Source organism: Devosia sp. 919, from assembly GCF_013185965.1.
GTDB lineage: Bacteria > Pseudomonadota > Alphaproteobacteria > Rhizobiales > Devosiaceae > Devosia.
The window spans coordinates 223,197-276,223 of sequence record NZ_JABAOL010000001.1 but is presented as its reverse complement, the minus strand read 5'-3'; the positions used below and the strand labels follow the sequence as shown (position 1 = coordinate 276,223).

Annotated in this window: 64 protein-coding genes and 1 pseudogene (2 of these 65 cut by a window edge); 29 read left to right on the top strand and 36 right to left on the bottom strand. The window is 63.6% G+C overall.

The window, feature by feature from the left end; translation table 11 throughout:
* From xylA to HRQ64_RS01380, 3 genes are all read right to left on the bottom strand, one after another.
* Positions 1–404 carry the 5' end (the start) of a xylose isomerase gene (gene xylA, locus HRQ64_RS01390; RefSeq protein ID WP_172121730.1) on the bottom strand. The gene continues 904 nt to the left of window position 1, outside the view, so the window shows 404 of its 1,308 coding nt (coding positions 1–404); it begins with the start codon at positions 402–404; its stop codon lies beyond the left edge, outside the window.
* Complete coding sequence (gene xylB, locus HRQ64_RS01385) at positions 401–1,867, bottom strand: xylulokinase (RefSeq protein WP_172121729.1); 1,467 nt, start codon at positions 1,865–1,867, stop codon at positions 401–403. Before xylB ends, xylA begins: the two co-directional genes overlap by 4 nt.
* Positions 1,868–1,960: 93 nt before the next feature.
* On the bottom strand, positions 1,961–3,001 hold the full coding sequence (locus tag HRQ64_RS01380; RefSeq protein WP_349236657.1) for a LacI family DNA-binding transcriptional regulator: 1,041 nt from the start codon (positions 2,999–3,001) through the stop codon (positions 1,961–1,963).
* Positions 3,002–3,126: 125 nt separating this feature from the next.
* Between HRQ64_RS01380 and HRQ64_RS01375 the strand changes: the two genes are divergently transcribed.
* Complete coding sequence (locus HRQ64_RS01375; RefSeq protein WP_172121728.1) at positions 3,127–4,137, top strand: aldose epimerase family protein; 1,011 nt, start codon at positions 3,127–3,129, stop codon at positions 4,135–4,137.
* A 110-nt stretch (positions 4,138–4,247) separates the two neighbouring features.
* On the top strand, positions 4,248–4,943 hold the full coding sequence (locus HRQ64_RS01370; protein WP_349236656.1) for a YafY family protein: 696 nt from the start codon (positions 4,248–4,250) through the stop codon (positions 4,941–4,943).
* On the opposite strand, the gene HRQ64_RS01365 is transcribed toward HRQ64_RS01370, so the two are convergent.
* Both HRQ64_RS01365 and HRQ64_RS01360 read right to left on the bottom strand, forming a co-directional pair.
* Complete coding sequence (locus HRQ64_RS01365; RefSeq protein ID WP_172121727.1) at positions 4,940–5,578, bottom strand: DUF1294 domain-containing protein; 639 nt, start codon at positions 5,576–5,578, stop codon at positions 4,940–4,942. The genes HRQ64_RS01370 and HRQ64_RS01365 overlap by 4 nt on opposite strands.
* A 55-nt stretch (positions 5,579–5,633) precedes the next feature.
* A pseudogene (locus HRQ64_RS01360) lies at positions 5,634–7,156 on the bottom strand (YifB family Mg chelatase-like AAA ATPase).
* Positions 7,157–7,331: 175 nt separating this feature from the next.
* Here HRQ64_RS01360 and HRQ64_RS01355 point away from each other — a divergent pair.
* Together HRQ64_RS01355 and HRQ64_RS20320 are read left to right on the top strand one after the other, a co-directional pair.
* Positions 7,332–8,168: a GH25 family lysozyme gene (locus HRQ64_RS01355; RefSeq protein WP_127755004.1), complete on the top strand. Its 837-nt coding sequence runs from the start codon at positions 7,332–7,334 to the stop codon at positions 8,166–8,168.
* An 84-nt stretch (positions 8,169–8,252) separates the two neighbouring features.
* Positions 8,253–8,375, top strand: coding sequence for a hypothetical protein (locus HRQ64_RS20320; protein ID WP_282567566.1), 123 nt, complete (start codon positions 8,253–8,255; stop codon positions 8,373–8,375).
* Positions 8,376–8,514: 139 nt separating this feature from the next.
* Here the strand turns inward: HRQ64_RS20320 and HRQ64_RS01350 are convergent, their stop codons facing one another.
* The 8 genes from HRQ64_RS01350 to rph are packed head-to-tail and all read right to left on the bottom strand — an operon-like array spanning position 8,515 to position 14,166.
* Positions 8,515–9,159, bottom strand: a complete 645-nt coding sequence (locus tag HRQ64_RS01350; RefSeq protein ID WP_127755003.1) for a MarC family protein — start codon at positions 9,157–9,159, stop codon at positions 8,515–8,517.
* A 31-nt stretch (positions 9,160–9,190) separates the two neighbouring features.
* Complete coding sequence (gshB, locus tag HRQ64_RS01345; RefSeq protein WP_172121726.1) at positions 9,191–10,135, bottom strand: glutathione synthase; 945 nt, start codon at positions 10,133–10,135, stop codon at positions 9,191–9,193.
* A gap of 9 nt (positions 10,136–10,144) precedes the next feature.
* Positions 10,145–10,540 carry a YraN family protein gene (locus HRQ64_RS01340; RefSeq protein ID WP_172124723.1) on the bottom strand — a complete coding sequence of 132 codons (396 nt, stop codon included), beginning with the start codon at positions 10,538–10,540 and terminating at the stop codon, positions 10,145–10,147.
* Positions 10,509–11,390 (bottom strand): 16S rRNA (cytidine(1402)-2'-O)-methyltransferase, encoded by an 882-nt coding sequence (rsmI, locus tag HRQ64_RS01335; protein ID WP_172121725.1) that lies wholly within the window; start codon positions 11,388–11,390, stop codon positions 10,509–10,511. The genes HRQ64_RS01340 and rsmI overlap by 32 nt, the downstream gene beginning before the upstream one ends.
* Before the next feature lie 39 nt (positions 11,391–11,429).
* Complete coding sequence (hemW, locus tag HRQ64_RS01330) at positions 11,430–12,581, bottom strand: radical SAM family heme chaperone HemW (RefSeq protein ID WP_172121724.1); 1,152 nt, start codon at positions 12,579–12,581, stop codon at positions 11,430–11,432.
* Between the two features lie 54 nt (positions 12,582–12,635).
* Positions 12,636–13,283: a non-canonical purine NTP pyrophosphatase gene (locus HRQ64_RS01325; protein WP_172121723.1), complete on the bottom strand. Its 648-nt coding sequence runs from the start codon at positions 13,281–13,283 to the stop codon at positions 12,636–12,638.
* Positions 13,280–13,453, bottom strand: a complete 174-nt coding sequence (locus tag HRQ64_RS01320; RefSeq protein ID WP_172121722.1) for a hypothetical protein — start codon at positions 13,451–13,453, stop codon at positions 13,280–13,282. The genes HRQ64_RS01325 and HRQ64_RS01320 overlap by 4 nt, the downstream gene beginning before the upstream one ends.
* Positions 13,450–14,166 (bottom strand): ribonuclease PH, encoded by a 717-nt coding sequence (gene rph / locus HRQ64_RS01315; RefSeq protein WP_127754998.1) that lies wholly within the window; start codon positions 14,164–14,166, stop codon positions 13,450–13,452. The genes HRQ64_RS01320 and rph overlap by 4 nt, the downstream gene beginning before the upstream one ends.
* A gap of 140 nt (positions 14,167–14,306) precedes the next feature.
* Between rph and hrcA the strand changes: the two genes are divergently transcribed.
* Positions 14,307–15,392: a heat-inducible transcriptional repressor HrcA gene (gene hrcA / locus HRQ64_RS01310; protein ID WP_172121721.1), complete on the top strand. Its 1,086-nt coding sequence runs from the start codon at positions 14,307–14,309 to the stop codon at positions 15,390–15,392.
* 72 nt (positions 15,393–15,464) lie between these two features.
* Positions 15,465–16,046 (top strand): nucleotide exchange factor GrpE, encoded by a 582-nt coding sequence (gene grpE / locus HRQ64_RS01305; RefSeq protein ID WP_127754996.1) that lies wholly within the window; start codon positions 15,465–15,467, stop codon positions 16,044–16,046.
* A 71-nt stretch (positions 16,047–16,117) separates the two neighbouring features.
* Here grpE and pncA read toward each other — a convergent pair whose 3' ends face one another.
* Positions 16,118–16,753 (bottom strand): bifunctional nicotinamidase/pyrazinamidase, encoded by a 636-nt coding sequence (gene pncA, locus HRQ64_RS01300; protein ID WP_172121720.1) that lies wholly within the window; start codon positions 16,751–16,753, stop codon positions 16,118–16,120.
* Positions 16,750–18,552, bottom strand: a complete 1,803-nt coding sequence (pabB, locus tag HRQ64_RS01295) for an aminodeoxychorismate synthase component I (RefSeq protein ID WP_172121719.1) — start codon at positions 18,550–18,552, stop codon at positions 16,750–16,752. Before pabB ends, pncA begins: the two co-directional genes overlap by 4 nt.
* A 282-nt stretch (positions 18,553–18,834) precedes the next feature.
* Here pabB and dnaK point away from each other — a divergent pair, with 282 nt between their 5' ends.
* Positions 18,835–20,745, top strand: a complete 1,911-nt coding sequence (gene dnaK, locus HRQ64_RS01290) for a molecular chaperone DnaK (protein ID WP_127754993.1) — start codon at positions 18,835–18,837, stop codon at positions 20,743–20,745.
* A 240-nt stretch (positions 20,746–20,985) separates the two neighbouring features.
* A complete protein-coding gene (dnaJ, locus tag HRQ64_RS01285) occupies positions 20,986–22,116 on the top strand; it encodes a molecular chaperone DnaJ (protein ID WP_172121718.1) in 1,131 nt (376 codons plus the stop codon).
* A gap of 15 nt (positions 22,117–22,131) precedes the next feature.
* Here the strand turns inward: dnaJ and HRQ64_RS01280 are convergent, their stop codons facing one another.
* Positions 22,132–22,362 carry a hypothetical protein gene (locus HRQ64_RS01280; RefSeq protein WP_172121717.1) on the bottom strand — a complete coding sequence of 77 codons (231 nt, stop codon included), beginning with the start codon at positions 22,360–22,362 and terminating at the stop codon, positions 22,132–22,134.
* A gap of 119 nt (positions 22,363–22,481) precedes the next feature.
* Between HRQ64_RS01280 and HRQ64_RS01275 the strand changes: the two genes are divergently transcribed.
* The 4 genes from HRQ64_RS01275 to HRQ64_RS01260 are packed head-to-tail and all read left to right on the top strand — an operon-like array spanning position 22,482 to position 24,963.
* Positions 22,482–23,027 (top strand): NADPH-dependent FMN reductase, encoded by a 546-nt coding sequence (locus HRQ64_RS01275; protein WP_172121716.1) that lies wholly within the window; start codon positions 22,482–22,484, stop codon positions 23,025–23,027.
* A 6-nt stretch (positions 23,028–23,033) separates the two neighbouring features.
* Complete coding sequence (locus HRQ64_RS01270) at positions 23,034–23,672, top strand: histidine phosphatase family protein (protein WP_172121715.1); 639 nt, start codon at positions 23,034–23,036, stop codon at positions 23,670–23,672.
* A 36-nt stretch (positions 23,673–23,708) separates the two neighbouring features.
* The gene (gene pyrF, locus HRQ64_RS01265) at positions 23,709–24,407 is read left to right on the top strand and encodes an orotidine-5'-phosphate decarboxylase (RefSeq protein WP_172121714.1); all 699 of its coding nucleotides are present in this window, start codon (positions 23,709–23,711) and stop codon (positions 24,405–24,407) included.
* Positions 24,400–24,963, top strand: a complete 564-nt coding sequence (locus HRQ64_RS01260) for an NUDIX domain-containing protein (protein WP_172121713.1) — start codon at positions 24,400–24,402, stop codon at positions 24,961–24,963. Before pyrF ends, HRQ64_RS01260 begins: the two co-directional genes overlap by 8 nt.
* Here the strand turns inward: HRQ64_RS01260 and HRQ64_RS01255 are convergent.
* Entirely contained in the window at positions 24,960–25,964 is a 1,005-nt protein-coding gene (locus HRQ64_RS01255) for an adenosine kinase (protein WP_172121712.1), read from the bottom strand. The genes HRQ64_RS01260 and HRQ64_RS01255 overlap by 4 nt on opposite strands.
* Positions 25,965–26,050: 86 nt before the next feature.
* Positions 26,051–26,611, bottom strand: coding sequence for a TetR/AcrR family transcriptional regulator (locus tag HRQ64_RS01250; protein ID WP_127754985.1), 561 nt, complete (start codon positions 26,609–26,611; stop codon positions 26,051–26,053).
* Positions 26,612–26,662: 51 nt separating this feature from the next.
* Here HRQ64_RS01250 and HRQ64_RS01245 point away from each other — a divergent pair, with 51 nt between their 5' ends.
* A complete protein-coding gene (locus HRQ64_RS01245; RefSeq protein ID WP_172121711.1) occupies positions 26,663–27,115 on the top strand; it encodes a DUF2214 family protein in 453 nt (150 codons plus the stop codon).
* On the opposite strand, the gene nth is transcribed toward HRQ64_RS01245, so the two are convergent.
* Positions 27,112–27,804 (bottom strand): endonuclease III, encoded by a 693-nt coding sequence (nth, locus tag HRQ64_RS01240; protein WP_210258483.1) that lies wholly within the window; start codon positions 27,802–27,804, stop codon positions 27,112–27,114. The two genes, HRQ64_RS01245 and nth, sit on opposite strands and share 4 nt — an antisense overlap.
* Positions 27,805–27,849: 45 nt before the next feature.
* On the opposite strand from nth, the gene HRQ64_RS01235 reads away from it, so the two are divergent.
* Positions 27,850–28,332 carry a DUF2244 domain-containing protein gene (locus tag HRQ64_RS01235; RefSeq protein ID WP_173088400.1) on the top strand — a complete coding sequence of 161 codons (483 nt, stop codon included), beginning with the start codon at positions 27,850–27,852 and terminating at the stop codon, positions 28,330–28,332.
* Positions 28,333–28,394: 62 nt separating this feature from the next.
* Positions 28,395–29,270 carry a bifunctional helix-turn-helix domain-containing protein/methylated-DNA--[protein]-cysteine S-methyltransferase gene (locus tag HRQ64_RS01230; protein ID WP_349236655.1) on the top strand — a complete coding sequence of 292 codons (876 nt, stop codon included), beginning with the start codon at positions 28,395–28,397 and terminating at the stop codon, positions 29,268–29,270.
* Here HRQ64_RS01230 and HRQ64_RS01225 read toward each other — a convergent pair.
* Positions 29,267–29,881 carry a 2,3-bisphosphoglycerate-dependent phosphoglycerate mutase gene (locus tag HRQ64_RS01225; RefSeq protein WP_172121707.1) on the bottom strand — a complete coding sequence of 205 codons (615 nt, stop codon included), beginning with the start codon at positions 29,879–29,881 and terminating at the stop codon, positions 29,267–29,269. The two genes, HRQ64_RS01230 and HRQ64_RS01225, sit on opposite strands and share 4 nt — an antisense overlap.
* Positions 29,878–30,711, bottom strand: coding sequence for a 4-hydroxy-tetrahydrodipicolinate reductase (gene dapB / locus HRQ64_RS01220; protein ID WP_172121706.1), 834 nt, complete (start codon positions 30,709–30,711; stop codon positions 29,878–29,880). Before dapB ends, HRQ64_RS01225 begins: the two co-directional genes overlap by 4 nt.
* Positions 30,712–30,824: 113 nt before the next feature.
* Here dapB and HRQ64_RS01215 point away from each other — a divergent pair, with 113 nt between their 5' ends.
* The gene (locus tag HRQ64_RS01215) at positions 30,825–31,175 is read left to right on the top strand and encodes a VOC family protein (protein WP_172121705.1); all 351 of its coding nucleotides are present in this window, start codon (positions 30,825–30,827) and stop codon (positions 31,173–31,175) included.
* Positions 31,176–31,178: 3 nt separating this feature from the next.
* Here the strand turns inward: HRQ64_RS01215 and coaA are convergent, their stop codons facing one another.
* The 8 genes from coaA to hisB form a co-directional block, all read right to left on the bottom strand.
* Entirely contained in the window at positions 31,179–32,132 is a 954-nt protein-coding gene (coaA, locus tag HRQ64_RS01210; protein WP_172121704.1) for a type I pantothenate kinase, read from the bottom strand.
* Complete coding sequence (locus HRQ64_RS01205; RefSeq protein ID WP_172121703.1) at positions 32,132–32,449, bottom strand: phosphoribosyl-ATP diphosphatase; 318 nt, start codon at positions 32,447–32,449, stop codon at positions 32,132–32,134. The genes coaA and HRQ64_RS01205 overlap by 1 nt, the downstream gene beginning before the upstream one ends.
* Positions 32,446–33,249: an imidazole glycerol phosphate synthase subunit HisF gene (hisF, locus tag HRQ64_RS01200; protein WP_172121702.1), complete on the bottom strand. Its 804-nt coding sequence runs from the start codon at positions 33,247–33,249 to the stop codon at positions 32,446–32,448. The genes HRQ64_RS01205 and hisF overlap by 4 nt, the downstream gene beginning before the upstream one ends.
* A gap of 4 nt (positions 33,250–33,253) precedes the next feature.
* On the bottom strand, positions 33,254–33,571 hold the full coding sequence (locus tag HRQ64_RS01195; protein ID WP_172121701.1) for a hypothetical protein: 318 nt from the start codon (positions 33,569–33,571) through the stop codon (positions 33,254–33,256).
* On the bottom strand, positions 33,572–34,303 hold the full coding sequence (gene hisA, locus HRQ64_RS01190; RefSeq protein WP_172121700.1) for a 1-(5-phosphoribosyl)-5-[(5-phosphoribosylamino)methylideneamino]imidazole-4-carboxamide isomerase: 732 nt from the start codon (positions 34,301–34,303) through the stop codon (positions 33,572–33,574). It lies immediately after the preceding gene.
* Positions 34,300–34,953 carry an imidazole glycerol phosphate synthase subunit HisH gene (gene hisH, locus HRQ64_RS01185; protein WP_172121699.1) on the bottom strand — a complete coding sequence of 218 codons (654 nt, stop codon included), beginning with the start codon at positions 34,951–34,953 and terminating at the stop codon, positions 34,300–34,302. The genes hisA and hisH overlap by 4 nt, the downstream gene beginning before the upstream one ends.
* Positions 34,950–35,297 (bottom strand): DUF2628 domain-containing protein, encoded by a 348-nt coding sequence (locus HRQ64_RS01180; RefSeq protein WP_164854926.1) that lies wholly within the window; start codon positions 35,295–35,297, stop codon positions 34,950–34,952. The genes hisH and HRQ64_RS01180 overlap by 4 nt, the downstream gene beginning before the upstream one ends.
* A 119-nt stretch (positions 35,298–35,416) precedes the next feature.
* The gene (hisB, locus tag HRQ64_RS01175; RefSeq protein ID WP_127754970.1) at positions 35,417–36,004 is read right to left on the bottom strand and encodes an imidazoleglycerol-phosphate dehydratase HisB; all 588 of its coding nucleotides are present in this window, start codon (positions 36,002–36,004) and stop codon (positions 35,417–35,419) included.
* A gap of 144 nt (positions 36,005–36,148) precedes the next feature.
* On the opposite strand from hisB, the gene hslV reads away from it, so the two are divergent.
* Genes hslV through hslU form a run of 3 tightly spaced genes read left to right on the top strand, consistent with a single transcriptional unit; the run spans position 36,149 to position 38,554 of the window.
* Positions 36,149–36,709, top strand: a complete 561-nt coding sequence (gene hslV / locus HRQ64_RS01170) for an ATP-dependent protease subunit HslV (RefSeq protein WP_172121698.1) — start codon at positions 36,149–36,151, stop codon at positions 36,707–36,709.
* On the top strand, positions 36,706–37,251 hold the full coding sequence (locus HRQ64_RS01165) for a GNAT family N-acetyltransferase (protein WP_172121697.1): 546 nt from the start codon (positions 36,706–36,708) through the stop codon (positions 37,249–37,251). Before hslV ends, HRQ64_RS01165 begins: the two co-directional genes overlap by 4 nt.
* Positions 37,244–38,554 carry an ATP-dependent protease ATPase subunit HslU gene (gene hslU / locus HRQ64_RS01160; protein WP_172121696.1) on the top strand — a complete coding sequence of 437 codons (1,311 nt, stop codon included), beginning with the start codon at positions 37,244–37,246 and terminating at the stop codon, positions 38,552–38,554. The genes HRQ64_RS01165 and hslU overlap by 8 nt, the downstream gene beginning before the upstream one ends.
* Before the next feature lie 155 nt (positions 38,555–38,709).
* On the opposite strand, the gene HRQ64_RS01155 is transcribed toward hslU, so the two are convergent.
* The 3 genes from HRQ64_RS01155 to HRQ64_RS01145 are packed head-to-tail and all read right to left on the bottom strand — an operon-like array spanning position 38,710 to position 40,394.
* Positions 38,710–39,075 (bottom strand): helix-turn-helix transcriptional regulator, encoded by a 366-nt coding sequence (locus HRQ64_RS01155; RefSeq protein WP_172121695.1) that lies wholly within the window; start codon positions 39,073–39,075, stop codon positions 38,710–38,712.
* Positions 39,072–39,662 carry a Smr/MutS family protein gene (locus HRQ64_RS01150; protein WP_172121694.1) on the bottom strand — a complete coding sequence of 197 codons (591 nt, stop codon included), beginning with the start codon at positions 39,660–39,662 and terminating at the stop codon, positions 39,072–39,074. The genes HRQ64_RS01155 and HRQ64_RS01150 overlap by 4 nt, the downstream gene beginning before the upstream one ends.
* Before the next feature lie 18 nt (positions 39,663–39,680).
* Positions 39,681–40,394, bottom strand: a complete 714-nt coding sequence (locus HRQ64_RS01145) for a Tim44/TimA family putative adaptor protein (protein WP_172121693.1) — start codon at positions 40,392–40,394, stop codon at positions 39,681–39,683.
* Positions 40,395–40,555: 161 nt separating this feature from the next.
* Between HRQ64_RS01145 and HRQ64_RS01140 the strand changes: the two genes are divergently transcribed.
* Positions 40,556–41,011: an FxsA family protein gene (locus tag HRQ64_RS01140; RefSeq protein WP_172121692.1), complete on the top strand. Its 456-nt coding sequence runs from the start codon at positions 40,556–40,558 to the stop codon at positions 41,009–41,011.
* Positions 41,012–41,092: 81 nt separating this feature from the next.
* Complete coding sequence (secB, locus tag HRQ64_RS01135) at positions 41,093–41,632, top strand: protein-export chaperone SecB (protein ID WP_127754962.1); 540 nt, start codon at positions 41,093–41,095, stop codon at positions 41,630–41,632.
* Between the two features lie 61 nt (positions 41,633–41,693).
* Here secB and dnaQ read toward each other — a convergent pair whose 3' ends face one another.
* Genes dnaQ through HRQ64_RS01115 form a run of 4 tightly spaced genes read right to left on the bottom strand, consistent with a single transcriptional unit; the run spans position 41,694 to position 44,444 of the window.
* Entirely contained in the window at positions 41,694–42,416 is a 723-nt protein-coding gene (dnaQ, locus tag HRQ64_RS01130; protein WP_172121691.1) for a DNA polymerase III subunit epsilon, read from the bottom strand.
* Positions 42,413–43,009, bottom strand: a complete 597-nt coding sequence (gene coaE, locus HRQ64_RS01125) for a dephospho-CoA kinase (RefSeq protein WP_172121690.1) — start codon at positions 43,007–43,009, stop codon at positions 42,413–42,415. Before coaE ends, dnaQ begins: the two co-directional genes overlap by 4 nt.
* 2 nt (positions 43,010–43,011) lie before the next feature.
* Positions 43,012–43,839, bottom strand: coding sequence for a shikimate dehydrogenase (locus HRQ64_RS01120; protein ID WP_172121689.1), 828 nt, complete (start codon positions 43,837–43,839; stop codon positions 43,012–43,014).
* Positions 43,836–44,444 (bottom strand): Maf family protein, encoded by a 609-nt coding sequence (locus tag HRQ64_RS01115; protein ID WP_172121688.1) that lies wholly within the window; start codon positions 44,442–44,444, stop codon positions 43,836–43,838. The genes HRQ64_RS01120 and HRQ64_RS01115 overlap by 4 nt, the downstream gene beginning before the upstream one ends.
* A gap of 439 nt (positions 44,445–44,883) precedes the next feature.
* Between HRQ64_RS01115 and hemE the strand changes: the two genes are divergently transcribed.
* From hemE to HRQ64_RS01075, 8 genes are all read left to right on the top strand, one after another.
* Positions 44,884–45,918 carry a uroporphyrinogen decarboxylase gene (gene hemE, locus HRQ64_RS01110; protein WP_349236654.1) on the top strand — a complete coding sequence of 345 codons (1,035 nt, stop codon included), beginning with the start codon at positions 44,884–44,886 and terminating at the stop codon, positions 45,916–45,918.
* A gap of 5 nt (positions 45,919–45,923) precedes the next feature.
* Positions 45,924–46,349 carry a protoporphyrinogen oxidase HemJ gene (gene hemJ, locus HRQ64_RS01105; protein WP_172121687.1) on the top strand — a complete coding sequence of 142 codons (426 nt, stop codon included), beginning with the start codon at positions 45,924–45,926 and terminating at the stop codon, positions 46,347–46,349.
* A gap of 172 nt (positions 46,350–46,521) precedes the next feature.
* Positions 46,522–47,787 (top strand): transcription termination factor Rho, encoded by a 1,266-nt coding sequence (rho, locus tag HRQ64_RS01100; protein WP_127754956.1) that lies wholly within the window; start codon positions 46,522–46,524, stop codon positions 47,785–47,787.
* 22 nt (positions 47,788–47,809) lie between these two features.
* Positions 47,810–49,105: a tRNA uridine-5-carboxymethylaminomethyl(34) synthesis GTPase MnmE gene (mnmE, locus tag HRQ64_RS01095; RefSeq protein ID WP_172121686.1), complete on the top strand. Its 1,296-nt coding sequence runs from the start codon at positions 47,810–47,812 to the stop codon at positions 49,103–49,105.
* A gap of 68 nt (positions 49,106–49,173) precedes the next feature.
* The gene (gene mnmG, locus HRQ64_RS01090; protein WP_172121685.1) at positions 49,174–51,045 is read left to right on the top strand and encodes a tRNA uridine-5-carboxymethylaminomethyl(34) synthesis enzyme MnmG; all 1,872 of its coding nucleotides are present in this window, start codon (positions 49,174–49,176) and stop codon (positions 51,043–51,045) included.
* Positions 51,038–51,673 carry a 16S rRNA (guanine(527)-N(7))-methyltransferase RsmG gene (gene rsmG, locus HRQ64_RS01085; protein WP_172121684.1) on the top strand — a complete coding sequence of 212 codons (636 nt, stop codon included), beginning with the start codon at positions 51,038–51,040 and terminating at the stop codon, positions 51,671–51,673. The genes mnmG and rsmG overlap by 8 nt, the downstream gene beginning before the upstream one ends.
* Positions 51,674–51,695: 22 nt before the next feature.
* Entirely contained in the window at positions 51,696–52,496 is an 801-nt protein-coding gene (locus HRQ64_RS01080) for a ParA family protein (protein ID WP_127754952.1), read from the top strand.
* A 10-nt stretch (positions 52,497–52,506) separates the two neighbouring features.
* Positions 52,507–53,027 carry the 5' portion of a ParB/RepB/Spo0J family partition protein gene (locus HRQ64_RS01075; RefSeq protein ID WP_172121683.1) on the top strand. 349 nt of this gene lie beyond the right edge of the window, so the window shows 521 of its 870 coding nt (coding positions 1–521); its start codon is at positions 52,507–52,509; the stop codon falls past the right edge of the window.

The window sequence follows — 53,027 nt, the reverse complement described above, 5'->3', positions numbered from 1 at the left end:
AGCTTGGTGCGGCTCGTTTCCATCTTGCGGGCAAAGATCTCGCCGATGGCGCGCACATTGCGGTTGGATTGGGCGAGGGTTTCCCCTTCGGGCGCGATATCGGCATCGTGAAAGCAAAAGAAGGGCGCGTCGAGCAGTTCGAAAAGCTCGAACGCCACATCGGCCTTCATCCGGGCGCCGTCCATGCCGCGATCAAACCAGGGGCGATCATAGGTGCGCCCGCCAAAGGGGTCGCCGCCTTCATAGGCAAAGGTGTGCCAATAAGCGATGGCGGGACGGATATGGTCCTCCATCCGCTTGCCGGCGACCATCTCGTCCTTGTTGTAATGGGTATAGGCGAGCGGATTGGTGCTCGACGGGCCTTCATATTTGACGGGCGAAATGCCCTTGAAAAAATCAGTCACGTACGTGCCTCCTCGATGGCGGGATAAAGCGCGCGGTAGCGCTGGTATTGCTCGGTATAGGCAGCCGACAAACGGGCATCGGGTGCAATGACGGTCTTGATGGCGGGCATGGTCATCACCTCGGCGGGGTTGGCGCCAGTGGCCGCGCAGAGCCCGAGACGAGCCGCGCCCAGCGCGCCGCCGAAATCGCCATCTTCAGGCAGGGCGATCTCGGTGTTGAGATTGGTGGCGATCAGCTTGAGCCAGAGCGCGGAGCGGCTGCCGCCGCCCACCGCGATCAGCCGGTTGATCTGGGTGCCGGCATCCTCAAGGACGCGTTGGCAATCGCGCACGGCAAAGCTGACCCCTTCCATCACCGCCTGGGCGAGCCGGGCGGGATCGGAGCGGTGGGAGAGGCCAACAAAGGAGCCGCGGGCACCGGCATTGTTGTGGGGCGTGCGTTCGCCCGAGAGATAAGGCAGGAAAATCTCCTCGCCGGGACCGGTGAAAGCCGCTTCGGCAGCGCCAGCGAGCGCGGCCGGCTTTTGGCCGGTGATGTGGCCAAGCCAATTGAGGGAGTCGGTGGCCGACAGGATCACGCCCATCTGGTGCCAGGTGTCGGGAACGGCATGGCAAAAGGCATGCACGGCGCCCGAGGTGTTGGGGCGGAACTTGTCGTTGGAGACAAAGAGCACGCCCGAGGTGCCGAGCGAGACAAAGCCCTCGCCCGGGCGGATGGCGCCGATGCCGCAAGCCGCGGCGGCATTGTCGCCAGCGCCGCCGGCTACCACCACGTCGCCCGACATGCCCCAGCGGGCGGCGAGCTCGCGCTTGAGGGTGGCCGAGGGGGCGGAGCCTTCAACGAGGCGCGGCATGTGGGAGCGATCAAGGCCGGTGACGGCGAGGAGCTCGTCGGACCAGTCGCGCCGGCCGACATCGAGCCATAGCGTGCCCGAGGCATCGCTCATGTCCTCGATATAGTCGCCGGTCAGCAAGAGGCGCACATAGGCCTTGGGGAGCAGCACCTTGCGGATGCGCTGGTAAATCTCGGGCTCATGCTTGCGCACCCAGGCGATCTTGGGGGCGGTGAAACCGGGCATGGCGATATTGCCGGCGATGCCGCGCAGGGTGGGGAGTGCGGCTTCCATTTCGGCGCATTCGGCGGCCGAGCGCCCGTCATTCCACAAGATGCAGGGGCGCAGGACCACATCGTCTTCCCCCAGCAGCGTTGCGCCATGCATGTGACCGGAGAGGCCAATGCCGCGCACGGCGGCGAGCTCGCTCCCGTGGCTTTGGCTCAGTTGATCGAGGGCGGCCTGCGTTGCCGCCCACCAATCGGCGGGGTTCTGTTCGGACCAGCCGGGATGGGGACGGGTCGGCTCGGGCGAGGGCGCGGTGGCATCGCCGATGGGACGGCCGGCCGCATCGATCAGCATCACCTTGACGCCGGAGGTGCCGATATCAATGCCAAGGAAGTTGGTCATGAGGAACGTACCTCACAATTTGGCAAGCGTGAAAACACGAAAGTCCCTCCCCTGCCCGTTAGGGCGATGCCGAATTTTGGATCGGCTGCTGTGTTAGCGCAGATTGTCGCGCAGGAATATCCCAATTTCAATGGGGTCGGTGGTGACGACTGCGGCACTGCCGAGGGCACATTGCTGGGCCGCGCGTAGCGCTTCGCGGATTTCGTGATCGGGATTTTGATCCAGCACGACGTCGATGGCACCCGAATCAAGCCCGGCGCGGGTGGCGGGCGTCAACTCATGAGCAATGACGCGGACGGCGCGGGCGCGCTCGGAAGCGGCAAGCGCCGCCACGAGCCCGGCATTGCCAGCGCCAAGATTGTAGATGCCGGCCAGATCGGGATGCTCGGCCAAAAGCCGGGCGGCAAGCGCCTCCGCCTGGGCGGGCTCGTCATGGCTTTCGAGGGGCCCAAGCAGCTGCAAGCCCGGAAACTCGCGGGCGAGAACGGCACCAAAGCCATCGAGGCGGTCGCGATGATCGCGCAGCGCGAGCGAGCCGGCGATGACGCCGATGGCTCCCTTTGGGCAGAACCGGCCCATGAGGGAAGCGGCCGTGCGGCCGGCGGCGGGATTGTCGATGCCGATGAAATGGCGGCGGGCGGAATTGGGCAGATCCGACACGAGGGTCACCACCGCGACGCCGCGGCGGCTGGCGCGCTCGACGGCAGCGAGCACAGACGGCGTTTCGCTGCCCACGATCACGGCGCAATCGCAGATGGCAGGTTCGAGTCCGTCAAGGGCGCGGGCGAGCCCTTCGGGATCAAGCGGGCGCAGGCGCCGCAGCTCGAGCGCCAGCCGCTCGCCCGCGCTGGATTGGGCGCGCCGCTCCACCGCGCCGGCCAGGCTGCCCATGAATTCGTTGGAGCCGGCGGGCAGGAGGAAAACGACGCGCAGATCGCGCCCCCGGGCCAGCAGGGAGGCGGACAGATCGCGCTGGAAACCGATAGCGGCCATGGCCGCTTCGACCTTTTGCGCGGTGACGGGGCGCACGCCGGGGCGATTGTTGAGCACGCGATCAACCGTGGCCAGCGACACGCCCGCGGCGCGCGCCACATCATGAACCGTTGCCCGGCGCCTCGATCCGATCTCGTTCACTGCCCTTGTCTCCAAACCGGGCGAGACACTGCGGAGGGCAGCCGGTTAGGTCAAGTGTTTGGTCAAGTGCGCCGTTGCAGGGGTGAACGCAAACCGGCTAAAGCAGGGCGCAAAGGGAGAGGCGCATGAGCATAGCAGTTAGCGAATTCGGCCAGTTCAACGGCAAGCGCGTGGATCAATATCATCTGCGCAGCGATACGGGGGTCGAGATCGACATTATCGGCTATGGCGCGGCGGTGCGCGACTGGCGGGTGCCGGTGGCGGGGGGCCTGCGCTCGGTGGCGCTGGGGTTCGACAGCTTCGAGCCCTATCCCGAGCATAGTCCGCATTTCGGCGCGATCACGGGGCGGGTGGCCAACCGGATCGTGGGCGCATCATTCGACCTGGACGGGCAGCACTACGACCTGCCGGTCAATGAGGGCAATATTCACCTGCATGGCGGCCCCGAAGGGCTGGGGCGCCAGGTCTGGGCCGGCGAGGTCGACAGTGCCGGCAACAGCGTGCGGTTTACCCTCCATAGCCCCGACAGGGCTATGGGGTATCCGGGCAATGTGGATTTTGCCGTGACCTATCGGCTGGTGGGCAACCGGCTGCGCACCGAGTTCGAGGCAACAACCGACCGGCGCACGCCGATCAGCCTCGTGCAGCATCAATACTGGAATTTGGGCACCGACCCGCTGGTGCTGGACCATTGGGTGCAGATCCCCTCGAGTGCCTATACGCAGCTGGGGCCCGATCTGTGCCCCACCGGCGCCATCCTGCCCTCCCGCGGCACGCAATATGACCTGCGCGCCGGGCGCATCCTGCGCGACGCAGCGGGCGCGCCGATCGACTACGACATCAATCTCGTGCTCGACACCGGCCGCGACCTCGCCGACCCGATCGCGACCGTGCGCGGGCCAGACGGGGCGCTGACACTTCAACTGTGGAGCGACCGGCCGGGCCTGCAGTTCTATAACGGGGTGATGACCAATGTGGCGGTGCCCGGGTTGAACGGGCGCCGCTATCCCAAGCATTCCGGGTTTTGCCTCGAGGACCAGATGTTCCCCGATGCCTTGCACAACCCGCATTTCCCCTCGATCATCCATGGGCCCGACAAGCCATACCGGCATTGGTGCGAGATCGAGATCGGCTGACGCACACCACCCGTCCTGACACTGGCTGTCAGGGCCAAAGCGCAACATCCCTTCCGCACCAAGCGGGAGGGGCCGGAGATGGAGAACACAAGCTGGACAAGACCGAGCGGTTGTTTTCGATCATGGATGCGCTGCGCCGGCACCGCCGGCCGGTTACGGCTGCGGCGCTCGCCGAGGAGCAGGGCGTTTCGGTGCGCACGCTTTATCGCGATGTGCAGACCCTTATCGGGCTGGGCGCGCCGATCGCGGGGGAAGCGGGGATCGGCTATATGCTGAAGCCGGGATTTTTCCTGCCCCCGCTGATGTTCACGCCCGAGGAGCTGGAAGCACTGGTGCTGGGCGCGCGCTGGGTGCAGGCGCAACCCGATGACGGGCTGGGCTTGGCGGCCAAGAACGCGCTGGCGAAAATCGCCACCGCCTCGCCCGAGGATCTGCGCGACCGCATCAATGATACGGGCCTGTGGCCCGTTGCGCTGTGGCGCGAGCGCGAGCCGCTGCCCATTCTTGGGGACGTGCGCATGGCGATGCGCTGCGAAAAGGCGCTGCGGATCAACTATGCCGATGAAGCGGGCCAGCGCACCGAGCGGGTGATCTGGCCGGTGCAGGTGGCGTTTTTCGAGGGCAAGCAGACGGTGGCGGCCTGGTGTTGCCTGCGCGAAGCGTTCCGCAATTTCCGCACCGACCGGATTTTGGCGCTCGAGCTCACCGAGGAGCGCTATGGCCGGCGGCGGGCGGCGCTGGTGCGCGAATGGCAGGCGCTCTGGGAAGAGCATTACCCCGACTGGGAGGCCAAGTGGGAACACTAGGGCCATAGGGACAAAAGGTCGGTCAGTTCCGCGGTGGTGATCAGACCCGTGGCGAGGCCCCCCAACCAGAGCAGGTGCATGGCCGCGATCACGAAGGTGAAGGCAATAAAGCCCGCTTTGCGCGTCTTGTGGCGGAACCGCTCCTGGGACAGGAGGCCACCGATAATGCCGCAACCAAGATCGAGTGCATGGAGCGTGGCTTCACTGACGCGCCATTCCCCGGCCTTCGCCGCTTGTTTGTCGTGGTGGTAAAAGGAGAAGGCAAGAATGCTGGCGAGTATGTAGATGCCGCCAAGGGGCAGTGGCACAGAGCCCCGAAATAGGGCGACGGCAAGCAGCGCGGCCAGAATGATTGCAGCACCGGATCGCCAGCCCAAGCTTGCCGGCTCGGCAGATGGAATGGATGCTCGGGGGACCCTTGGCGCTGGCTTAGCTGAAGCGAGTTGAACCTGCATGGCTTGCGGGCGGCCGTCGCGGCCGGGGCCGAGCCGGTAACGGAGGTGGTCACCCACCTGGGGACGCGTTGGACCGGCAATAGCCGAAACATGCACGAAACAACGGCTGCCATCACCCCCGTCGATGAAGCCAAAACCGCGGCGGTCATTCCATTCCACCAGCACACCGGATCGTTGCATGCGAGCCCCCTGCCCGCGCAAGATTAGCCGGGCTGGGTTAACCGATCGTCCGCGCTCAGGCTGCGGCCAAGTTGACGCGGTAGCTCAGGGCTTCGGCGATGTGAGGGCGGGCGACGCGGTCGACGCCGGCGAGGTCGGCAAGGGTGCGCGCAACCTTGAGGACGCGGTGGTAAGCGCGGGCGGAAAGGTTGAAGCGCTCGGCCGCCTGGAGCAGGAGCTTGCGGCTGTCGCTATCGGGGTTGACCACGGTTTCGATCAGGGTAGGGCCGGCAGCCGCATTGGTGTAGATGCCGGGGGCGCCGTGTTCGAGGAAGCGCTGGCGTTGCCGCTCGCGGGCGCGCTCAACGCGTTGGGCGACGACGCTGGAGGCTTCGGCGGGTTCCGCGGGGGCGATGAGGTCGGCGGCGCTGACGGCGGGCACGTCGATGCGGATATCGATGCGGTCGAGAAAGGGCCCGGACACGCGAGCCTGGTAATCATTGGCGCAGGCGGCGCCGCGCTTGCAGGTGTGGCCGGGCGTACCGGCGAGACCGCATTTGCAGGGGTTCATGGCGGCGATCAGTTGTACGCGTGAGGGATAGGAAACGCGGGCATTGGCGCGGGCGATGACGGTTTCACCCGCTTCGAGCGGCTGGCGCAGGGAATCGAGGACCTGAGGCGCGAATTCGGCGAGTTCATCGAGGAACAGAACGCCGTTATGGGCAAGGCTGACTTCACCCGGGCGAACGCGCAGGCCACCGCCGACCAACGCCGCCATGGACGCAGAATGGTGCGGGGCACGAAAAGGGCGGCGATCGGAAATGGCGCCCCCGGCCAGTTCGCCCGCGATGGACTGGATCATCGAGATATCGAGCAGTTCGCGCGGATTGAGCGGGGGCAGGATGGAGGGCAGACGGGCGGCCAGCATGGACTTGCCGGCGCCGGGCGGTCCGATCATCAGGAGGTTGTGGCCACCGGCCGCGGCGACTTCGAGGGCGCGGCGGGCGACGAGTTGCCCGCGCACTTCGCTCAAATCGGGCAGGCCGCCATTGGTCTGGTGCTTGCGCGGCACGGGCCGGGGGGCGTGCTGGTGGCCGGTCAGGTGATTGACCAAGGCCAAAAGACTTTCGGCAGCGACGATGTCGATGTCTTCCCCGGCCCAAGCGGCTTCGGGGCCGCAGGCTTCGGGGCAGATGATGCCAAGGTCGCGGGCACCGGCGGCAATAGCAGCAGGGAGGATGCCATTTACGGGAGCGAGGCGGCCATCGAGCCCCAGTTCGCCCAGGGCAAGGAAACCTTCCAGCGCATCCTGCGGAATGGCACCGATCGCGGCCATCAGCCCCAGGGCGATGGGCAAATCATAATGGCTGCCTTCCTTGGCAGGTCGGCGGGAGCGAGATTAACGGTGATGCGCTTGGGCGGCAGGCTCAGCCCCGAAGCGAGCAGCGCGGCGTAAACCCGTTCGCTCGATTCCTTGACCGCCTTATCGGGCAAACCGACCATGAGAAACTTGGGCAGGCCTGGGGCAATCTGCACCTGAACATCGACTGGCACCGCCTCGATGCCCTGAAAAGCTACGGTCGCAACCCGGGTTACCATGTACGCCATTCCCCCAGAACAGGAGGAGGCTAGCAGAGCACTGCCCTCCAACAAGAACGTTCAGCGAACATTAAATAGGGGTTAACCACGAGGCCGCGGATTGGAGTTAACGCAAGCTTCCCTTAACCGCGCCATGTTGAATGAAAGGCTCGCCTGGTCGTACACGAGTATATTCATGCCCCCAGTCTGCGCGCGCCGTTTTTCTTCCATGCTCAAGGGCGCCGCAATGGCGGCAATGGTGGTGCTGCTTGCCGCCTGCGCGAGCGGCGGTGGACTTTATGGCCCGATCGACGGGGACAACCGGCCCCATGCCGGAGTGGACCGGGCGCGCAAAATGCCGATCCAGGGGATCGATGTGGCGCGCTACCAATCCCATATCGACTTTTCGACGGCGCTGCGCTCGGGCATTGCCTTTGTGTTCATGAAGGCTACGGAAGGAAAGGATTACATCGATCCGAACTTCCGCCGGAACTGGGCGGCCGCACGCGATGCGGGCATGCCACGCGGCGCCTACCACTTCATGACCTGGTGTTCGCTCGCCTCCGAGCAGGCGCAGTGGTTCATCGCCAATGTGCCCAATGATCCCGACGCGCTGCCGCCCGTTCTGGATCTGGAGTGGAACAATCATTCCTCGTGCAAGGTCAAGCCATCGCGGGCCGATGCGCTGGAAAAGATCCGGGTGATGCTGGCGGCAATGGAAGCCCATACCGGCAAGCTGCCCATCATCTATACCGACATGAACTTCCACCGCGACGTGCTGGATGGGGAGTACTTCCCCAATGCGTTCTGGTTGCGCTCCACGGCTGCCGAACCGCATGAGCGCTATCGTAACCGCGGCTGGACGTTCTGGCAGTGGACGCAGACTGGCGTCGTGCCCGGCATCCGAGGTGAAGTGGACCGCAACGCCTTTTACGGTGATCGGAATGACTGGATCAATTTCCTGATGACGGGCTGCGATCCACGCTCATTTGCCGCCCTTGCCCCGACTGGCCGGTGCCGCGTCTACAAATAGGGCGCCGTCACTTGTCAGCCGCGGTGGCGAGGACTAGATTCCAGCCCGTCTTCCGGGCTCAGCCCGGCGCAGAGGAGAACAGCCATGGCTAAAGGTCAGATGCGCAGCAACAAGGAAGCCAAGAAGCCCAAAAAGGACAAGCTGGAAACAGCAAAGCCGATCACGGGCCTTGGTAGCGGCAGCACCGGCAATACCGGCAAGAAGTAAGCATGCCGAGCAAATGCGAATGAGCGACTGGCACAAGGCCGGTCGCTTTTTTGTTGTTGAGGGCTGTCACAGGACCAGCAGCGCGAGCGCCTGAATCGGCGCCGCGGGCGCGAGCGCCCAACGAAGGGGCGCCGCGGGATTAGCTGGCCAAGGGGCGGAAGATGCCGCTCGAGGCAATGCCATCAAAGATGAACTGCACCGCCAAAGCCGACAGCAGCACGCCGACCACGCGTGACACCACATGGGCGCCGGTGACACCCAGCAAGCGCTGGATGGGGATGGCGAGACGCAGCATCACATAGGTCAGCAGCAAGATGGTGAGCAGGCCCGCGATCACCGCGGCGTCCTTGACGTAATCGCCTTCCGAGCCAGCGATGAGCAGGATCACGGCGCTGATCGCCCCCGGTCCCGCAATGAGCGGGGTGGCGAGAGGGAACACCGAGATATCGGCGCGGTCGCGCGCTTCGATATCTTCCTCGGTGGTGGTGGAGGTGCCGCCAGATGAGCGAGCGAACACCATGTCGATGGCGATGAGGAGCAGCAGCACGCCGCCGGCCGTGCGCAGTGCCGGCAAGGTAATGCCGAAGAGCGCAAGGAGCGGTTCGCCGAAGAGCGCGAAGAAGAGCAGGATCAATCCGCCGATCAGCACCCCGCGAAGCGCCAGGCGGCGCCGCTCGGGCGAGGAGGTGTCGCGCGTGAGCGCCAGGAACACCACGGCCAGATCGGCGGGACCGATGGTGGCGAAAAAAGTGGTAACCGCCAGCAGATAGGTGTCGACCGGCATCAGCACACCGCCCTTAAGTTAAGCGGCACGATCAGCGGCGGCGCCGTTCGATGGCATCAAGGATCATCACCGCAATATCGGGACCGCCAAAGCGCTTGATCTCGCGAATGCCGGTGGGCGAGGTGACATTGATCTCGGTGAGGTAGTCGCCGATCACGTCGATACCGACAAAGATCATGTCGCGCTCCTTGAGCGCGGGGCCGATGGCAGCGCAGATCTCGCGCTCGCGGGCGGTGAGTTCGGACAGTTCCGGGCGGCCACCCACATGCATGTTGGAGCGCGATTCCCCTTCGGCGGGAATGCGGTTGAGGCCTGCGACGGGCTCGCCATCGATGAGGATGATGCGCTTGTCGCCTTTGCGGACATCGGGCAGATATTTCTGCACCATGAAGGGTTCGCGGAAGCTGAGCTCAAACAGCTCGATCAGGGAGGCGAGGTTATGGTCGCCCTCTTGAAGGAAGAAGACACCGGCGCCGCCATTGCCGTAAAGGGGCTTGAGGATGATGTTGCCATGCTCCTGGCGGAAGGCGCGGATCATCTCGCGATCGCGCGTCACTAGGGTGGGCGGCATCAGCTTGGGAAAATCGGTGACGAGGATCTTTTCGGGCGCATTGCGCACCGCAGCGGGCGGATTGACCACGAAGGTTTTCGGGTGCAGCCGCTCGAGAATATGGGTGATGGTGGTGTAGTTCATGTCGAAGGGCGGATCCTGGCGCATCAGGATCACATCCTGCTCGCCCAGATCGATGCGCGTGAACGCCCCCAGCTTAAAGTGCTCGCCCTTGGGCTTGTCGAAGACCTCGACCGGTGCGGCGAGGGCGGAAACGGTGGTGCCGCGCAGGCCGAGCGTGTCGGGTGTATAATATACCAGCGCATGGCCGCGCGCCTGAGCTTCGAGCATCATGGCAAAGGTGGAGTCGCCGGCGGGATTGATGCTGGCAATGGGGTCCATCTGGACGGCGATCTTGAGTGACATGCAGAGGTCCTAGGAAGCGTCGAAAGCGTTGATGTGATGGCGCGGCCAAGCCCAGGGCGCAAGGAAAATCACGTCAAAGCGCAGATTGGCTGCGGCATAGGCGGGGTGGCGCGAGAGCCAGTAGTGGGCGGCGCGGCTGATGCGGGCCTGGTTCACCTGGGTGAGCGCCTCGCCTTCCTGGGCTCTCGAAGCACGCGCCTTGACCTCAACAAAGACCGTGGTGCCCCAACGCTGGGCGATCAAGTCGATTTCGCCGAGCGGGGTTTTGTGGCGGCGGGCAAGAATGCGGTAGAGCTTGAGCTGGAGAAAGAGCGCGGCCAGGGCTTCAGCGCGTTCGCCCCCGCGGTTGGCGCGCTGGCGGGCGCGGCTGGGTTCAGTCGGTGGCTTTAAGGGCGAGGGCGGCATCATAGACCTCCTTGCGCTTGAGCCCAAAGCGGGCGGTGACAGCGTCAACCGCGGCGCGGAGGGGCTGGTCGGCCATTTCGGCAAGGAGCGCGGCCTGCCAATCGGCCGCGTCGGGGGCCGGAGCTTCGGCCGCGCCGGCGACAACGATAACGGCTTCGCCCTTGGTATCGCCTTCGGCGAAGCTCTCAGCGAGTTCGGCCAGAGTGCCGCGCTGCACGCGTTCGAAGCGCTTGGTGAGCTCGAGGGCGACGGCGGCCTGCCGATCAGGGCCGAGCGTTTGAGCCATAGCAGCCAAAGTATCGTCGAGGCGGCGCGGGGATTCGTAGAACACCAGAGTTTCACGTGAAACCGAAACGGCGGCGAGCGCGGTGGCACGGGCGCCCGCCTTGGCGGGCAAAAAGCCGTGAAAGGCAAAGGCGTCGGTCGGCAGGCCCGCCACCACCAGCGCTGACAGCAGCGCGGAGGCGCCCGGGACGGCGAAGACCGGCAGATCGGCGGCGGCCAGGGCCCGGATCAGGGGAAAGCCGGGATCGGAAAGCAAGGGCGTTCCAGCGTCGGAAATCAGCGCCAGGGCTTCGCCGGCAGCGATGCGCGCAACGATGTCGTCGGCCTTGGCGCGCTCATTGTGTTCGTGCAGCGCCACGCGGCGGGTCTTGATGCCGTAGTGATCGAGCAGTCGCGCCGACATGCGCGTGTCTTCGCAGAGCACGGCCGCCGCGGCGGCAAGGGTTTCAAGGGCGCGGATGGTGATGTCGCGCAGATTGCCGATGGGGGTGGCAACCACGTAAAGGCCGGGCGCCAAAGGCGGGGCCTCGAGCTTGGTGCCGGCGATGAAGAACTCTGAACTCATGGGCGCAAGGCTAACACGCGGGCGCGCGTCACCCAATCGCTAAGCGGCGAGATCGGCGACAACGGCGTCGAGCACCGGCCAGCCGCGATCGGTGACGCGGATATTGCCGTTGGGCAGGGTTTCCACAAAGCCATAGCCCTTGAGATCCTCGATCTGGCGCTGGCTGATGCGGCGCCCCGACAGCGCGGTGAAGCGCTGGGGCGAGATGCCTTCCTTGAGGCGCAGGCCCATGACGAGGAATTCGTCGCCCTGCTCTTCCCAGGTCAACACATCGTCGGTGACGAGGCCATGGCCCTGCGCCAGCACCTTTTCCTGCCACTTGAAGGGCAGCTTTTCGGCGGCGGTGGCGTGGCGCTGGTTGTTGATCAAGAGGCGCCCATGCGCGCCCGGACCGATGCCGGCATATTCGCCATAGCGCCAGTAGAGCATGTTGTGCTGGCTTTCCTGGCCGGGGCGGGCGTGGTTGGAAATCTCGTAGGCGGGCAGGCCGGCCGAAGCCGTCAGTTCCTGGGTCAGCTCGTAGAAATCGGCGGACAGATCCTCATCGGGCATGATGAGCTTGCCGGCGCGATGCAGGTCGAAATAGCGCGTGCCCTGCTCGATGGTGAGCTGGTAGAGCGAGATATGGCCGCGCGCGAGCCAGAGGCCCTCCTTGAGCTCGTCTTCCCAATCCTCAAGGGTCTGGCCCGGGCGGGCATAGATCAGATCAAAGCTCGAGCGATCAAAGATCGACTGGGCGATGCGCACGGCAGCGATGGCTTCATCAACGGTGTGGCGGCGGCCGAGGTCCGCCAGCGGCTTATCCCGCAGGGACTGCACGCCGAGCGAGACACGGTTGATGCCGGCGGAACGAAAACCCTTGAAGCGATCGACCTCGACGCTGGTGGGATTGGCTTCGAGCGTGATCTCGGCGCGTGGTTCGACCGTCCAATGGGCGGCGATGGTGTCGAGAATAGTGCCGACGGCCCACGGGCTCATCAGCGAGGGCGTGCCGCCGCCAAAAAAGATCGACTGCACGACCCGGCCGGGAGTGAGGCTGGCGGTATGGGCAATCTCGCGCTGGTAGGCGGCGACAAAGGCCTGCTCATCGAGCGGGCCGCGATGCACATGGGAATTGAAATCGCAGTAAGGGCACTTGGCCGCGCAAAAGGGCCAGTGCACATAAACGCCAAAGAGGTCGTTACGGCTCATGCGGCAGCCCCCTCATGTGGGTTGGTGGCGTGGCAGCGATTGGCGGGCACGCGATCAGGCCTGCTCAATTTGGCCCTCGACGAATTTGGCGAAGGCGCGGGCGCGGTGGGACAGACCCTCCTGACCCGGAGCCCAGCCATGTTTGACGCGCGAGGGCATTTCGCCAAAGGTGACGTCGAAGCCTTCGGGCATGAAGACGGGATCAAAGCCGAAGCCGACATCGCCGCGTGGCGGCCAGACCAGTGTGCCATCGATGCGGCCCTCGTAGAGAGCGTCGCGGCCATCGGGATGGGCTAGGCAAAGCGTGGCGCGGAAGGAGCCGTGACGCTGGGCTGGCGTTGTGGCATTAGCAGCCTGGAGGGCATCCTCGACGCGCTTCATGCCGTGATTGAAGTCGCGGTTGGGGCCGGCCCAATTGGCGGTGTAGACGCCGGGATCGCCGCCCAGCGCATCCACGCACATGCCGGAATCGTCGGACAGGGCCAGCATATTGGCGGCGCTCGCGGCGGCATGGGCCTTAATGCGGGCGTTTTCGGCAAAGGTGGTGCCGGTTTCATCGGGCTCGGGCAGATCAAGCTGCGCGGCCGAGATCAGCTCGAGCCCGAAGGGAGCAAACAATTCCCGGAATTCGGCCAGCTTGCCGGCATTGTGCGACGCCAGCACGAGGCGGTCACCAGCGCGAAGACGGGGAATGGCGCTCATTTGGGGGATCCTTGCCGGGCCTTGCTGCGCCCGGCCGAGGCGCGGGCGGATTGATCAAGGGCGCGCGCCACATCATGCCAGATGGGGCAATTGGTGCCGGGCGTGCTGCGGCCGCTCGCCTGGGGGGCAGTCGTGGCGGCGCCGCTTTTCTTGCGGAAAAACAGGTTCATGCTTGCAGTGCTGCTGTTTGAAGGCGGGTGAGTTCGGCGATGCCGGTTTCGGCCAGACCCATGAGCTGGTCGAGTTCGTCGCGGCTGAAGGGGGCCTGCTCGGCAGTGCCCTGGATTTCCACGAACTTGCCTGAGCCGGTCATGACGAAATTGGCATCGGTATGGGCTTCCACGTCCTCGAGATAATCGAGATCGAGCACGGGGGTGCCGCGATAGATGCCGCAGGACACGGCGGCCACGGAATCGCGCAAGGCCGGACCGCGCGTAAGCTTGCGCTCGTCCATCCAGCGGATGGCATCGGCAAGCGCGACATAAGCGCCGGTGATGGCGGCGGTGCGGGTACCGCCATCGGCTTCCAGCACGTCGCAATCGAGGGTGACCTGGTTTTCGCCGAGCATGGGCAAGTCGACTACGGCGCGCAGGGAGCGGCCGATCAGGCGCTGGATTTCCTGGGTGCGGCCCGATTGCTTGCCGGCGGTCGCTTCGCGGCGGGTGCGCGATCCGGTGGCGCGGGGCAGCATGCCGTATTCGGCAGTGACCCAGCCCTGGCCCTTGTTGCGCAGCCAGCCCGGCAGATTGGTTTCCACCGAAGCGGTCACCAGAACCTTGGTGTCGCCGAACGAGACAAGGCAGGATCCCTCGGCTTTCAGCGAAACATTGCGCTCGATGGAAATCGCGCGCATCTGGTTGGGTTCGCGTCCGGAAGGGCGCATAGGCAATCACCTTGGCAGTAAAGAACAGTTAACCGCCTCTTAACCCTCTCTGCAGGTCCTCACAAGCCGGGCTGGCTTGGCGAATGGCCGCAATGCCCCTAAATGAATGGGGAGGGTTAAAGCCGACAATTTGAACGAATATGATGGTCAAGCCACCCGAAGACTTTCTCGCCGTCCTCAATACGCGCAGCCAAGACATCTTCCGGCGCATCGTGGAACGCTATCTCGACACAGGCCAGCCGGTGGGTTCGCGTGATCTGAGCCGCATGCTGCAACTGGGGCTGTCGCCGGCTTCGGTGCGCAATGTGATGGCCGATCTCGAAGATCTCGGGCTGATTGCCGCACCCCATGTTTCGGCGGGGCGCGCGCCGACCCAGGAGGGCCTGCGCTTTTTCGTTGATGCGATGCTGGAAGTGGGTGCCGTCGACGAGCGCGAGCGCAATCGCATTGCCCAGCACATCGCCGAAACCGCGCAGGGCGGGCAGGTGGAAGACCTCCTCGCCGAGGCCAGCCAGCTGCTGTCGGGGCTAAGTCAGGGCGCGGGCGTCGTGATCGCGACCAAAGCGGATATGGTGCTCAAGCACATCGAATTTGTCCGGCTCGACCAAGCTCGCGCGATGGCGATCCTGGTGGGGGAGGACGGGCAGGTGGAAAACCGCATCCTGCCCCTGCCCCCGGGCCTGACCGCCAGTGCGCTGCAACAGGCCAGCAATTACCTTGCCCATCATGTGGTGGGGCGCACCATTGCGGAAGCGCGCAAGGCGCTGGGCGAGCAGCGCGCCGAGCAGCGGACGGAACTGGACGAGTTGACCCAAAAGCTCGTTGATTCCGGGATCGCGACACTGAGCCAGCCATCGCCGGCAGCGCAGCCAACGGTGATCGTGCGGGGCCGGGCCAATCTGTTGAATGACACCATGGCGTCCGAAGACATGGCGCGCATGCGACAGCTATTCGACGAACTCGAAAGCAAGGACGGGTTGCTGGAACTCTTGGGAGATGCGGAAAACGCTCAGGGCGTGCGCATCTTTATCGGCTCGGAAAACAAGTTGTTTTCCCTTTCGGGATCTTCGGTGATCCTGAGCCCCTACAAGGACGCCAATGACAAGGTGGTGGGCGTGCTTGGGGTTATCGGGCCGACGCGGCTCAATTATGCCCGTATCGTGCCGGTGGTGGACTATACGGCCAATGTCATCACCTCGATGATGGCGCGTAAGGGGCGCGGCTAGGGAGGGTTGAAAAAGCCGGTGCATTGACCGATATCGGAGCCAAATTCATTCCCAATGCGAAAGCTTGCCCTTATGAGCGACGAAAACACCTCGCCCAGCGAAGAATTCGAGATCGAAACGCCCGTACCGGAAAGCGAAGTGGATCCCGTGGAAGCCTTGCGCGCCGAGAATGCCGAGCTCAAGGACCGGGTGCTGCGCACGGCAGCGGAGATGGAAAACCTGCGCAAGCGCATGGAACGCGATATTGCCGATACGCGCTCCTATGCCATTTCGGGGTTTGCCCGCGACATGCTCTCGGCCACCGATGCACTGAGCCGGGCGCTGATGGTGCTGCCGCCCGAAGCGCGCGAATCGGGCGATGCCACGACCAAGTCCCTGATCGAGGGCATCGAGATGACCGAGCGCGAAATGCAGCGCCTCCTCGCCAAGCATGGCGTCAAGCCGATCGAAGCCGAAGGGCAGAAGTTCGATCCGCACAAGCACCAGGCGATGTTTGAAGTGCCCGATCCCAGCCATCCCGAAGGGACGGTGGTGCAGGTGGTGCAGACCGGCTTTGCCATCGGCGATCGCGTGCTGCGCCCGGCGATGGTTGGTGTGGCCAAGGGTGGCCCGCGCGCCGCAGAAGGCGCCGAAACGGTTGATAAATCAGCCTGATTGCTCAGGTACGGTTCTGAAAATCCCCGCTTTGGCGGGGATTTTTGTTTGTAGGGGATGGTGAGGGCACCCTACCCTAAAATATCCCTGCTCATCAGGCGGCCGATGCCCGCGTCCTGCATCTGGGTCCAGGCTTGTTGCAGTGAACCATTGCTGTCGATGGCGCGGCTGGCGTCTTCGATCACGCTGACATCAAGGCCCGCCTCGGCGGCATCGAGCGCGGTCCAGGCGACGCAGAAATCGGTGGCGAGACCCGCAACATAGATCTTGGCGAGGCGCCGTTCGGCGAGATAACCGCCCAGGCCGGTGCGGGTGCGGCGGTCGGCTTCCTGGAAGCCGGAATAGGAATCAACGCCGCGGTTATAGCCTTTGCGGATGGTCAGCTGCGCATGGGGAATATCGAGATCGGCCGAAATCTGCGCCCCATGGGTGTCCCAAACGCAATGGTCGGGCCACAGGACCTGGGTGCCATAGGGCAGCTCGATGGTTTGGAAGGGTTGGGTGCCGGGATGCTGGCTGGCAAAGGAGATGTGATCGGCGGGGTGCCAGTCCTGGGTCAGCACCACATGGGTAAAGCGGCGGGCCAGCTGGTTGATCAACGGCACGATTTCGTCACCGCCGGGCACGGCAAGGCTGCCGCCGGGCAGGAAATCATTTTGCACATCCACCACGATCAGAACGTCATGCGGGGTGATGTCGAAGGTCATGTCGCATCCTTGCTTGGGCGGTGGATCCAGCTGGCGCGGAGCAAGCCGCGCACGGAATTACCGAGATAAATGGCGTCGGCGTTTGCCAGGTCATCAAGGGTCAGGCGCGCCTCCCTGGCTGCGCCGGTTGCGAGCAGTTCAGCACGCAAGGTGCCGGGCAGCAAGCCGGCCTCGGCCGGCGGGGTGAGGAGCACGCCGCCCTCGCGCAGGAACAGGGAGGTAATGGAGCCTTCAGTCAGCTCGCCGCGCTCGTTGAGAAAGACGACTTCATCGACGCCAAGCACGGCCGCGGCGCGCTGGCGCGGCTCGTCGTAAAAAGCGCGGTTGGTGGTTTTATGCGCCAGCCAGAGCGAGCCGGAATCGAGCCGCTCCTCAGCAACCGCGAAGCGGAACTGCGCCGGGTTGGCCGGCAACGGGGTGGCGGACAGGCCGAGCCCCGCCACCTGGTCGAGAGTAAGGCGCACCCGCATGGCCGGCTCGCTCCAGCCGGCAGCGGTGTCGGTGAGGAGGCTTGTTGCGGCGTAGCGGTCGAACGGCATGTTGAAATATTGCGCGGAAGCGGCGATGCGATCGAGATGGCGCTCGAGCAGCCAAAAGCTCGTGGTGTTGGTCCAGCGCAGGGTTTCGATCAGGCAGATGGGTGGGCTCTTGTCCGCAAGAAAAGCCATTTTCAGCAGTGCTTCCTCATATTCGTCCTCGGCCACCGAGTCGGCGACGATGCCCCCGCCGATGCCGATTTCCCCCCGCCCTTCCCCGTCGATCACGGCGGTGCGGATGGCCACATTGAGCGTGAGGTCCCCATTGGGGGCGAAATAGCCGATCGAGCCGGTGTAAAGCCCGCGCGGTTCGGCCTCCACCGCGGCGATGATTTCCATGGCCCGCAGTTTTGGCGCCCCGGTGATGGAGCCGCAGGGAAAGAGCTGGGCGAGGAGCTGGGTGGTGGACACATCGGGCAGGCGCTGGGCGGTGATGCCCGAAGTCATGGTGTGGAGCGTGCGCAGGGTTTGCACGGAAAAGAGGTCGGTGACCTCAACCGAGCCCACGGCGCTGATGCGGGACAGATCGTTGCGCAGGAGATCAACAATCATCAGGTTTTCGGCGCGGTTCTTGGGATCGGCGGCCAGCGCGGCGCGGCCCGCTTCGTCCTGTACAATGGTGCCGGCGCGGCGGCGGGTGCCCTTCATCGGGCGAGCGGACAGCGTGCCGCCGGTGCTGGCGACAAAGAGTTCGGGCGAGCGCGACAAGATCCAGTGCTCGCCGGTGTTGATGAGCGCGCCATAGGCAACCTGCTGCTTGCGCGCGAGATCGCGATAAAGCGCGGCCGGGTGGCCTTCGAGGCGGAAGCGGGCCTTGAAGGTGAGATTGACCTGATAGGTGTCGCCGGCGCCGATCCATTGCTGCACTTGCCCCAAGCCCAGGGCGTAATCGGCAAAGGGCCGGCTAGGGACGAGGTCGAGGGCTTCTGCGCCCTGCCCGGCTATGGCGCTGTCGAGGCGTTGGTCTACTTCCCCGGCGGACAAGCGTTGGGGCGCGCTGTAGAGGCCAAGCCAAAGCAGGGGAAAAGGCGAGCGCTCGGGCAGGAGGGGCTCGAGGCGCTCTTCAAACAAAAATCCGAGCTCATAGCTCAGAAACCCCGCGGCCCAGAAGCCCTGCTGCTTGGCTCGTTCAAGTTCCGCCAGGGCCCTTCGGGCTTCCTCGCTGGTATGGGCCACAAGGATGGCGTGCGGGTCCGTGAACAGCAGATTGGTGCCGTCGGGCGCGAGATTGTCGTGGAGCAGCACTGAGCCGGGAGCGAACATGGCTTTGATTCTATTGTGGATGGGCCGCCGTGCAAAGCCACTTGGCGCGAGCGCGGCCGGGTGGCACAAGCAGCGCCGGGCCGGCACGATGACGGCCCCGGAGGGCCCCTCGTTCAGGCAAATCGCTTTTGTTCTGCTTGAACGCTTCCAGCCCCCCTCCTATATACCCCTCACGCTCAGCAATGAGCACACCCAATTCAAGGAAACCCGGCTCCGAAGGCCCTGGAAACCCGCTTTCAAGAGGGGTTTCGATCAAGGGTTTTGCTTAAAAAGAGGCACGTTATGGCTAAAGTAATCGGTATCGACCTGGGCACCACCAATAGCTGCGTCGCCGTGATGGACGGCAGCAATCCCAAGGTGATTGAAAACGCCGAAGGGGCGCGTACCACCCCCTCCATGGTGGCATTTTCCAAGGATGGCGAGCGTTTGGTTGGCCAGCCGGCCAAACGGCAGGCCGTGACCAATCCCGAAGGCACGCTGTTTGCCGTCAAGCGCCTGATTGGACGCCGCTTCGATGACGCGGTTGTGGCCAAGGACAAGAACCTGGTGCCCTTCAAGATCGTCAAGGCGGACAATGGCGACGCCTGGGTGGAAGCCTCGGGCGAGAAATATTCGCCCTCGCAGGTCTCGGCCATGATCCTGCAGAAGATGAAGGAAACCGCCGAGTCCTACCTCGGTGAAACCGTCACCCAGGCGGTGATCACGGTTCCCGCTTACTTCAACGATTCGCAGCGCCAGGCGACCAAGGACGCCGGCAAGATTGCCGGCCTTGAAGTGCTGCGCATCATCAACGAGCCGACTGCTGCAGCGCTGGCCTATGGCCTCGACAAGAAGAACAGCGGCACCATCGCCGTGTACGACCTTGGCGGCGGCACCTTCGACGTCTCGATCCTCGAGATCGGCGATGGCGTGTTTGAGGTGAAGTCCACCAATGGCGACACGTTCCTGGGCGGCGAAGACTTCGACAACCGCTTGATGGATTATCTGGCCGACGAGTTCAAGAAAGAGCAGGGCATCGACCTGCGCAATGACAAGCTCGCCCTGCAGCGCCTCAAGGAAGCTGCCGAAAAGGCCAAGATTGAACTTTCGAGCGCAACCCAGACCGAAATCAACCTGCCCTTTATCACGGCAGACGCTTCGGGCCCCAAGCACCTGACGCTCAAGCTGACGCGCTCCAAGCTCGAAACCCTCGTGGAAGACCTGATCCAGCGGACCATCGATCCCTGCAAGCAGGCGATGAAGGATGCCGGGGTTTCGGCAGCCCAGATCGACGAAGTGGTGCTGGTGGGCGGCATGAGCCGCATGCCCAAGGTCCAGGAAGTGGTCAAGCAGCTGTTCGGCAAGGAGCCCCACAAGGGCGTGAACCCGGACGAAGTGGTGGCGCTTGGCGCAGCAATCCAGGCCGGCGTGCTGCAGGGCGACGTCAAGGACGTGCTGCTGCTCGACGTGACCCCGCTGTCGCTGGGCATTGAAACCCTGGGTGGCGTGTTCACCCGCCTGATCGACCGCAACACCACCATCCCGACCAAGAAGAGCCAGGTGTTCTCGACGGCCGAAGACAGCCAGAGCGCCGTGACCATCCGGGTGTTCCAGGGTGAGCGCGAAATGGCGGCCAACAACAAGCTGCTGGGCAATTTCGACCTGACCGGCATTCCCCCCGCACCGCGTGGCGTGCCGCAGATCGAAGTGACCTTCGACATCGACGCCAACGGCATCGTGCAGGTTTCGGCCAAGGACAAGGGCACCGGCAAGGAGCAGCAGATCCGCATCCAGGCTTCGGGTGGTCTCAGCGACGCCGATATCGAAGCCATGGTCAAGGAAGCCGAGCAGAACGCCGAAGCCGACCGGCAGAAGCGCGAAGCGGTGGAAGCCAAGAACCAGGGCGAAAGCCTGATCCACTCGACCGAAAAGTCGCTCAAGGAATATGGCGACAAGGTTTCGGCCGAAGACAAGACCGCGATTGAAACCGCTCTTGCCGATCTGCGCTCGGTGATCGAAGGCGACAATGCCGAAGCGATCAAGGAAAAGACCGCGGCTCTGGCGGAAGCGTCGATGAAGCTGGGCGAGGCCATGTACAAGGCATCGCAGGCAGAAGCCGAGGCCAAGGCCTCCGGCACCGACGATGGCGATGACGACGTGGTCGATGCGGACTTCGAGGAAGTGCGCGACGACGACAACCAGAAGTCGGCATAAGCCTTCAGAATGGTCTAGAGGGGTCCGGCTTGGCCGGGCCCTTTTTGTTTTTGGGCCTAAGCAACAGGGTTTCACGTGAATCCAAGAGTTGCTGGCGCGCCCTACCCTTGATAATCACCCTTGCACCTGCGGCGCAGCGTCGCCATCTGTGAGGCAGTTCCAACCAATCCCATCGGTGCCGGGCTGGCGCGCTTCCCGCGCGACGCCCGTACCGCAGCCCGGCGTCTGGAGACAATTTTCTTGGCCAAACGAGATTTCTACGAAGTGCTTGGCGTTGCCAAGGGAGCCGACGATGCGGCACTCAAGAGTGCTTATCGCAAGCTGGCCATGCAGCATCATCCCGACCGCAACCCCGGCAACAGCGAAGCGGAAGCCAAGTTCAAGGAAATCAGCGAGGCCTATGACACGCTCAAGGACGGCCAGAAGCGCGCCGCCTATGACCGGTTCGGCCATGCCGCGTTTGAAAATGGCGGTGGGCGTGGAGGCGCGGGCTTTGGCCCCGAATTCAACTCCTCGATGTCGGATATCTTCGAAGACATCTTTGGCGATTTCATGGGCGGCCGACGCGGCGGTGGCGGGGCCTCGGCCAAGCTGCGCGGCTCGGATTTGCGCTATAATCTCGAAATCTCGCTCGAGGAATCCTATACCGGCCGCACGGTCGAGATCGATGTGCCAACCCTGGTTGGCTGCACCACCTGCGATGGCTCGGGCGCCAAGCCGGGCACCGGCACCCACACCTGCCGGCAGTGCAATGGCCATGGCAAGGTGCGCGCTGCCCAGGGCTTTTTCACCATCGAGCGGACCTGCCCGGTGTGCCAGGGCCGCGGCCAGATGATGGACCAGCCCTGCACCGATTGCGGTGGCCAGGGCCGGCGCGAGGAGAATCGCAAGCTTTCGGTCGATATTCCCAAGGGGATCGAGGATGGCACGCGCATCCGGCTGGCCAATGAAGGGGAAGCGGGGCTGCGCGGTGGCCCGCCGGGCGATCTTTACATCTTCATCTCGATCAAGCCGCACGACCTGTTCCAGCGCGACGGGGCCGATCTTTATGCGCGTGTCCCTATCGCCATGACGACGGCGGCGCTGGGCGGCGAGTTCGAAGTGCCAACGCTTGATAATGCGCGCGCCAAGGTCAAGGTGCCGGCCGGCACCCAGCCGGGGCAGCGCGTGCGCCTCAAGGGCAAGGGCATGCCGGTGCTCCGCTCCAAGGACCAGGGCGATCTTTATGTGCAGCTCGATATCGAGACGCCGCAGAACCTCAGCCGCAAGCAGCGCGAACTGCTGGAAGAATTCCAGCGCCTGACCACGAACGAAACCAGCCCCACTTCGGACGGGTTTTTCGCCAAGCTCAAAAAGATGTTCGACGCCTAAGGGCGCTGCCGCCTGTCAAGAACCGGCGGTTCCCGCTGGCGGCAGGGCGAGCACGGCTTCGTCGAGTTCACGCGACAAGGCTGTGAGCGCCGCCCTGCCCGCTTCCTCGGCGTCGGCGATGGCGGTGCCGAAGGGCACTTCAAGCCCAAGGCGCTTGTTGGGATCATCGGCCCACACGAATGACAGATAGCTCTTGCCGGCCGCCAGGTCGTGCGAGAGATGGGTCACGTTCAACTTCGAAGCCATGAATTGTCTCCCTCAGTGCGAGTTGAGACGATCCCATCGGCAGCTATGCGTCAACATGGCTTGTGCACATCCCGCAGCTGAGCAACATTGATCCTCCAACGCGGAGGAACACTGCCGGCATGGCCACTGCATTGACGCTTTCAGGCTCGATCCGGCGCGGCTCGCTCAACCGCGTGCTGCAGCACCATATCGGGCGCAAGCTCACGCAAGCCGGGGTTGCGGTCACCCAGCTTGAACTGGGCGACTTTCCCATGCCCCTGTTCAACGAGGATCTGGAACCGGACCAGGTACCGGAAGCAGCGCCTGTTCTCGCGCAGCTGTTTGCCAGCCACGACATCATCTTCTGGGCCAGTCCGGAATATAATGGCGGGATGACACCCCTGACGGTCAACACCATTGCCTGGCTCAGCCGGCAAAAGCCCAATCCGTTCCGGCACGCCGTTTTTGGCATTGGCGGGGTGAGTTCGGGCAAATATGGCGCGGTGATGGGCCAGTCCCATCTGCGCGATAGCCTGAGCAAGCTCGGGGCCCTGGTGGTGCCGACGCTGCTCGGCATTGGCCCGGGCGCCGCCGCCTTTGATGCGGACGGCAATCCCACCGAAAAATCCGTGGTCGGCAAGATCGAGCAGCTGGTGCACGATCTCACCCATTTCAGCAGAGGCTAGCAAGCGATGCGGGCACTTTACCTTTCCCACCCGCAGATCAGCATGGATGCCAATGTGCCGGTGCCGCTGTGGCCGCTGTCGGCCGAAGGGCGCGAGCGGGCTGAGCGCTTTGCGGCGCGGGGCGTCGTGCCGCCCGGCGCGATGATCTTTTCGAGCCGCGAGCGCAAGGCACTCGATCTCGCCGAAGTTCTCGCGGCGAGCACCGGGACAGTGGTGTTGAGCGATCACCTGATGGGGGAAAATGATCGCAGCAGCACCGGCTTTCTGCCCCCGGCGCTGTTTGAGCTGGCAGCCGACCAGTTCTTTGCCGAACCCCATAGCAGTTACCAGGGATGGGAACGGGCGATCGACGCGCAGGCCCGTATCGTTGAAACGGTGCGCACGGCGCTGGCCAGTGTCCCCCCGGGCACCCCGGCAGTGTTTTGCGGGCATGGCGGGGTGGGCACGCTGCTCAAATGCTTTGTCGCAGGAGTGCCGATCGATCGCAAGGAGGACCAGGGACGCCGCGGCGGTCGGGGCGGTGGCAATGGGTTCGTGTTCGATCTTGCCGAGGGACAAGTGCTGCTGGACTGGACCCCGCTCGAGGAATTGCCGGCCGACTGGTTCACCGCGCCGGCGATTGCGGAGGCACGGGTTTTGACCTAAGCCTCCCGGCAGTTTTTACCCCGGGAGAGTACAGCGGTGAGCGGAGAATTGATTGTTGGTCTGGACCTGTCGTCCCGCGCCAAGGCCGAAGACATGGTGGCGCGGCTGGGTGACAGCGTCGGCTTCTACAAGATCGGCTACCAGCTGTTTTATGGCGGCGACGGCTTTGCCTTTGGCAAGGAACTGATTGCCGCGGGCAAGAAGGTGTTTTTCGACCTCAAGCTCCTCGACATCGACAACACGGTTGAAAAAGGCGTCGCTGCTTTCGCGCAGACGGGCGCGACCATGCTGACCGTGCATGCCTATCCCAAGACCATGCGCGCCGCCGCCAAGGCCGCCGCCGGATCGGGGCTGTGCGTATTGGGCGTGACCGTTTTGACCTCGATAGACGATGCCGATCTGCGCGAAGCGGGTTATGAGCGCGATGCGGCGGGCCTCGTCGCGCTGCGGGCCGAACAGGCGCGGGCAGCCGGGATCGGTGGCGTTGTGGCTTCGGCCCATGAAGCGGGGATGGTGCGCAATCTCGTGGGTCCTGACCTCGCGGTAGTGACGCCCGGCATTCGCCCGTCCGGTTCGCCGGCGGGGGACCAGAAGCGGGTCATGGGTCCGCGCGAGGCGCTCGACGCCGGCGCGACCCATCTCGTCGTGGCGCGCCCGATTATCGAAGCGCCCGATCCCGCAGCGGCAGCCCGGGCGATCCTCGCCGAAATGGCCGGCGGCACCCGGCTTGCCTAAACCCTTCCTGCCTACGCTAAATGCCCTCGTGGAGCGCTACCTTGCCGAAGTGGCGGAGCGGGGAGAATACCTCTCCCTGTTACGCTGGCAGATCGCAGAGGGGCATCAGCTCGATGAGCGGAGCACCTTGCCGGGGCATGTCACGACCAGTGCCTTTGTGCTTTCGCCCGATCTCCGGCAGGCCTTGTTGATCGACCATGTCACCATCGGCCGATGGCTGCAGCCGGGCGGGCACTACGAACCGGCACCGCGCTTTGCCCAATCGGCGGCACGGGAAGCCTTCGAGGAAACGGGGGTCGCAGATCTGCGGCTCCATCCCTGGCACGGGGATGGCGATCTGCCCTTCACCATCGACAGCCATGACGTGCCGGGCAAACCCGCCCGCAACGAGCCGGCGCATGTGCACCACGATCTGCAATATCTGTTCGTAGCCGACCCGGGCTTGCCGCTCACGCCCCAGCTCGAGGAAGTGCATGGGGCGCAGTGGCGGTCAGTCGAGGCGCTGGCCGATTTCGCCCCGCGCGCGCTGCGGCGGCTGGAGGCGCTCCGGGCCTAGCCAGCGAGACCGTGCTCGCGGGTCAGGTCGCCAAGATCGAGCTGCGGGCGCGCGCCGATATGGGTGATCACCTCGGAAGCGGCCAGGCAGCCGGTCTTGAGCGCGGTTTCAAAGGTTTGGCCGCGCGCAATGGCCAAGAGGAAGCCCGAGGCGAAGAGATCGCCGGCGCCGGTTGCATCGACGACATGGGGCACCGGGAAGGCTGGTACCGACACTACTTCGCCATTGCAGATCGCCATGGCGCCATCGGCACCCATGGTAATGGCGGCGAGTTCGGCATCCTTGGCGATCTCGCGCACGGCGACGCCGAGGTCATCCGTCTGATAGAGCGATTTCAGCTCGTTGATATTGGCAAAGACATAGTCGATGGTCTTGGAGCGGATGAGATCAAGGAACTCGGCGCGATACCGATCGACGCAGAACGGGTCCGAGAGGGTAAAGGCGGCGGCGCGTTCATTCTTGTGGGCGTAATGGGCGGCGAGAACGAAGGCCTTCTTGGCCTCCACCGGGTCCCACAAAAAGCCTTCCATATAGGTGATGGCAGCGCTGCCGATCTCGTCGGGGCGGATGTCGCGCTCGGTCAGCTCGTGGCAGGCGCCAAGATAGGTGTTCATGGTGCGCTCGCCATCTTCGGACAGGAAGATCATGGAGCGGGCGGTGAGCGCGCCGTTTTCGAGGCGGCTGGTGTTGTAGTAGACGCCCAGCGCATCGAGATCGGTGGCAAAGACGTCGCCTAGGGGATCATCGGCGACCTTGCCGATAAAGGCGGCGCGGCCACCAAGGGAGGCGACGCCGGCGGCGGTATTGGCGGCGCTGCCGCCCGAGATCTGCTGCTTGCCCAGGGGCATCTTGTCGTAAAGATCGGCGGCGCGATCGGTGTCGATGAGGTGCATGATGCCCTTGCTCATGCCTTCGCGCTCGATGAAGCCCGGCTCGACGGGGGCGATGATATCGACAATGGCATTGCCGATGGTGAGGACGTCAAACCGTGTTTCGGACATGCAGGGGCTCCGGGACCAGACTTTGGCGGTGTAGAGGATCGCGCAGGGCTGTGCAATTGGCCAGCCGAACTAGGCGGGTTGCCAGCTTAGGAGCGGCCGATGATCTGGGCGATCAGGTCTCGGGTGTCTTCGCCCGCTTCAATGGCGATCTGGCCATCGAGCAGCAGCACGGCAAGGCCATGAACGCGCGCCCACGCGGTGAGCGAGGCAATGCGGGCTTCCCGCCCTTCCCCGCCGGCAACGCGGCGCAGGGTGGCAAAGGCGGCATCGGCGGCCATGCGCAGGCCGGGACGATTGGCGCGGCGCAGCTGCGGGGAAAACATCAGGCGAAAGAGATTGCCGTTATCAAGCGCGAACAAGACATAGGCGCGGCCCATGGCGGCGAGCGGATCGGGCGGGTTCGTGGCGCCGACCTCGTCCATCATCTGGGTGAAGCGGCGAAAGCCGGTTACCGCCAGCGCCTCCAGAAGGGCAATGCGGCCGTCGAAATGGCGATAAGGCGCGGCTGGTGACACGCCCACGGCACGGGCGAGTTCGCGCAGGCCGAGGCCCGCCTCCCCTTCCCGCTCCAGAATGATGAGAGCGGCGTCGAGCAAGGCGTTGCGCAGATCGCCATGGTGATACGGCGGGTGGTTCGAAGTTGACATTGTTCACATGCCTAAACTAGCATGTGAACAGCGTCAACAATGGAGCGGAAGATGGATGCAGATCTTGCCTTGGCGATCGGTCACCATCTAGCGGTGTTCACCTTGGTTGGCGCGATCGCAGCCGAATTCGTGCTGCTGCGTCCCGGTCTCAACGGCGTGCAGCTGCAGCGCTTGGCGCGGCTCGACGCTGTTTATGGCGGCGCCGCAATGCTGGTGGTGCTGGTGGGAGTGATGCGGCTGTACTGGGGTGCCGCGGGTCCGGACTATTATTTCAGCAATCACGCCTTCTGGGGAAAGATGGCCGCCTTTGTGGCGGTGGGCCTGCTGTCAATTGCGCCCACAATTGCCTTTGGCCGGTGGCGCAAAGCGCTTCGCGCCGATCCCGGCTTTCGCCCAAGCGAAGGTGAAATCCGCCGGCAGCGTCGGTTCCTCCATGCCGAACTGGGCTTTCTCATCCTCGTGCCGATCTTTGCTGCGATGATGGCGCGGGGTTACGGCAGCTAGCTCGAGAGCGCTTGGGGGCCGCCGCCGGGTGCGGGCGTCTTGGGCTCGAACAGGCACCATTGCCGGATGGGGCAGCGCCAGCATTCGGGCTTGCGCGCCTTGCAGATATAACGGCCGTGCAGGATCAGCCAGTGATGGGCATGGAGCGCATACTCAGGTGGAATAACCTGCATGAGCCGGGTTTCCACCGCCAGCACCGTGGCGCCTGGAGCGATGCCGGTGCGGTTGCTGACCCGGAACACATGGGTGTCGACGGCCATAGTGGGCTGGCCAAAAAAGATATTGAGCACGACATTGGCGGTTTTGCGCCCGACGCCGGGCAGGGATTCCAGCGCCTCCCGATCGGCCGGGACCTCGCCGCCATGCTCGGCCAGGAGCTTTTGGCTGAGGGCATAGACATTCTTGGCCTTGGTGCGGAACAGGCCAATGGTGCGAATCATTTCCTCGATGCGCTCGGGGCCAAGCGCCACCATGGCGGCGGGGGTGGGCGCGAGTTGAAAGAGCGCGCGGGTCGCCTTGTTGACGCCGGCATCGGTCGCCTGCGCCGAAAGCACCACGGCCACCAACAAAGTGAAGGCGTTGACATATTCGAGTTCGCCCTTCGGTTCAGGGTCTATGCTGTGGAAGCGCTCGAAGATCGCCGCGATAGCCGCGGGAGGCAGTGACTTCACTTTTTTTAATGGCGGCATTTTCTCACTCCCCGCTTTGGGGTTATATGGCTTGAGAGCTTTACCATGTCGATGCAAGCTACAACCACAGTGCCGCTCTTTGCAGCTAGGCTGACGCCACACCGCTCCCTGTCGCGACGCGGTGGCTGGTTCGTTGTTGCCTTGGCAGGCGTCCTCGCGCTGATCCCCGGTATCATCTTTTTTGCCATGGGCGCCTGGCCGGTGATCGGGTTCATGGGCCTCGATGTGATTGCCATTGCCTGGGCCATGCATGCCTCGATCAAGGGCGGCAAGCAGGCCGAACAGGTGCGGCTGTGGAAGGATCGGCTCGAGCTGACCAGCATCGGGGCCAAGGGCGAAACCAGCACGCAGCTGTTTGACCCGCGCCAAGTGCGGCTGGTGATCGAGCGCGATATCAACGAGCGCACGACGGGGCTGTTGCTGCGCTCGGGCGGGCTCGATACGCCAGTGGGGGCGTTCTTGCATCCCGATGACCTCTCGAGCTTCAGCAAGGCCTTCGGTTCGGCCCTGCGCAAGGCGCGCGCCTAGACGTTGTTTTCGGGTCGCTTGCGGGGGCGCATTGTCCTAGCCTCCTTCCCATGAACACGCATGTGACCATATCCGCAGCCGATGACTACGAGGCGATTCGCGCGGCCATTCGCTATCTCAGCGAAACGGGCCCCGATGAACTCGATCTCGCCCGATTCGCCCGTGCGCTGGGGCAAAGCGAGCGTTCGCTCAGCGAATTGTTTCGCCGCTGGTGCGGGCTGACGCCCAAGTCCTTTGCCCAGGCGGTGGCGCTCGACCATGCCAAATCGCTGCTGGCGAGCCGGCAAAGCGTACTCGACACCACCTATGAAGTGGGTCTCTCCTCGACCTCGCGGCTACATGATCTGTTCGTGACCTATGAGGCGATGCCGCCCGGCGTGTTCCGGGCCGGTGGCGCTGGGATCGACATGATCTGGGGCGCGGCCCCCTCCCCGTTCGGGACCGCCGTCGTGACTGCCACCGACTACGGCATTTCGGGGCTGGGGTTTGCTGATGGCGAAACCAGCATCGAGCGGGCCTTCGAGGATCTGGCGCAGCGCTGGCCCAATGCCCGCTTCATTCGCGACGATGCGCGGATCGCGCCGATGGTTGGTCAGGTGTTTTCGCCCGAGCATTGGTCCCCCGAGCAGCCGGTTCGGGTGGTGCTGATCGGTACCGATTTTGAGGTCAAGGTCTGGGAGACGCTGTTGTCGATCCCCTTGGGGCAGGCCAGCACCTATGCGGAGGTGGCGCGCCAGGTGGGGCGGCCGGCAGCATCGCGAGCGGTGGGGGCGGCCGTGGGCAAGAACCCGATCAGCTTTGTGGTGCCCTGCCACCGGGTGGTGGGGAGTTCAGGGGCACTGACGGGCTATCATTGGGGCGTGCCGCGCAAGCGCGCGATCCTGGGGTGGGAAGCCGGGGTCATTTCGGCCACCCACCCGGTTTCACGTGAAACCTAGAGCTCGATGCGGCGCTCCAGCGCCCCGTCGCCGCCGATCTCGTAAACCGTGGGCTGGCCGGTCGCGATCTCGCGCTTGAGGATCTGCTCGGGCGTCAGCCCCTCAATGGCCATGACCATGGCGCGCAGCGAGTTGCCATGGGCAGCAATGAGGATGGTTTCGCCGGCCTGGAGACGCGGCAGGATCTCGGCTTCGTAGTAAGGCAAGGTGCGGGCCGCGGTGTCCTTGAGCGATTCGCCGCCAGGAGGGGGCACATCATAGGAGCGGCGCCAGATCAGCACCTGTTCCTCGCCCCATTTGGCGCGGGCATCATCCTTGTTGAGACCCGAGAGGTCGCCATAGTCGCGTTCATTGAGCGCAGTGTTGCGGATGATGGTGCAATTCAGCACCCCCATTTCCTCGAGCATCAGATCGAGCGTGTGCTGGGCCCGACGCAGAGCCGAGGTGTAATAAAGGTCAGGCACGATGCCAGCGGCCTTCAGCGCCTTGCCGGTGGCGCGGGCCTCTTCCATCCCCTGCTCGGTCAGGTCGGGGTTACGCCAGCCGGTAAAGAGGTTGAGCAGGTTCCATTCGCTTTGCCCGTGACGGACAAGGATCAGGGTGCCGGTCATGATGAGGTCCTTGATGACTGGGTGAGGCCGAGCACATCGGCAATGGTGTAAAGGCCGGGGGCCTGATCGCGGGCCCAGAGCGCAGAGCGCAGGGCGCCATTGGCAAAGATGCCGCGGTCTTCGGCGCGGTGACCGAGTTCCAGGCGCTCGCCGGGGCCGGCAAAGATCACGCTGTGATCGCCAACGACCGTGCCGCCGCGCAGGGTGGCAAAGCCGATCGTGCCGGCTTCACGCGGGCCGGTATGGCCGTCGCGCACGCGCACGGATTTTTCCTCGAGCGAAACGGCGCGACCGCGCGCGGCAGCTTCCCCCAGGATCAGGGCGCTGCCCGAGGGAGCGTCGACCTTGCGGCTATGATGCATTTCAACGATTTCGATGTCGTAATCGGCAAGGGCCGCAGCGGCCTGTTCCACGAGGTTCGACAGCACGGCCATGCCGAGGGAGAAATTGCCGGACTTGACGATCCGTGCGCCGGCCTTGGCAGCGGCAGCAATCGCGGCGTCGTCCTCGGGGGTGCAGCCGGTAGTGCCGATCACATGGATCAAGCCAGTGTCAGCGGCCCGCTGTGCCAGCGCGACGCTAACCGCGGGGGCGGTGAAATCGATGATGGCGTCCGCGCCGGGCAGCGCTGTATCGAGCGAATCGACCACCGGAACACCGAGGGCTTCGAGCCCGGCTAGCGTGCCGGCATCACGCCCGAGCACGCTTGAGCCGGGCCGATCCACGGCGGCGTGGAGCACCACGCCGGGATGGTTGACCAGCGCCCGAATATTGGCTGCGCCCATGCGCCCGCCGGCGCCCGCGATGATTACCCTCAGTTCCGCCATCATCTACTCCGATTTTCGGCTTTGCCTATAGCAGCGCCATCGGGCCGCGCCAACTGCGTGCCCCGCGGGGACCGGCGTGCTAGGTTGGGAAACTCTAAGGGCGGGGTAGATCTTGCATGACCATCACCAATGCGCTTGCGGGCATCGCGGTCGACGATTTCGGCGAGTCGCTGCCTTGGTATGAGCTGTTGTTCGGTCGGGAGGCCGATTCGCGCCCGCTGGGCGATGTGGCCGAATGGAAATTGCCAACCGATGGCTGGATCCAGCTAATTACCGACGGGGACCGGGCGGGTGCATCGACGCTGACGCTGATCGTCGATGATCTGGCGGGGGAATTGCTCCGGCTCAAAAGCGTAGGCATCGAGCCGGTGGCCAAATCGATGGGTGATTTCTTCAAGACCGCCAAGCTGCGCGACCCCGACGGCAACCAGATCGTCTTAAGCGAGCCGCGGCCGGGGACGTACTAAGCGTCAGACGCGACGCAGGCGCACTTCCTCGATCAAATGGCTCTTGCCCTTTTTGAGGATCAAATCGGCGCGGCCACGGGTCGGCAGCACATTATTGAGCAGATTGGGCAGGTTGATGGTTTCCCAGACCTTGTTCCCAAAGGCCCCGGCCTCTTCCTCGGTCATATCGGCAAACCGGCGGAAGAACGAACTGGGGTCACGAAAGGCAGTTTCGCGCAGGCGGAAGAACCGCTCCATGTACCAGTCGCGCAGATCATCCTCGTCCGCATCGATATAGATGGAGAAGTCGAGGAAATCGGAGGCAAAGAGGATCGGGTCCCCGGTCTTGGGGAGTTCGCCGGTCTGCAGGATGTTCAGCCCCTCGACAATGAGGATATCGGGGCGATCAATTACCACTTCCTCGCCGGGTACGACGTCGTAAACGAGGTGGGAATAAACCGGCACCGAGATCTTGCCCTTGCCCGATTTCACATCAGCCAAAAAACCCACAATGCGGGCGCGATCATAGCTTTCGGGGAAACCCTTGCGCTCCATGAGCCCGCGTTCAGCGAGAACGGCATTGGGGTACAAAAAGCCATCGGTGGTGACGAGATCGACCTTGGGGCTCGCCGGCCAGCGGCGCAGCAGCGCCTGAAGAATGCGGGCGGTGGTGGATTTGCCGACGGCAACCGAACCGGCGACGCCAATAATGAAGGGCACGCGCTGATCGGGGGTGCCGAGGAAGCGGGTGGAAATGTGATGCAGGCCCTGCACCGCCTCGACATAGAAGGACAGCAGGCGCGTGAGGGGGAGATAAACCTCCTCGGCTTCCTCCAGTGAAATTGGGTCGGACAGCGCCCGCAGGCGCGCGACGTCTTCGCGCGTCAGGGTCATGGGTTCATCGGCGCGCAGCTTGGACCATTGCGCCTTGGTGAGATGATGGTAGGGCTCGGGGGGCCGACGCTTGAGCTTGGCCATTACTGCCCTGCCCCGCGCGCAGCTTTTTCCTCGAGCCCGCTTTGGGCGGTGCGGCGGTCAAGCTCGGCCATGACATCGGCCAGCGGCACGTCAGCCGCGCGCAGCACGACAAGCAGATGATACAGCACGTCGGCGGCTTCCTTGGTGAGTTCGGGCTTGTTGCGGGTGACGGCGGCAATCACGGCTTCGGTGGCTTCTTCCCCGAGCTTTTGCGCCGATTTCTCGATGCCCCGGGCGAGGAGCTTGGCGGTGTAGCTCTGGTCGGGCGAGGCGCTGGCGCGCAAAGCGATGCGGGCGTCGAGTTCCTCGAGGGTCATGGGGCAATCCTTTGCTCGGGTTCGACATCGGGCGGGTCCATGCGCACGGCAACGCCATGGTCGCGCAGATATTGCTTGGCCTGGGGGATGGTGAAGGTGCCGAAATGGAAGATGGACGCGGCCAGCACGGCGCTGGCATGACCATCCCGCACGCCCACGACCAGGTGATCGAGCGTGCCGACGCCACCCGAGGCGATCACCGGCACTTCCACGGCATCGGCGATGGTGCGGGTGAGGGGAAGGTCAAAGCCGGTCTTGGTGCCGTCGCGGTCCATGGAGGTCACGAGCAATTCGCCGGCGCCGCGCTCGACCATGCGGGTGGCAAATTCCACCGCATCAATGCCCGTCGGCTTGCGCCCGCCATGGGTCCAGATTTCCCAACCGGGACCCTCGGCGCGGGCCTTGGCGTCGACAGAGACGACGATGCATTGATTGCCGAACTTGTCGGCGGCGCGGGCAATGAAATCGGGATCGCTGACGGCGGCGGAGTTGATGGCGACCTTGTCGGCGCCGGCCAGCAGCAGGCGGCGAATATCTTCCACGGTGCGCACTCCACCGCCAACGGTTACTGGCATGAAGCAATGTTCGGCCGTGCGGCGGACCACATCGACAATGGTGTCGCGCCCTTCATGGCTGGCGGCAATATCGAGGAAGGTCAGCTCATCGGCGCCGGCGGCGTCATAGGCCATGGCGGCCTGGACGGGATCGCCGGCATCCTGAAGGTCAACGAACTGCACGCCCTTGACGACGCGGCCGCCCATCACATCAAGGCAGGGGATCAATCGGGTCTTGAGGCTCATCGGATTATCCTTGCGGCAGGCGCGTGTGCCGGCGCCAGGCCAGCCAGTGAATAGTAAGCATGATCAGCCAGACCAGCACGGCCCCGCCACCGAGCGGAATGCTGGCCAGCATCAGCCAGCCCATCAGGGCCATGGCGTAAAGCGCTTCGCCCCAATCGGCCCCGGCGATCATGCAGGCATGAACCGAGCCTTCGTCCAGTTGGCAATTGTGCCAATCAGCAAGACTTGTGGCTAGCCATACCGACATCAGTGGCAGGAGGGCCAGAAAGACGATGACGGCGAGCGCCAGAAGGTAGAACCGCCAGGGAAAGCGGTTCGCCATTCAGGCCGCCTGCCGCAGCAGCGTCAGGGCTTCACGTGAATCAATGCGCCCATCGTAAAGGGCGCGGCCAGTGATGGCGCCTTCGAGCACCTGCGCATCGGGTTGGGTCAGGCGCTCAATATCAGCCATGGACGCCAGGCCGCCCGAGGCGATCACCGGAATGCCGGTGGCGCGGGCAAGCTCGAAGGTCGAGTCCCAATTGATGCCCGCAAGCACGCCGTCACGATCAATATCGGTATAGATGATGGCGGCCACGCCAGCGCCTTCAAAGCGCCGGGCGAGCTCGATGACGCTGAGCTCGGAGGTCTCGGCCCAGCCTTCCACCGCCACCATGCCGCCGCGGGCATCGATGCCAACGGCGACCTGGCCCGGCCATTTGCGGGCGGCTTCCTTGACGAGGGCGGGGTCGCGTACGGCGACGGTGCCGAGGATGACGCGGGCGAGGCCCTTGTCGAGCCAGGCTTCGATATGGTCAAAATTGCGGATGCCGCCGCCGAGCTGGACGGGAAACTTCACCGTCTTGAGAATGGCTTCCACCGCCGCGCCGTTGACGCTTTGGCCGGCAAAGGCGCCATTGAGGTCAACGACGTGGAGATACTCAAAGCCCTGATCTTCAAAGCTCTTGGCCTGAGCAGCCGGATCGTCGTTGAAGACGGTGGCCTGGTTCATGTCCCCAAGCTTGAGGCGCACGCATTGGCCATCCTTGAGGTCGATGGCGGGGAAGAGGATCATGGCGTCCACCTCAGGAAGTTTTCGATCAGGCGCAGGCCCAGGGTTTGGGATTTTTCCGGGTGGAACTGCGCGCCAAAGAGATTGTCGCGCCCAACGCAAGCGGTCACCGGGCCGCCGTAATCGGCGGTGGCGATGAGGTGCTCGGGATGGGTGGGGCGCAGGTGATAGGAATGGACAAAATAGGCGTGGAGCCCATCAGGGCCGTCGGCGATCCCAGACAACAGCGCATGGGGGCGCTCGAAGCGGAGCGTGTTCCAGCCCATATGCGGGATCTTGAGGCTGGGATCGCTGGGGGCGATGCGCTCGACCGGACCGGGAATCCAGCCAAGCCCGGGGGTGATTTCCTTTTCGCGGCCTTCGCCGGCCATGAGCTGCATGCCCACGCAGATGCCCAGAAACGGCGTGCCGCCGGCAATGACCTTGCTGTTGAGGGTTTCGACCATGCCGGGCACGGCATCGAGACCGCGCTTGCAATCGGCAAAGGCGCCGACGCCAGGCAGCATGATGTGGTCAGCGCCACGCACCACTTCAGGGTCGGCGGTGACGAGGATTTCAGGTGGGTGTTCGAAGCCGGCGGCCACCCGCTCGAAGGCCTTGGCGGCCGAATGCAGATTGCCTGCGCCGTAATCGATGATGGCAACGCGGCTCATTGCAGGGCCTCCAGTTGAGCCTGTTCGGGATAGGGTGCCCAGAGTTCGCGGCGATAGGTCCAGCCGGCGCGCGTCAGCTTGGCCCGGCGCAGCGCGGGCGCGGCAAAGCCGATCGACGCGGCCAGCACGCCGTAAAGAGCTGTGGTGGCGCCCTGCCCCAGCCAAAGGGAGGCAAATCCGAGCGCAAGGACGAGGAGCACGTAGACGAGCAGTTCGAGCCAGAGCCCATGGCGCAGCGCAAAGACGGGGGGCAGCCAGAAGGCGAGCCAGGAGAAGCGATCCCCCACGGCCACCGGCAGATCGGCCTGGCCGGGCTTGGCGTCAAAAATGGCGTAAAAGGTCACCAGTTGGCTCCAGTGCACAAAGAGCGCGGCGGAGGGCGGACCCGGGTCATGGGGGCCGCCGCGCGGGGTGTTCCCGCCCGCTGCTGCTCCATTAGGGCAAAAGGGGCCGCAGCGAAAGCCTAGAGCGTACCCTTGGTGGAGGGAACGCGATCGGCCGCCCGCGGATCGATCTCGAGCGCCACGCGCAGGGCACGGGCGACGGCCTTGAACATCGACTCAGCCAGATGGTGGCTGTTGTCGCTATAGAAGTTCTCGATGTGAAGCGTGATGCCGGCATTGACCGCAAAAGCCTGAAAGAATTCCTGGAACAGCTCGGTGTCGATCTCGCCGATCTTGTCGCGGCTCCACTGGGCGCGGAAGACGAGAAATGGGCGGCCCGAGACATCGAGCGCCGCCCGGGTCAGGGTGCCGTCCATAGGCAGATCGCAGCTGGCATAGCGGTTGATGCCGCGCTTGTCGCCAATGGCCTCGCGAATGGCCTGGCCCAGCGCGATACCGACATCCTCCACGGTGTGGTGGAAGTCGATGTGCAGATCGCCGGTACAGCTGATCTCCATGTCGATGAGGGAATGGCGCGCCAGCTGGTCGAGCATGTGATCGAAAAAGCCGACACCCGTCGCCATGGCGTGCTTGCCGGTGCCATCGAGATTGATGGACACGCGGATGTCGGTTTCGTTGGTCTTGCGGGCGATCGTGGCAGTGCGCATTGGGGCCTCCGGGCGTCGGGCTCCCTAGCATGTAGCGCCCCAGCCTTAAAGATTGCATTGAGGCCCAGAGGGCTCGGCGGCACCCACATTGAAATCACCGGGGCTGCGCTTAAGTAAGACGCGACAAGTTCTGGAGTTCTCCCCATGAGTGATGCAGCATTCCCCGGCTGGCACGGGACGACGATCGTTTCCGTGCGCAAGGGCAACAAGGTCGTGGTGGCTGGCGATGGCCAGGTGTCCATGGGCCAGACCGTGATGAAACACGGCGCCAAGAAGGTGCGACGCCTCGCCGGCGGCAAGGTGATCGGCGGCTTTGCCGGCTCCACCGCGGACGCCTTTACCCTCTTTGAGCGCCTCGAAGCCAAGCTCGAGCAATATCCCGACCAGCTGATGCGGGCGGCCGTGGAGCTGGCCAAAGACTGGCGCGGCGACAAATATCTTCGCAAGCTTGAAGCCATGATGATCGTGGCCGACAAGAAGGACACGCTCGTTCTCACCGGCAATGGCGATGTGCTGACGCCGGATCACGGTGTGATCGCAATCGGTTCGGGCGGCAATTACGCTCACTCAGCGGCGCTGGCGCTGCATCAGGCGACCGATCTGGACGCGGAAGATATTGCGCGCCGCGCCATGAAAATAGCCGAGGAAATCTGCGTATACACCAATGGCAATGTGACGATGGAAACCATCGAGCTCGACGCGTGACCTGGACCATCCGCCGGCTGACGCGGCAGGATTTCGACGCCTATCTCGGCCTGCGGCTCGAAGCGCTGCGCGATCATCCTGAAGCTTATGCCAGTTCGGCGGAAAGCTTTGCTGCGCGGCCTCGCCAGGAGATCGAGGATTTTCTCAGCCGGCGGGCGGTGTTTGGCGTCGTGACCGATGCCGAGGCGCTGGCCGGCGTGGTGGTTTATGATCGCGAACGCGGCGAGCGCGACAGCCACCGCGGCTGGTTGTTGCAGGTTTATGTGCAACCGGCACTGCGTGGCACAGGCGCCGCCCTGGCCCTGATTGAGGCGGCCGTGGACCATGCCCGGGGCGAGGTGATCCAGCTGCACCTGATGGTGGGCACATTCAATCAGCCGGCCATTCGGCTCTACCAGAAGGCGGGCTTTACAATCTACGGCACCGATCCCCGGTGCCTTTACGTGAACGGTCGATTTATCGACGAACACATGATGGTGCGCTTCCTGGACCGCGCGGCGGTTCAACAGCAAGGCACTGCGGAAAGTGACAGAAATGAGTGAAACCAATTTTTCCCCGCGCGAGATCGTTTCCGAGCTCGACCGCAATATCGTGGGTCAGGCCGATGCCAAGCGCGCTGTGGCCGTGGCGCTGCGCAATCGCTGGCGCCGCCAGCAGCTGCCGCCGGAGATGCGGCGGGAAGTGACGCCGAAAAATATCCTGATGATCGGGCCCACGGGCGTCGGCAAGACCGAGATTTCGCGCCGCCTCGCCAGGTTGGCGCAGGCCCCCTTCATCAAGGTGGAAGCCACCAAGTTCACGGAGGTGGGCTATGTCGGGCGCGATGTGGAGCAGATCATCCGCGACCTCGTGGAAGCGGGCATTGCCGTGCTGCGCGACAAGCGCCGGGCTGATGTGCAGGCGCAGGCGCATCATAATGCCGAAGAGCGGGTGCTCGATGCCTTGGTGGGCACGTCGGCGACGCCTTCGACCCGCGACTCGTTCCGCAAGAAGCTGCGGGCCAACGAGCTCGACGACAAGGAAATCGAGATCGAGCTGACCCCATCGCCCTCGACTGGTGGTTTTGAGATGCCGGGCATGCCCAATGGCGGGATCGGCATGATCAATCTATCGGACATGTTCAAGTCGGCAATGGGCGGGCGCGGGGTCAAGCGCAAGCTCAAGGTCAAGGATGCCTATGAGCCGCTGATCGCCGAGGAAGCCGACAAGCTGCTCGACCAGGAACAGCTCAAGACCGAATCGATCGAGCTGGTGGAAAACCACGGCATCGTCTTCATCGACGAGATCGACAAGGTGGCGGCGCGCGAGGGCGGCGTGCAGGGCGGGCCATCGCGCGAAGGCGTGCAGCGCGACCTGTTGCCGCTGATCGAAGGCACGACCGTCGCGACCAAATATGGGCCGGTCAAAACCGACCATATCCTGTTTATCGCTTCGGGCGCGTTCCATGTGAGCAAGCCCTCGGACCTGCTGCCCGAATTGCAGGGCCGCCTGCCGATCCGGGTCGAGCTCAAGGCGCTGACCCGCGAGGACTTCATCGGCATTTTGAGCGATACCGAAGCCAGCCTCATCAAGCAATATGTGGCGTTGATGGCCACGGAAGGGGTGACGCTGGAATTCACCCCCGATGCCATCGAGGCGATTGCCGATGCGGCGGTGCGGGTGAACTCGTCGGTGGAAAATATCGGCGCCCGGCGGCTGCAAACAGTGCTGGAGCGGCTGGTGGAAGACATCTCGTTCGAGGCACCCGATAAGCAGGGCGAGACCATCCGGATTGACGCTGCCTTCGTGGCCGAAAAGGTCGGCGTGCTGGCGGCGGACACGGATCTGAGCAAGTTCGTGCTGTAGTCTTTTGGGTGTGAAGGGGTGGGAGGTGGCTCTCTCACCCCTTTTGATTTTGTCCGCGTGATGGCTTCCAGCCGCGTAAAGGTTGAGTAGCCAACCATCGGGGGTGGGATGGGGCGGTGAGCCGACAGACAGCACGGCGCCATAACAGACCAAAACTAACGGCGGGTGGAGCGGCGGACGAGTTCGGTGTGCAGGAACCGCAGGTCTTCGGCGGTGAGCTTGCCGATATCGGCGGCGAGGCGGTTGGTGAGCTCGGTGGCTTCGGGCACCATGCCGGCGGTGTCGATGGTGATCTTCGGATCGCTGATTTCCGCGAGGCGCTGCAGTTCCTCGGCTTCGTCCCAGATGACGTTGAAATAAGCGATGATGCGGTGGAGCAGAAAGCCGGTGGGCTTGCCGCGCCGGCCGTGCTCGAGAGCGGATAGATAGGCGCTCGACACCTGGAGCGCCGCTGCCATGTCCTTGAGCTGGATGCCGCGTTCTTCGCGCAGCGCGCGCAATTTAGCACCAAGGGGGGTCATTGGCGGCGCAGGCGCACATACCACGCCCCCTCCCCGCCATGGCCGCGCGCCGCCAAGGTCCAGCCTGATACCAGTGGCGACAGCGCCGGCTCGCTCAGCCAGATCGGCAGCATGGTGCGCAAAACGCCGCGCTCGTTCATGGCGGCAATGTAGTCATTGTCGGTACGGGCACCCTTGCCGGTGATGACGAGGAGCGTGCGATCGCCACGGGCCCAGCGCGATTGCACATAGCGATGCAGCGCGCTGCGCGCTTCGTTCTGGGTCATGCCGTGCAGATCGATGGTGCCATCGATATCGATCCGGCCTTTGCGCACCTTTTTATGGATGGCGGGCTCGATGCTGCGCTCGGGAGGTGGTGCGCTGGGGAGCGGCGCCTGGTACGGCGCGAGGAACGGTTTGCGGGGCGGCTTGGGCTTGCCGGGAGCGGGCCGCGCAGGGGGCTCAGCGGGCGTTTCGGCCGGCGGCATGGGCAGCGGCCCAGCCCCCATGCGCATCAGCCCCTTGCGCCGGAGCGGATCCACCGTTGCGGCGACCGTCGTCCACAAGTGGAAGTCATGCGGCAGCCGCTTGGGATCACGCTTGGACATGGGGGTGGCCGGCTCGGATCAGTCGAGCTGGCTGGTGGTGATGACCTTCCAGTTAGGATCGCGCGACTTGGGGTTGCGCGCAAAGGTCCATTCATCGGCGACGGTTTGCACCTGATCGGCATTGCCTTCAACCAGATTGCCGTCCTTGTCGCGGGTGGCCGAAACCACTTCGGCATGGAAGCGCACGGTCACGAGAACGGACTTGCCATTGTTCTCGGCTTCCGAGATTTCCACCTTGGGGAGGCCCACAAAGGTGAAATCGACGGTCTGGCCCGCCGCTTCTCGGTCGGTGATAGCGCGGTTGAACCCGTCAAACACGTCCTTTTCCAGCAGCGTCTTGAGCAGAGCGCGGTCGCCGGCGGCAAAGCCGGTCACGATCATTTCATAGGCCTGCTTGGCGCCATCAAGGAAAGATTTTGGCGTAAAGGTGGGGTCGGCCGCCGCGACATCGCGCATGCCCTGTGCCAAAGGCTGATTGCCGCGCGAATGCTGCTCGATTTCGGCCTCGAGCTTGCGGGCGCGCCGCTCGTCATCAAGTTCAGGTTGGCCGGCACCACGCGGGCGCAGCGGCACGACGGTATCGTCGGCGGCAGCGGCCTCGGCGGGCTTGCGGCGCTCGACGGGTGGACGCTCGGTTCCCGTCCGCGTTCCCAGCACCGAACGCAGCCGGAATAAAACAATCACGGCTACCACGATCACAATGAGAGTGGGCAGATCGAGAAAATCGTCCATCAATGCACCTTTGCTTGAAGCGCCGCAAAGGACGCTGATGCGCTCGCATGCGCACGAAGTGTTTCTATATATAGGCAAAGCTGACGGCGAAACCAGTTCGCCAGCGGGCAAGTTGCATTGTGTCGCGCCACCCCGCATCTGGCTTAACAAGGAGTGTTCGCGTGATCCGCTATCTGCCGTTTGCCCTGCTGCTGCTGCCTATTGTCGAGATTGCCTTGTTTATCAAGGTGGGACAGGCAATCGGCCTGTGGCCAACGCTGGGGCTCGTGATCCTCGCGGCGCTCCTCGGCGCGGTGCTGTTGCGCCAGCAAGGGGTGAGCGTGCTGACGCAAATGCGCCAGCGCATGAACCGGGGCGAGATGCCGGCGCGCGCCATTGCCGATGCGATGATGCTGGGGATCGCCGCGGTGCTCCTGGTGCTGCCGGGCTTTTTCTCCGACATTGTCGCCCTGCTCTTGCTGCTGCCGCCGGTGCGCAGCTGGATCTACCGGGGCCTTGCCAAGCGGATGACAGTGGTGAGTACCGCCAGCTATCAAAGCTCGACCGCCTGGAACGAGCGCCGGATCGATCGCCGCGATACAATCGATCTCGACGACGACGAATTCCGGGAGAAATAGGCGCTCCGGGCTTGGCTTGTTCGCCCGAAGCAAAGATGCTAGCCAGCGCGCAAGAAAAAACCGGACAGAGGACCCACGATCATGGCTGACGAGACCCAGGGCAGCGCTGCACCCCAGGCCAGCACCGCCCCCAGCATGAACCTGGTTGGGCAGTATATTCGCGACTTGTCGTTTGAGAATCCGGGCGCACCGGGTTCGATCATGGCAGGCGGCGGCAACCCGGCCTTTAATGTTTCGATCAGCGTCGCCGTCAAAAAGCAGGCCGACGAAGTATTCGCCGTCGAGCTCACGCTCAACGCCAAGGCCAATCGAGAAACCACTCTGCTATTTGCGGTGGAGCTGGTCTATGGCGGCGTGTTCCGGCTGCGCAATGTTCCCGAAGCTCAGCTCAGCCAATTGCTGATGATCGAATGCCCGCGCCTGATCTTCCCGTTTGCCCGCCAGGTGCTCGCCAGCGTGACCCAGCAGGGTGGCTTCCCGCCGCTGATGATGGAGCCGGTGGATTTCGCTTCTATCTATCGCCAGAACCTGCAGGCCCTCGCAGCCAAGCAGAATGCGGGTGGCGCAAATGCTGCCGCCCCGGTGACTGCCGCCGATGCCGAAAGCGACAAGCCGAACTGAGTTCGGCTGGCACAATTTCAATAAACCAAACCCCGGGCTCGCGTCCGGGGTTTTTCGTTGATCAGGCGCTGAGCCGGGTCGGGACTTCGTCGGCGGCGAATTGGGTCCAGAGCGCCTCGGGCCCAAGCGAAGCGATGAAGGCGGCGTGGGCCGCTAGTTCCGCTTGCGTCAGCCGAGGTGGCAGGGGCAAGGGCCGGCGTGGAGCGGCCGCAAAGCTCGCAAGAGCCTCGGCGCCCGAAACGCGGTTTTCCGCCACCAGCGCCAGGCTCACCTGCTTGCCGCCGATCAGCTCGAGATAGACCTCAGCGAGAATCTCGCTGTCGAGCAGCGCGCCGTGGAGAGTCCGGCGCGAATTGTCGATGCCGTAATGCTTGCACAAGGCATCAAGGCTCACGCGAGCGCCGGGGTGCCGCTCACGGGCGAGCATCACCGTATCGATCACCGTGTTGCGCAGGGCACCGCGACCAAGCTTGCCTAGTTCCGCGTTCAAAAAACCCATGTCGAATGGGGCGTTGTGAATGATCAGCGTAGCATCGCCGATGAACTGGCAGAAATCCTCGGCTACCTCGGCAAAAAGGGGCTTGTCGGCCAGAAATTCGTCGGACAGCCCATGCACCCGAAACGCTTCCTCGGGCATGGTGCGCTGGGGATTGATATAGACATGGTAGGTCTTGCCCGAGGGGATATGGTTGATCAGCTCGACACAGCCGATTTCCACCAGCCGATCGCCCGTGGCGGGAGACAAGCCCGTGGTTTCGGTATCAAGGACGATTTCTCGGTTCATGCTTGTTCCTGCTGGGCCCGCAAGGCTTCGACCAGCGCCGCCACCTCGGCCTGCGTGACCGCGAGCGGCTTGCCCGTGTCGAAAACGAAATCGGCGCGCTTCTGCTTTTCGGCCTGCGGGAGCTGGCGGGCAAGAATTGTCTGCAGCTTATCCACGGTCATGCCGGCGCGGGCCAGCGCGCGCTCGCGTTGAATCGCGGGGTCAACCACCGTGACGGCTACGCCATCAAAGCCATAATCATGGCCGGTCTCATAAAGGAGCGGCACTTCAACAACAGCAAGGGTCTCGCCCGCTGCAGCCGCATCGGCGAGGAACTGGGCGATGCGGGCGCGCACCATGGGATGGACCAGGGCTTCGAGCCGGTCAAATTTTCCGGGGTTTTTTGCGAGTTGCAGCGACAGCCGGGTGCGATCAACGGCTCCCTCCACGACAACGCCGGGAAACAGCGCTTCGACGGCCGGAGCGGCAGCGCCGGCGTAAAGCTCGGCCACTGCAGCATCGGCGGAAAACACCGGCACGCCATTGGCCGCGAACGCCGCGAGGACCGCAGATTTTCCAGTGGCGATGGAGCCGGTGAGGCCAAGGCGATACATGTTCAATGGTCCAGAGTGGCTTCGATCCGGGCGCGCAATTGCGGGGTGACCTCGGGCTGGATGCCGAACCAGGCGGCAAAGCCCGGCACGGCCTGATGGAGCAGCATGCCGAGACCATCAACTATGCGCAAGCCATGGGCGGCCGCATCGGCGAGCAAGGGAGTTTGCAGCGGCACATAAACCAGGTCGGTCACCAACACATCGCGCCGTAACTGGCCGAGGTCAAAATCGGCAAAGCCGGTGCCATGCATGCCCACCGAGCTGGTGTTGACCACGAGACCGGCTGATGGAGCGATGCTGTTGAACTCCTCCAGATCGGCAACATCGATATCCCCGCCGATGCTCTGCGCCAGCCGGTCGGCCGTTTGGCGCGTGCGATTGAGCAGGATGATCGGGATATTGCGGCTTTGCAGCGCGACAAGGATCGCGCGCGCCGCGCCCCCTGCTCCAAGAACGATGGCTGCTTCGAGCCCCTCGGACCAGCCCGGCGCGCCCTGATCGAGATTGCCGAGAAAGCCGAGATAATCAGTGTTGGTGCCGTGCACATGGCCATGCTCGGCCACCAGCGTATTGACCGCACCAATGCTGCGCGCCAGTGGATCCACCGTGTCGCACAGGGCAAACACGGCTTCCTTATGGGGAATGGTGACATTGCCGCCGGCAAATTCCCCACTACGCAGGCGCTCAAAAAAGCCGGGCAGCTCGGCGGGCGCCACGTCGATGGCCTCATAGGTGCCGTCGATCCCGTGTTCGGCCAGCCAGGTGCCATGAATCAGGGGCGAGCGGGAATGGGCAATGGGGTGGCCGATAACAAAGGCTTTGCGGGTCAAGACTGGCTGGCTCCGAGCAACAGGTGTGGGGCAAAGCGCCGAAGCGCCCCGAGGAGGGGCAACAGGGGCAACCCCAAAATGGAGAAATAGTCGCCTTGCACCCGTTCGAACAGCTGAATGGAGGGCCCTTCCAGCCGATAGGAGCCGACAGATGCCAGAACGGCATCGCCTTCCGCATCCAGCACCGCCTTGATCTCGGCATCGCTGATGCCGCGCATGGTCAGCTCAACGGTGTCAACAAAGCTCCACACCACCTCCCCTCCCCGCGCCAGCGCCACGGCGGCATGGAGTTGATGGGTTTGGCCGCTGAGTTGGCGCAACTGTGCGGCGGCCCGCTGTCGATTGGCTGGCTTGTGCAGCAACTGCCCGCCAAAGGTTAAGGTCTGGTCGGCGCCAATCACCAGCGCGCCGGGATGGAGCAAGGAGATGTTAAGGGCTTTGGCGCTAGAGAGGGCCATAGCGACTGCCCTGCCCCCGCCCCCTTCGTTGAGGATCGTGGCTTCGGTCCGGCGCTCGTCGATAGCGGCAGGATGTGCGGCGAAACGCAAACCTGCCTGTATCAGCAAGGCCTTACGGGTTGCGCTTTGGGATGCAAGGATCAGCATGGCGGGATGTTTTCCACACTGCTATCCACAGCTCAAGCAATCTCTGTGTTCTTGACTCATAGATTCCGGCCAGGCGCCGAGTTGTTCGACCAGCTTAGTAAAACGTTAACATCTGGACTCCGGGAGGGGGCCGTTTAGAGTCAGCGGGAACTCTGGGGAAAATTTTTTGCCCTCCAGCCGCCGGCGAGGCAGGTTTACACAGCCTTAACCTTTGGCTTGACTCTGGGAGTCCGCGGGTTAACGCCGCGTTAACCTTTTGCGCATCGGCCCTCAAAGCAACGCCGCTGATTTGGATTCACAGCCTCGCCGCCGCAATCCTGCGTAACTGTGTCGCCACCACAGCGATTGTGGATGCCCGTGAATTAGAGCAAAACACCGCAATGATAATAGAGATACTAAGAACAAGAGTCTTTTCAGGGGTTTGGAAGGGAAAGTCGCTGTGAGCCAAGTGGCCCTCAAGCCTCTTCTCGCCACCGTACTCGGTGAGCGACAGGCACGACCCCCGATCTGGATCATGCGCCAGGCTGGACGCTATCTCCCCGAGTATCGGGAAGTGCGCGCCCGCTCCAAAGGTTTCCTTGATCTGTGCTATTCGCCCGATCTGGCTGTGGAAGTGACGCTGCAGCCCCTACGTCGGTTCCCGCTCGACGCAGCGATTTTGTTTTCGGACATTCTTGTCGTGCCCGATGCGCTGGGACAATCGGTTCGCTTTGAACAAGGCGAAGGCCCCCTGCTCGAGCCCATCACCGCGCAGACCCTGGGTCAACTTCGTCCGGAACGGGTGCTCGAGCATCTGGCGCCGGTGTTTGAAACCTTGCGGCGCCTCAAGCACGAACTGCCCGCCGACAAGACGCTGATCGGCTTTTGCGGTTCGCCCTGGACCGTGGCCACTTATATGATCGGCGGACGCGGTTCGCCCGATCAGGCGGCGGCGCGGTTGTTTGCGCTGCAGGAGCCGGCGGCCTTTGCGGCTTTGATCGACATCCTGGTACAAGCCAGCATCGATTATCTCGTGGCGCAATTTCAAGCGGGCGCCGATGTGGTGCAGCTGTTTGAAAGCTGGGCCCTTAATCTCGACGAAGAAGCGTTCCGCACACAGGTGATTGAACCCAATCGGCGGATCGTCGAAGGCGTACGCCAGCGCGTGCCCAATGCGCCGATCATCGGCTTTCCCCGTGGCGCGGCCGGCAACACCGCCGCCTATGTCGCCGCGACGGGGGTGAATGCCGTGGGTCTGGATTATTCCACTCCGCTCGGCTTTGCCCAGAACGCGGTGCCACCCGGGATGGCGGTCCAAGGCAATCTTGATCCGCTGCGGCTGGTTGCCGGTGGCCCGCAGATGGAAGAGCGGGCGCGCCAGATCATCGCCGCCTTTGCCGATCGTCCGCATATCTTCAATCTGGGGCACGGCATTGTGCCGCAAACGCCGATCGCCCATGTCGAGCGGTTGGTCGAGCTGGTCAAGAACGGGTAGCGGGCATGTATGAATGGGTTAAAGCGGGGCATGTGATTGCCGTTATCGCCTGGATGGCGGGCATGCTCTATCTGCCGCGTTTGTTCGTTTATCACTCCGTCACCACCCCGGGCACGGAGCAATCGGAAACCTTCAAGATCATGGAGCGGCGGCTGCTCAAGGGGATCATCAACCCCGCCATGATCGCCGCTTTCGTCTTCGGACTATGGATGATCCATATGGGCGCGGTCGACTGGAGCCAGGGTTGGCCGTGGCTCAAGGCGGCGTTTGTGATCGGGCTGACGGCGTGCCATGGCATTCTCGTTCGCCACACCAAGAACTTTGCCACGGACGCCAACACCAAGCCGCAGCGCTACTTCCGCATCATCAATGAAGTGCCGACGGTCTTGATGATCGGCATCGTCATTGCCGTGATCGTGCGGCCGTTCTAGCCGTTCGGGCGCGAAAAACGCCATTGCAGCGCGCTTGTCGCTTGAAATAAGCGGCAAGCCGGGCTATCTGAAACGAAGTGCTTCCGCGCCTTCGCGACCGCCCAGGTTGCTTGCGGGGCCTTACACCCCCCTCCTCTCCGCCTTTTCGATTTCCCGCAGGGTCATCCTCTACATGCAGAATATGAAGCTCAGCGAGCTCAAGGCCAAATCTCCGGCCGAACTTCTTGTGTTCGCAGAAGAACACGAAGTTGAAAATGCATCGACCATGCGCAAGCAGGAGTTGATGTTCGCCATTCTCAAGCAGTTGGCGGAGCGCGAAGTCGATATTACTGGCGAAGGCGTGGTGGAAGTTCTTCCCGATGGCTTCGGTTTCTTGCGGTCGCCCGATGCCAACTACCTGCCGGGTCCGGACGATATCTATATCAGCCCCTCGCAGATCCGCCGCTTCGGCCTGCGCACCGGCGATACGGTGGAAGGCCAGATTCGCTCCCCCAAGGAAGGCGAGCGCTATTTCGCCCTGGTCAAGGTCAACACCATCAATTTCGAAGATCCTGAGGCGGTGCGCCACAAGGTCAACTTCGACAATCTGACCCCGCTTTACCCCGAAGAGCGGCTGCGCATGGAATTGCCGGACCCCACGGTTCGCGATCGCTCGGCGCGGGTGCTCGATCTCGTGGCACCGCTGGGCAAAGGGCAGCGCGCTCTGATCGTCGCACCCCCGCGCACCGGCAAGACCGTGCTGCTGCAGAACATCGCGCAGTCGATCGCCACCAACCATCCCGAATGCTATCTAATCGTGCTGCTGATCGACGAACGGCCCGAAGAAGTGACCGACATGCAGCGCTCGGTTCGGGGCGAAGTCATCTCCTCGACCTTTGACGAGCCCGCCAGCCGCCACGTTCAGGTGGCCGAAATGGTGATCGAAAAAGCCAAGCGCCTCGTCGAGCACAAGCGCGACGTGGTGATTCTCCTCGATTCCATCACCCGCCTTGGCCGCGCCTACAACACCGTCGTGCCAAGCTCGGGCAAGGTTCTGACCGGCGGCGTGGATGCCAATGCCCTGCAGCGCCCCAAGCGCTTCTTCGGTGCGGCGCGCAACATCGAGGATGGCGGTTCGCTGACCATCATTTCGACGGCGCTGATCGATACCGGCTCGCGCATGGACGAAGTGATCTTTGAAGAATTCAAAGGCACGGGCAACTCCGAAATCATCCTTGATCGCAAGGTCGCGGACAAGCGCATCTTCCCCGCACTCGACATCACCAAGTCTGGCACCCGCAAGGAAGAGCTGCTGGTGGAAGCCGACATCCTCAAGAAGATGTATGTGCTGCGCCGGATCCTCACGCCCATGGGCACGATCGATGCCATGGAATTCCTCACCGACAAGATCCGCCAGACCAAGACCAATTCGGATTTCTTTGATTCGATGAATACCTGAGCCGCGGGGCGAGGGTGGATCGATGCTCCTGGGCGATACGATCGTAGCATTGTCGTCCGGCGCGACGCCTTCGGGCGTGGCGGTGATCCGGCTCTCGGGACCCGCCGTGCAAGAGCTGCTCCTGGCGGTGACAGGCGTCTTGCCCAAGCCGCGGCAGCTTACCTTGCGCAGCATTGGTGCCGGCACGGCACTCGATCGGGGTCTCGTGGCGTTTTTCCTGGGCCCCAGGAGCTTTACCGGCGAAGATTGCGCCGAATTGCAGGTGCATGGATCGCCGGCCGGCGTGCGCGCCATTCTCAAATTACTCGTGGAGCAGGGGGCACGCCTCGCCGAAGCTGGTGAGTTCACCCGGCGCGCCTTCGAGAACGGCAAGCTCGATCTCGTCGAAGTCGAAGGGCTCGGCGACCTTTTGGAAGCCGAAACCGAGAACCAGCGTCGCCAGGCGCTGGCGCGGCTCGAAGGCGGGCTCAGCAGCAAGATTGGCGACTGGCGCGAGCAATTGCTCGATCTGCGGGCCGAGATCGAAGCACGGCTCGATTTTTCCGACGAGGGCGATGTCGGGGAAGCGCTGCCGGAAGGGTTTGGTCAGAGCATCGCGGCACTCGATCAAGATATCGCCCAAACGCTGAGCAGCGTCGAGCATGGCCGGATCGTGCGCGAGGGTATTCGCGTGGCGCTGGCCGGCCCCCCAAATGTGGGAAAGTCCAGTCTGCTCAATGCCTTGGCGCGTTCGAACATTGCCATTGTCACCGATGAAGCGGGCACGACGCGCGATGTGCGCGAAGTGCCGCTTGATATTGGTGGGCAGCTATTCGTGCTGCTCGATCTCGCGGGGTTGCGCGACACCGACAGCAAGGCCGAAGCAGAAGGCATTCGCCGGGCCCGTCAAGCCATGCAGAGTGCCGACCTCGTGCTCTGGCTTGAGGCGCCGGACATCGAGCCCGTTGAGCCCCCGGCAGATTTGGCGCCATTGCTGCGGGTCAGCACTAAGGCCGATCTGGGCCAGGTGAGCCCAAATGCTGATGTGGCTGTGTCGACGCTGGATGGCAGCGGCGTTGAGCAGTTGTTGCAGCGCCTCGCTGACTTAGGGCAAGATTACACCGGCGGCGAGCCGGCGCTGTTGAGCCGCGAGCGCGATCGCGCAGCCTTGGTGGCGGCACGGGAAGCACTGGGTTTGGCCATGCGGCTGCTCGAAGAACCCGAACTGGCGGCTGAGCAGTTGCGGCTGGCGTCGAGTGCCCTGGAGCGGCTGGTGGGCCGGCTCGATCCGGAAATGGTGCTGGATCGCCTGTTCACGAGCTTCTGTATCGGCAAATAAGCCGGGCTGTGCGATGCCGGCAATGATTCACGTGGAACATTGCTTCACGGGGTATTGGAGTTTGCGGAATGACTGAGTTCGGAGTGATCGTGGTGGGCGGGGGCCATGCCGGCTGTGAGGCCGCGGCCGCCTCAGCCCGCATGGGTGTGCCGACGGCGCTGATCACCCATCGGTTTGCCACCATTGGCGAGATGAGCTGCAATCCGGCCATCGGCGGCTTGGGCAAGGGACACCTGGTGCGCGAGATCGATGCGCTCGACGGCTTGATGGGCCGCGTTGCCGACGCCGCCGGCATCCAGTTCCGGGTGCTCAATCGCCGCAAAGGCCCGGCGGTGCGTGGGCCGCGCGCCCAAGCAGATCGCAAGCTGTATCGCCAGGCTATGCAGGCAGCCATTACGGCGCAGACGAACCTGCAGGTCATCGAGGGTGAAGTCGATGACGTCAGCGTCGACGCTGACGGCAAGGTGTCGGGGGTAGTGCTTCTCGATGGGCGTCGTTTCAGCACCAAAAGCGTGGTGCTGACCACCGGCACGTTCTTGCGGGGCTTGATCCATCGGGGTGAAGAAACCACGCCGGCGGGGCGGTTCGGGGAAGGGCCGGTGCTTGGGTTGTCAGCGCGGCTGGAGCAACTCGGTGTGCAGCTTGGCCGCCTCAAAACCGGCACGCCAGCGCGCCTCGACGGTACGACCATTGATTACCAGCAGCTGGAAGCCCAACCGGGCGACACGCCACCCGAGCCCTTTTCCATGCTCACGGCTGCGATCACGACGCCGCAGGTGGAATGCCATATCACTCGTACCACAGCCGACACGCATCGCATCATATCCGAGAACCTGCATCGCTCAGCGATGTATTCCGGCCGCATCCAGAGCCGTGGCCCGCGTTATTGCCCCTCCATCGAGGACAAGATCGTCCGCTTTGCCGATCGCGACAGTCACCAGATCTTCCTGGAGCCAGAAGGTCTGGACGACACGACGGTTTATCCCAATGGGCTGTCGACCTCGTTGCCAGAGGACGTGCAAGCGGCTTTCCTGCGCTCCATGCCGGGGCTGGAGCAAGTGCGGATTGTTCGCCCAGGCTATGCAATTGAATATGATTATGTCGATCCGCGTGAGCTGCGCGCCACGCTGGAACTGAAGCGTCAGCCCGGATTGTACCTGGCCGGGCAGATCAACGGCACGACCGGCTATGAGGAGGCCGGGGGGCAGGGCCTGCTAGCCGGTGCTAATGCTGCCGCGGCAGTCCAGGGTCGTGCGCCACTGGTCCTCTCGCGTACCGAAAGCTATATCGGGGTCATGGTTGATGATTTGGTTACCCGCGGCGTGACCGAACCCTATCGCATGTTCACGTCGCGGGCGGAGTTCCGCCTGCACCTGCGCGCCGACAATGCCGATCAGCGCCTAACCAAGCTGGGGATCGAGTGCGGGCTCGTGGGTGAGCAGCGCTCGCAGCTGTTCGAGGAAAAGGCCGCAGCCCTGACTACGGGCCGGTCGCTGCTGCATACCCTGCGCGTCAGCCCCACAGTGGCACGAAAGGCCGGGATTGCGGTGAATGCCGATGGGCAATCTCGCTCTGCCTTTGAGCTGTTGTCTTATCCGGACATCGCCTTCGATGATGTGCGCAAGCTTTGGCCGGAGCTGGATACCATTGCCGCACCGACGCTCGAGCAACTGGTGGTGGACGCGCAATATGCCGTGTATCTGGATCGGCAGCGCAAGGACATCGAGGCGGTGCGTCGGGACGAGCAGCGCAGCATTCCCGATAATTTCGATTATCAGACGCTGCCGGGTCTATCGAGTGAGCTGCGCCAGAAGCTTGACTCGGCGCGGCCGCAGACCATTGCCCAAGCGCAAGCGGTGGATGGCGTCACCCCCGCCGCGATCACCCTGGTTCTGGCTGCTATCCGACGCGGGGATGTGAGGCATCGTGCCAGTGCCTAACAGCAGTATAGAACGCTACGCCCAGTATTTTTCTCGTAGTCGGGCCGAAGTAGAGGCCGATCTGCAAGCTTATGAGGGGCTGTTGCGGCGCTGGCAGGCGGTGCAGAATCTGGTTTCACGTGAAACACTGGACCAGGTCTGGACGCGCCACTTTGCCGATAGTCTGCAAACCTTGGCTCTTGTTCGGGCGGAAGACCGGAAGTTTCTCGATCTCGGCAGCGGCGGCGGACTGCCAGCTTTGCCAATGGCGATCGCGCTGAAGGACACCCCGGCGCAGTTCACCCTGGTTGAGCCCACAGGCCGCAAGGTAAGCTTCCTGCGCACCGTTGCGCGTGAGCTTGGTCTGGCAGTCACCGTGATTCCCAAGCGCAGCAACGAGATTGATTCACGTGAAACAGCGGTTCCCGACGTGATCACTTCACGCGCCTTGGCGGCACTACCGCAGCTCTGCGGCATGATGCAGCCGTTCTTCGGCCGCAACACCCGTGCACTGCTGCACAAAGGCCGCGAATATGGTGAAGAGATCAGCGAATCGCGTGCTTTATGGGCGTTCGACGTGGTAGTAGCGCGAAGCGACACTGATCCGCATGGCGTGCTGCTTGAACTCACTGGACTGAGATCTCGCTAGCAGCGGTGTACTGGAGGCGAATTTGGCACCCCGTATTCTCACATTGGCGAACCAGAAAGGCGGCGTGGGTAAAACTACAACCGCCATCAACCTGGCCACCGCTCTCGCTGCCATTGGCGAACGCGTGCTGATCGTGGACCTCGATCCACAGGGCAATGCTTCCACCGGTCTTGGTATCGCCCGCAACGAACGCGAGATTTCCGCCTACGACCTGCTGGTGGGCGAAGCGACCGTGGTCGAGTCGGCTGTTTTGACCAGCGTTCCCAATGTGGCGATCGTTCCATCCACCATGGACTTGCTTGGCGTCGAGCTGACCATTGCCGCGCAGGCAGACCGCGCCTTCAAGCTGCGCAACGCGTTCAAAGCTCTGGGTGACCTCAAGATCAATGACCAGGCGATCAGCTATGTGCTGATTGACTGCCCGCCCTCGCTGAACCTCTTGACGATCAATTCGCTGGTGGCCGCCGACGCCGTGCTGGTGCCGCTGCAATGCGAGTTCTTTGCGCTTGAGGGTTTAAGCCAGCTGCTGCAGACCATCGAGCAGATCCGCTCGACGCTTAATCCGCGCCTCTCGATCCAAGGCGTGGTGATGACGATGTTCGATCGCCGCAACAATTTGTCCGAGCAAGTGCTGCATGATGTGCGCAGCGAAATGGGGGAACTGGTGTATGACACCGTGATCCCGCGCAATGTGCGCCTGAGTGAAGCGCCATCGTACGGTAAACCCGCTTTGCTCTATGATTTGAAATGTGCGGGCAGCCAGGCCTATCTGCGGCTGGCCACTGAAGTTATTCGGCGCGAGCGCCAGCTCAACGCGGCTTAGGAGAGCGTTAATGAACGATAAACCAACGCGGCTCGGCCGCGGGCTTGCGGCTTTGATCGGCGACATGGCGACGATGGAAGGCAATCGCGTCACCGATATGCAGGGGACGAAGCGCCTCCCGGTCGAATTTATCATTGCCAATCGGTCCAACCCCCGTCGCACCTTCAATGCCGATCAGCTCGAAGAGCTGACGAATTCCATTCGCGAAAAGGGCATCATGCAGCCGCTGCTGGTGCGCCCGAGCGAAGATCCGCATCTGTTCGAGATCATCGCCGGTGAACGCCGCTGGCGGGCCGCCCAAAAGGCGGGGCTGCATGATGTGCCGGTGATCGTGCGGGAGGTCGGGGACAAGGAAGCCCTCGAGCTCGCCATCATCGAGAACGTGCAGCGGGCCGATCTCAATCCGCTTGAAGAGGCCATGGGCTATGGCCAGCTGATGGAGCAGTTCGAATATACCCAGCAGGATCTGGCCCAGGTGATCGGCAAGAGCCGCTCGCATGTCGCTAATACGCTGCGGCTGCTTCGCCTACC

Bases quoted from the DNA above. Each gene is read 5' to 3' on its own strand.
- xylB (WP_172121729.1), bottom strand. From the start codon at position 1,867: ATGACCAACTTCCTTGGCATTGATATCGGCACCTCCGGCGTCAAGGTG.
- HRQ64_RS01375 (WP_172121728.1), top strand. From the start codon at position 3,127: ATGAGCATAGCAGTTAGCGAATTCGGCCAGTTCAACGGCAAGCGCGTG.
- HRQ64_RS01365 (WP_172121727.1), bottom strand. From the start codon at position 5,578: ATGCAACGATCCGGTGTGCTGGTGGAATGGAATGACCGCCGCGGTTTT.
- HRQ64_RS01355 (WP_127755004.1), top strand. From the start codon at position 7,332: ATGCCCCCAGTCTGCGCGCGCCGTTTTTCTTCCATGCTCAAGGGCGCC.
- HRQ64_RS20320 (WP_282567566.1), top strand. From the start codon at position 8,253: ATGGCTAAAGGTCAGATGCGCAGCAACAAGGAAGCCAAGAAGCCCAAA.
- HRQ64_RS01350 (WP_127755003.1), bottom strand. From the start codon at position 9,159: ATGCCGGTCGACACCTATCTGCTGGCGGTTACCACTTTTTTCGCCACC.
- gshB (WP_172121726.1), bottom strand. From the start codon at position 10,135: ATGTCACTCAAGATCGCCGTCCAGATGGACCCCATTGCCAGCATCAAT.
- HRQ64_RS01340 (WP_172124723.1), bottom strand. From the start codon at position 10,540: ATGCCGCCCTCGCCCTTAAAGCCACCGACTGAACCCAGCCGCGCCCGC.
- rsmI (WP_172121725.1), bottom strand. From the start codon at position 11,390: ATGAGTTCAGAGTTCTTCATCGCCGGCACCAAGCTCGAGGCCCCGCCT.
- hemW (WP_172121724.1), bottom strand. From the start codon at position 12,581: ATGAGCCGTAACGACCTCTTTGGCGTTTATGTGCACTGGCCCTTTTGC.
- HRQ64_RS01325 (WP_172121723.1), bottom strand. From the start codon at position 13,283: ATGAGCGCCATTCCCCGTCTTCGCGCTGGTGACCGCCTCGTGCTGGCG.
- HRQ64_RS01320 (WP_172121722.1), bottom strand. From the start codon at position 13,453: ATGAACCTGTTTTTCCGCAAGAAAAGCGGCGCCGCCACGACTGCCCCC.
- rph (WP_127754998.1), bottom strand. From the start codon at position 14,166: ATGCGCCCTTCCGGACGCGAACCCAACCAGATGCGCGCGATTTCCATC.
- hrcA (WP_172121721.1), top strand. From the start codon at position 14,307: ATGATGGTCAAGCCACCCGAAGACTTTCTCGCCGTCCTCAATACGCGC.
- grpE (WP_127754996.1), top strand. From the start codon at position 15,465: ATGAGCGACGAAAACACCTCGCCCAGCGAAGAATTCGAGATCGAAACG.
- pncA (WP_172121720.1), bottom strand. From the start codon at position 16,753: ATGACCTTCGACATCACCCCGCATGACGTTCTGATCGTGGTGGATGTG.
- pabB (WP_172121719.1), bottom strand. From the start codon at position 18,552: ATGTTCGCTCCCGGCTCAGTGCTGCTCCACGACAATCTCGCGCCCGAC.
- dnaK (WP_127754993.1), top strand. From the start codon at position 18,835: ATGGCTAAAGTAATCGGTATCGACCTGGGCACCACCAATAGCTGCGTC.
- HRQ64_RS01280 (WP_172121717.1), bottom strand. From the start codon at position 22,362: ATGGCTTCGAAGTTGAACGTGACCCATCTCTCGCACGACCTGGCGGCC.
- HRQ64_RS01275 (WP_172121716.1), top strand. From the start codon at position 22,482: ATGGCCACTGCATTGACGCTTTCAGGCTCGATCCGGCGCGGCTCGCTC.
- HRQ64_RS01270 (WP_172121715.1), top strand. From the start codon at position 23,034: ATGCGGGCACTTTACCTTTCCCACCCGCAGATCAGCATGGATGCCAAT.
- HRQ64_RS01255 (WP_172121712.1), bottom strand. From the start codon at position 25,964: ATGTCCGAAACACGGTTTGACGTCCTCACCATCGGCAATGCCATTGTC.
- HRQ64_RS01250 (WP_127754985.1), bottom strand. From the start codon at position 26,611: ATGTCAACTTCGAACCACCCGCCGTATCACCATGGCGATCTGCGCAAC.
- HRQ64_RS01245 (WP_172121711.1), top strand. From the start codon at position 26,663: ATGGATGCAGATCTTGCCTTGGCGATCGGTCACCATCTAGCGGTGTTC.
- nth (WP_210258483.1), bottom strand. From the start codon at position 27,804: ATGCCGCCATTAAAAAAAGTGAAGTCACTGCCTCCCGCGGCTATCGCG.
- HRQ64_RS01235 (WP_173088400.1), top strand. From the start codon at position 27,850: ATGTCGATGCAAGCTACAACCACAGTGCCGCTCTTTGCAGCTAGGCTG.
- HRQ64_RS01225 (WP_172121707.1), bottom strand. From the start codon at position 29,881: ATGACCGGCACCCTGATCCTTGTCCGTCACGGGCAAAGCGAATGGAAC.
- dapB (WP_172121706.1), bottom strand. From the start codon at position 30,711: ATGATGGCGGAACTGAGGGTAATCATCGCGGGCGCCGGCGGGCGCATG.
- HRQ64_RS01215 (WP_172121705.1), top strand. From the start codon at position 30,825: ATGACCATCACCAATGCGCTTGCGGGCATCGCGGTCGACGATTTCGGC.
- coaA (WP_172121704.1), bottom strand. From the start codon at position 32,132: ATGGCCAAGCTCAAGCGTCGGCCCCCCGAGCCCTACCATCATCTCACC.
- HRQ64_RS01205 (WP_172121703.1), bottom strand. From the start codon at position 32,449: ATGACCCTCGAGGAACTCGACGCCCGCATCGCTTTGCGCGCCAGCGCC.
- hisF (WP_172121702.1), bottom strand. From the start codon at position 33,249: ATGAGCCTCAAGACCCGATTGATCCCCTGCCTTGATGTGATGGGCGGC.
- HRQ64_RS01195 (WP_172121701.1), bottom strand. From the start codon at position 33,571: ATGGCGAACCGCTTTCCCTGGCGGTTCTACCTTCTGGCGCTCGCCGTC.
- hisA (WP_172121700.1), bottom strand. From the start codon at position 34,303: ATGATCCTCTTCCCCGCCATCGACCTCAAGGATGGCCAATGCGTGCGC.
- hisH (WP_172121699.1), bottom strand. From the start codon at position 34,953: ATGAGCCGCGTTGCCATCATCGATTACGGCGCAGGCAATCTGCATTCG.
- hisB (WP_127754970.1), bottom strand. From the start codon at position 36,004: ATGCGCACTGCCACGATCGCCCGCAAGACCAACGAAACCGACATCCGC.
- hslV (WP_172121698.1), top strand. From the start codon at position 36,149: ATGAGTGATGCAGCATTCCCCGGCTGGCACGGGACGACGATCGTTTCC.
- hslU (WP_172121696.1), top strand. From the start codon at position 37,244: ATGAGTGAAACCAATTTTTCCCCGCGCGAGATCGTTTCCGAGCTCGAC.
- HRQ64_RS01155 (WP_172121695.1), bottom strand. From the start codon at position 39,075: ATGACCCCCCTTGGTGCTAAATTGCGCGCGCTGCGCGAAGAACGCGGC.
- HRQ64_RS01150 (WP_172121694.1), bottom strand. From the start codon at position 39,662: ATGTCCAAGCGTGATCCCAAGCGGCTGCCGCATGACTTCCACTTGTGG.
- HRQ64_RS01145 (WP_172121693.1), bottom strand. From the start codon at position 40,394: ATGGACGATTTTCTCGATCTGCCCACTCTCATTGTGATCGTGGTAGCC.
- secB (WP_127754962.1), top strand. From the start codon at position 41,093: ATGGCTGACGAGACCCAGGGCAGCGCTGCACCCCAGGCCAGCACCGCC.
- dnaQ (WP_172121691.1), bottom strand. From the start codon at position 42,416: ATGAACCGAGAAATCGTCCTTGATACCGAAACCACGGGCTTGTCTCCC.
- coaE (WP_172121690.1), bottom strand. From the start codon at position 43,009: ATGTATCGCCTTGGCCTCACCGGCTCCATCGCCACTGGAAAATCTGCG.
- HRQ64_RS01115 (WP_172121688.1), bottom strand. From the start codon at position 44,444: ATGCTGATCCTTGCATCCCAAAGCGCAACCCGTAAGGCCTTGCTGATA.
- hemJ (WP_172121687.1), top strand. From the start codon at position 45,924: ATGTATGAATGGGTTAAAGCGGGGCATGTGATTGCCGTTATCGCCTGG.
- rho (WP_127754956.1), top strand. From the start codon at position 46,522: ATGCAGAATATGAAGCTCAGCGAGCTCAAGGCCAAATCTCCGGCCGAA.
- mnmE (WP_172121686.1), top strand. From the start codon at position 47,810: ATGCTCCTGGGCGATACGATCGTAGCATTGTCGTCCGGCGCGACGCCT.
- mnmG (WP_172121685.1), top strand. From the start codon at position 49,174: ATGACTGAGTTCGGAGTGATCGTGGTGGGCGGGGGCCATGCCGGCTGT.